Below are 54,289 nucleotides of genomic sequence, written 5' to 3'. Positions count from 1 at the left end.
AGCTCATCACCCACGACGTTTCAGTGACCCGCAGCTTCAAGGCATCCCCCGAACGCGCCTGGCGCGCCTGGACTGAAGATGCCGAGGTAATGAAGTGGTGGGGCCCGCGCCCCTGGACCAGCCCGGAGGCCCGCATGGACGTGCGCGAGGGCGGCTACTCGGTGGTGCTGATGCGCTCGCCCGAAGGGCACGACCTGTGGATGCGCTGGCAATACTCCAAGGTGATCCCCAACAAGCGGCTCGAATACGTCCAGAACCTCTCCGACAAGGACGGCAACCCGATCGATCCGACCAGCGTCGGCATGCCGGCGGAATTCCCGCGCGATGTTGCGACCGTGGTGACGCTGACGCCCAAGGGCGACGTTACCGAGGTCACCATCACCGAGCACACCACCACGTCCAGGCAGATGATGGATTACTCGCAGCTCGGCCTCGAGCAGGTTATGGATCAGATGGGCCAGACCTTCTGAGGGGGCAAGGTCTTCTGGGGGGAAGGGCATGGAACTCACAGCCGAAGCCATCCTCGCCCGGCTGCAGGCCATGCGGTCGGACGAGGAGCGGCGGAAATACCACCGCTACTTCGCCTTCGAGGACGATGCGGCCGACACCTTCATCGGCGTGCGCATGGGCGAGGTTTTCGCCCTCGCCAAACAATGCGTGCTGACCCCGCCTGCCGAGATCGAAAGGCTTATGGAGTCCGATGTCCACGAGGCCCGCGCCGCCGCGATGAGCATCATGGCCAAGCAATATCAGGCCAAGAAGACCACGCCCGAGCGCAAACAGGAGCTGTTCGATCTCTACCTGCGTCGCCACGATCGCATCAACAACTGGGACCTCGTCGATCTCGCCGCCTATTACGTGATCGGCCCGCATCTCCTCGATCGTCCGCGCGATGTGCTCTACCAGCTGGCGAAGTCGGAAAGCCCCTGGGAGCGGCGCACCGCCACCCTTGCCACCTTCTCGTTCATCCGCCGCGGCCAGCTCGACGACGCCTTCGCCATTGCCGAGCTGCTGCTCGATGACCCAGAGGATCTGGTGCACAAGGCCGTGGGCTGGATGCTGCGCACCACCGACGGCAACCGCCCGGCACTCAACGCTTTCCTCGACAGGCACGCGGCGCGCATGCCGCGCATCATGCTGCGCAACGCGCTCGAGCATTACGCGCCGGACGAACGGGCCCGCTACCTCGCCATGGGCAAAGCCAAGTGACCCGCGAACCGCTGCACATCACACTCGAGGGCGAACGCGCCATCCGCATGGTCCGCCGCTTCAAGGCGCCGCGCGATCTGGTGTTCGCCGCGCTCACCACCCCCGCCCTGCTGCGGCGCTGGTATGCCGAACTGGTCAGCGCCGAGCTCGACCTCCGCGTCGGTGGGGACTGGCGCATCGTCACCCGTCGCCCCGATGGACGCGAGATCGGCCAGCGCGGCACGTTCCGCGACATCGAGGCGCCGAGCCGCCTGGTGCAGACCGAACATTGGGAGGATTGGGACCCGGGTGAGGTACTGGTCACCACCGCACTGACCGAGGATGCCGGGGTGACCACCCTCGACGTACTCTCGGAATTCCCCAGTGGCGACGTACGCGAGCTGCTGGCGAAGGCCGGGATGAACGACGAGTCGGTGGCCCATTACGACCGGCTTGAGGATCTACTGGCTGAGTTGGGCTGAGGGGAAGCACGTTTGGAATAACTGTATCCTCTCCAAACCCACCGGCTGTCATCCCTGCGAAAGCAGGGATGACACCGAGTTTTTGGTGCTTGCAGTGGGCACCCACGCCACGGGTAGCGCAACGACCCAACCGTCAGTCACCACTACCGCCATCCCCGTCGGAATCCCCAAACGAGAACGCGCCACTGCCGCTGCTGTCGCTGCCACCTCGACGGGCGCGCGTCACCATGCTGCCGAACAGCCAGCCGAGGCCGATCAGCGCGATGACCGCGAGGACAGGCCAGAACGTCGCAAGAAATCCGTAGACCGGCTCACGGAACGACTGCTGAAAGTCGCGGAGCCAATCCATCGCTCAGTGGCCCGGGTAGCTGCCGTCGCGCTGCTCGTGGTGGGGCTCGCCATCTTCCCAGTCGATATCGGTATTCAGCTGGGGCTCGGCATGGCCGAGCAGGCGGTCGATCCACTGGCGCAGTGCCCGTCCGGCCTGTTCCATCTGAAGCGGGTCGATCAGGGGGCGCGGGTCATGGTGCGGTTGCGTTGCCATGCCCCGAATCTGCGCCCGATTCCTAAACTTTTTCTGACAGTCGGCAGGCGCCCCGCAAGGCGGCTGCTGTCTACTTGTAGAAGCCCTCGCGCAGGTTGAAGCCGTGCTCGAGATAGACCTTCATCGCGCACAGCATGCCGGTCCAGCCCTCGGTATTGCCGACACAGGCATCGAGCCCCTGCTGCGTCTCAGTCCAGCCCGCCTCGGTAATGGTCACGAGGGTGCGGCCGTCCTCGAGTGGGTCGAAGCTCATGGTTACGGTCGTCTCGCCGCTCGGGTCGGCTCCCGTCCCTTCCGCGGCGCCCCACCGGAGGACGATCCGTTTGTCGTCGACGACTTCGACCACGTGCACGGGAAAGGCTCCGGGGAAATCGGCAAAGTCCCAGGTGACGGTCGCGCCGGTGGTGAGCCGGCCCTTGGCGCCACCGGTGGTGAAGTAGCCGGAGAGCTTTGCCGGGTCGGCCACGGCTTCGAACACTTCGTGCACCGGCCTGGCGATCCGCCCCGACACTTTCAGCTTCACATCCATGACGTTTCTCCCTTGTGCTTCCGGCCATTATGTTATAAAAATATAACATGTCAAGCGACGACGAAAACGACAGAATCTTCAAGGCTCTGGGGAACCGGGTGCGCCGCAATATGCTCGACCGCTTGAAGGATAACCCTGCGACAACCGGGGCGCTCTGCGACGCCTTCCCCGAGCTCGACCGCTGCACGGTGATGCAGCACCTCAAGGTGCTGGAAGAGGCCGACCTGGTGATATCGAGACGCGACGGTCGCGAGCGCTGGAACCACCTCAACGCCATTCCGATCCAGCAGCTGCACGAGCGCTGGATCGGCGGCTACGCCGCCTACGCAGCGCAGGGCTTGCTGAAGCTGAAGCAGGGGTTGGAGGGCTGAACTGCCCTGCCCGGTTTGGCAGGAACTGCACGTCATTTGGCAAACGCCGTCGCCCGCCTGCCGTTAGCCTCCAGCACCAGAATGGAGGACCGACATGCGTAAGCGAGCCATCTTCATCGGTATCAGCGCCGTCCTGCTGGCGGCGCTGATCGTCACCCCGATCGTGCTGGCCCCGGGCGCGCCCGCCGCGGCCCCACCGCCAGCCGAACCGATAGCGGCGGATGAGCAGGCCGCAACCATTGCCGCCATGCGCCCCGCCCGCGCCACCGACCGGCCGGTGATCGCCATCATCGCCTGGAACCAGGCGACCGAGCTCTCCGACTTCTTTTCGGCCTATGGCGTGCTGAAGCGAGCCGATGTTGCCGAGGTCACCGTCGTAGCCGAGCGGGCCGAACCGGTGCAGCTCTACCCCGGGCCGAAGATCACCCCGGAAGCGACCATCGCCGATTTCGATGCCCAACACCCCGAGGGCGCCGACTACGTCGTCGTTCCCGCCATGGACCCCGGCACCGACCAGGTGATCGCCGATTGGCTGGTCGCCCAGCATAGCAAGGGCGCCAAAATCATCTCGATCTGCAACGGCTCGCGCATGATCGGCTTTGCCGGCCTGCTCGATGGCCGCCGCGCCACCGGGCACTGGAGCGCCGTCGCCGAGCTGCGCCAGAAGCACCCGACCATGACCTTCGTCCCCGATCGCCGCTATGTCGTCGACGACGGCGTTGCCACCTCCACCGGCATCACCGCCAACATCCCGATCATGCTGGCTTTGGTCGAGGCCATTGGCGGGCGGGCCGTCGCCGAGCGCACCGCTGCCGAACTTGGCGTCGCCAGCTGGGACGCTCGGCACCGCTCGGCTGGGTTCGAACTCACTCTCGAGCACAAGAAGACCTTCATTCGCAACGCCCTGACCTTCTGGCGGCGCGAAACCGTCGGTATTCCGCTCGAGCAGGGCGTCGACGAGGTAGCGCTGGGGTTACTTGTCGACGCCTATGCCCGCACCAACCTCGCGAGCGTCGTGACGCTCGGGGCCGGCGGCGCGCCGGTCAGGAGCCGCCATGGCCTGATGATCCTCCCCGACCAGCCCAGCGAAAGCGCCCGCGTCGATCATATGCTGCCGCCGCCCCCCACCGAGGCGCCGGCCCAGACGCTGGAGAACGAGCTGCCGGTGGTCGCGGCCCGCTACGACCTGCCGACAGCGAAGATCGTCGCGCTGGTGATGGAGTATCCGTGGGCGGGTGGGCGTTAGGGGGGCCTGCGCAACTCTCCCCACTCACCGGGTGTCATCCCAGCGAAAGCTGGGATCCATCTGTCCGCTGGTGCAGGTGGCGAGTTGGGTCCCAGCTTTCGCTGGGATGACACCGGTGGGGGAGGTGAGCCCGTGGTCGGCAGCGGACCGTCTGCCCTCTTACCCGCGTTTCCAACCATCCCTGTCCCGCACTAGGATGAACCCATGCCGGCACCCGCACCTTTGCCCCCGAACCACAGCGCCACCCGCCGTATCGCAATCGTCGGTTATGAGGGCTTCCAGCTGCTCGACGTGACCGGCCCCGCAGAAGTGTTCACCAAGGCCAATGACTTCATGCCTGATCTCGCCGCGAGCCCGCTGCGCTACGAGATCGTGGTGGCGAGCCCGGCCGGCGGCACCATCACCTCGAGCTCCGGCCTCTCGCTCGCCGGCACCGTGCCGCTCGAGGCGCTCGGGCCCGATATCGATACCCTGTTGATCTCAGGCGGCCCCGAGGGCCCGGTGCGCCGCGCTGCCGAAGACACCGCCCTGCTCCCCTGGCTCGCCGCCCATGCGCCCGGCATCCGGCGGGTCGCCAGCATCTGCACCGGCGCCTTCCTGCTGGGCGCCTGCGGCCTGCTCGACGGGCGGCGCGCCACCACGCACTGGTCCTCCACCCGCCTGCTTGAAACCCTGCTGCCGCGCACCGAAGTGGTGCCCGATGCGATCTTTGTCGGCGATGGCCACATCTTCACCTCGGCCGGCGTCACCGCCGGCATCGACCTGGCGCTTGCCTTCGTCGAATACGATTGCGGGCCACAGGTGGCGCTGAGGACCGCCCGCGAGCTGGTGCTCTACCTGCGCCGCGTCGGTGGCCAGTCGCAGTTTTCCAGCAGCCTTGCGGCACAGGCGAACACCGGCGACGGGTTGCAGTCGCTGGTCACCTGGATCGCCGGCAACCCCGAGGCCGACCTCAGCGTCGCCGTGCTGGCCGATCGCGCCATCATGAGCGAGCGCACCTTCGCCCGCAGCTTCCGCGCCGAGACCGGCATGACCCCGGCCCGCTATGTCGAGCTGGTTCGTCTCGATCGCGCCAAGCAGCTTCTGGAATCGACGCGCTGGCCGCTGGCCCGCATCGCCGAGCGGGCCGGGCTCGGCAGCGCTTCAACGCTGTCGCGGGCCTTCCGCAAGCATCTGGGCACCACGCCCGAAAGCTATCGCGAGCGCTTCCGCATCGAGGGCAGCCGGCGCTGACACCCACTGTGCCTGCATCGGCTTTCGCGCTAAGAGCACTGACCTCTCACGTTCACTGAAGTCCGATGGCCCCCACCACCTATGCCGGCCCAATTGCCGGCCTGCCCGACCAGACCGCCCTCCATACCGGCCGCGCCGTGTTCACCGAGGCCTATGCGGTGATTCCGCGTGGCGTCATGCGGGACATCGTGACCAGCTACCTGCCGCACTGGAAGGACACCCGGGCCTGGGTCATCGCCCGTCCGATGACCGGTTTCTCGGAGACCTTCTCGCAGTACATCGTCGAGGTGTTTCCCGGCGGCGGCAGCGACAAGCCGGAGCCCGATGCCGGCGCCGAGGGCGTGCTGTTCGTCGTCGACGGACAGGCGACGCTCACCCTTGATGGCAAGACCCACCTGCTGAAGGCCGGCGGCTACGCCTTCCTGCCGCCCGGCACGCGCTGGGCGCTGCACAACAAATCCACTGCACCCGTGCGCTTCCACTGGGTACGCAAGCGCTACGAGGCGGTCGAGGGCATCGACATACCGGCTGCGTTCGTTGCCAACGAGCAGGACGAGCCCATCATCTGGATGCCCGGCACCGATAGCCGCTGGGGCACCACCCGCTTCGTCGACCCCACAGATGTTCGTCACGACATGCACGTCAACATCGTGACGCTCGAGCCCGGCGCAGTCATTCCGTTCGAGGAAACCCATGTCATGGAGCACGGCCTCTACGTGCTCGAGGGCAAGGCGGTGTACCGGCTCAACCGCGACTGGGTGGAAGTCGAGGCCGGCGATTTCATGTGGCTGCGCGCCTTCTGCCCGCAGGCCTGCTACGCCGGCCCCAACCGCTTCCGCTACCTGCTCTACAAGGACGTCAACCGGCACGCCAAGCTCGACCTATAGGTCGCGCGGCCCCGTTACGTTGATCGCGGCAAGCACTTCGTCGAGTTCGTCGAGCGTTGCATCGACTCGATAATCGGGCGCCAGCCGGCTTGTCGCTGATAGAAGGTAATCTCGGCCTGCACCGACCTCACCCTTCAGCTCTCCAAGTCGCTTCAGCGCTAGGTCGTGCTCGTCCGAGCCAACCGGATGCACGGCCAACTGCGCCACGAGGTAGGTGGCACGCAGGTGCCAGCCTTCGATGTAACGCTGAAATGGCTGGGTGATCTCGGAGATCGCATTTCGAAACAGCGCATCGGTGAGGCCGGCTGGGGCAAGTTGAATCTGATTGTGCATTTTCATACCTAAGTCACGAGCCCGACAACGCTTTCGTCGCAGCTTGGTTCACGACAGCACGCAGAAATTTGCTTGCGGCCATCGGTAGCGGCGGCCATCGTCATCGGCATCCTCGCGACAGGGAGAACGCGATTCAGATGACACGATTGAGAATGCTGGCCGTACTGGCCATGCTGGCCTCACCGGCGCTGGCCGAAGATCTGACGCCGCAGAGCTACCAGAACCTGCTCACTCCGCTGGTGCAGGGCGGCAGCGATGTGCTCGGCGCGCCGCTCGCCTACCCCGCGGGGACGCCGAACGTCACTTCGGCGATCGTCACCGTGCCGCCGGGCGGCGAGACCGGCTGGCACGAGCACGAAGTGCCGCTCTTCGCCTATATCCTAGAAGGCGAGCTGACCGTGGATTATGGCAGCAAAGGCAAGAAGACTTACCGCACCGGCGAAGCCGTGCTCGAAGCGGTTGGCTGGCCGCATAACGGCGTCAATACCGGCACCGTGCCGATGAAGCTGGTGGCGGTCTATATGGGCGGCGGCACTGCCGCCAACACCATCAAGGTCGACGCCGCGGCCAGCAAATAATCCGGCAACAGTCGTCGCCTACCGTTTGCCCCGCGAAGCAATTCGCCTCAGGGAGAACGCCATGGCCGACCGGTTGCCACCAGTGCCTCCAGCCCGACGCCCCGGCGTCGGCAGTGGCCCCGCAATGGCAGCACTCGTGACCCTGTCGGCCTGCAGTGCACAGGGCGCAGGTCCACGAGTCGACCTCGCACAGCTGACGACCCCGGTGGCGGCGGTCGTCAGCCCCCTGCTGCAGGCTCCAGCAGCGCCCTGATGCGCGGCGGCACCACATCCGGCCCGTAGGTCTGCTGCAGGCGCTGCGCCAACGCGCGCAACACGTTGCCCTGATGGCGCAGATCCTCGTACTGCCGGACCGAGGTCATGAAGATATACTCGAGCGTCCGGGTCGCCCCCTCCGGCCCGAGGCTGCTGATGAAGGCCTGGCCCGGGGGGGACAGCGGCTCATCGGCCGGAACGCAGAACGGCGCCACCGTGATCAGAGTTTGCGGCGAAGCCTCGTGCAACTGCTGCAGCGTGGCGCGGAGGCCTTTGCGATCCTCTGCCGCAAGCTTGCCGCCGCAGAGCACCACGAGGGTATAGATCCAGAACTCGGTGCCGTATTCGGCCATTTCGGCAGCACGTTCGAGCAGGTCGATCCCCTCCGCGAGCCGGCCGCGCATCAGCCGCGCCTGCCCCAGAATGGCGAACGAAGCGGCGAACGCTGTGCTGGCCTCGAACGCCTCCTCGGCCAGCCGCTCCGCCATGGCCGTATGTCCGCGGGCGACGAACAGCAGCAGCTTTGCCACCGATAGCTTCAGCATCGGGTTATCGGCGACTGCGGGCAATGCGCTCAGCGCCGCGGCCTCGATCTCGTCTTCGATCGCGTTCCGCTCGGCGCCCGGCGAACTCTGGCCGTCCGATCCCATGATCGCCTGCACGTAAAGGCTGAGCCCCCACATCAACCGCACCACCGGATCGTCCGGGTTGGCGGCGAGGCTCGCCCGCACCTGCTCGATGCCCTCGAGCCAGCTGCGCGTGTCCGCGGTCAACAGCCGCCCGGCTTCGTGCATCGCCACATAGAGCGGCGGCGTTGCTGCGGCCGGTGCGTCCATCATCCCGAGCGCCTGCCGATGCCAGATCAGCGAGCGGAACTGCTGCACCACGCCGGCCACCAGCGCCGTGACCTCATCGGGCGCTGCAACGGCCAGCCGCGACATGCCGATGACGCCGCCGCCCGGCATCTGCCGCAGCACCAGGGCGCATTGCAGCGCCTCGTCCGTCGGAAACACGCTGACTTCGAGGCTGAAGCGCGTCCGGGTCGGGCTTTTCGGAGAGAACTGTTCATCGAGGCGTACTGCCTCGTCCGGCGATGTTGCGGCATCGAGCTGTTGCACCAGCTCGCTCAGCATCCTCGCGGCCACCGGGGCGAATGCTCCGGCGCGCCCCATGCCATGCACCGGCCCGACCACCACCAGCGCATCGGCCGGCTCGGCAGGCTCGGCCACCCAGACATAGCCTTCGCCGTAGCGCGTGGCGATGAAGCGCGGCGACCGGGCCGGATCGCCCAGCTTGGCGCGCAGCCGGTTGATCAGGAAATCCACATTGCGGTCGGACGCGTCCGAGCCGACACCCGAGATGGCATCGAGCAGCGCATTCCGCGTCAGGAGTCGCTGCGGGTGCGCCATGAACGTCGAGAGCACCGTGCGTTCCGCGCGGGTGAAGGTGACCTCCCTGCCCCCCAGGTCTCGGGCCGAAAGCAAGTCCTCGTGGAAGACAAAACTGTTGAACTGATACTCTGCCATTATCGCCTTCAGTATTTCTCCGAACGGCAACATGGCGCACTCATCCGGGAAACGCCAGCCACCCCTGCGGCTTCTCCGGCATGTCACATCGTCGGGAGTGCATTAGGGAAAAGCCTGTCCCCGCGAAGGCGGCAATTACAGACTCTCCGCCTCGAAAGCATGACAAAATCAATAGCCTGCAGCGTTTCGGCGTTCATTGAAACGCCGAGACGCTTTAGACTCGGATCAATGAACGGGAGTCGAAATGACAGCCAGCCGGACCATCCACATCGAGCCGCTGACGCGTGAGGCCTATGCCCCCTTCGGGCAGGTGATCGAAACCGAGGGCGCGCACCATTATCCCATTAATGGCGGCATGACGGAGCGCTACCACGACCTCGCGAGGGTCGAACTGGGCGGCGTGCATGCCCGCCCGCTGGTCTCCATCGCGCGCGGCCAGCCCTACGAGCTGCCGCTGACGCTGAAGATGGTGGAGCGTCACCCGCTCGGCAGCCAGGCGTTCTATCCGCTGTCGCAGCGCCCGTTCCTCTCCATCGTCGCGCCCGATGAAGGTGGCGTTCCCGGGCTGCCGCGCGCCTTCCTTGCCGCCCCCGGTCAAGGCATCAATATGGCGATGAACACCTGGCATGCGGTGCTCACGCCACTGCGTGAAACCTCCGATTTCCTGATCATCGACCGGGGCGGCGACGGCAACAATCTGGAGGAATACTTCTTTGACGAGCCGTATTTGGTAGTGGCAACCGGCTCAATTCTTTACTGACTTGACGCCAGGGCGTCGCAACCGCGTTGCAATTGCTGCATAATCTGGCGGCGCGGGCAGAAGGTGGAGGCATGACATGCGTATCGTAATAGCGATGGTGGCACTGTTGCTGGCATTGGCGAGCCCGGCGCTCGCCGCCAAAGTGACGCTGAAGGGCGACGTGACCTATCGCGAACGCATCGCGCTTCCCCCTGATGGCACGCTGTCGGTCTCGCTGATCGACCTTGCCGCGCCCGACCAGCCACGCGTTTCCGCCAAGGCGCCGATCTCCAGCCCCGGCCAGGTGCCGCTGACCTTCACCCTCAACTTCGATGACGCCGTCATCGTCGCCGGCCACAGTTATGCGCTGATCGCCGAGATCGCCGGCCCGGATGCCGTGTGGTTCCGCAATGCCGAGCCCTACGCGCTCGACCCACTGGCTCCGGCCGCCCCGATCCTGATCATCGTCAACATCGTGCCGCAGGAAGCACCGGTCCCGACGCCCGAGCCGGTGGTCGCGCCGGCGCCCTCGCCGATCCTCGATATCACCTGGCAGGCTGAGACCATCGGCGGCGCTCCAGTCGCTCGCGGCATCGTTTCCTCGCTCTCCATCGCGTCGGACATGCGCGCCGGCGGCCGCGGCGGCTGCAACTCGTGGTTCGCCCAGGCCGAGGTCAACGCCGAGCGGCTGATCTTCAGCGCCGTCGCCGCAACCCGCATGGCCTGCGTCTCGGACGAAGCCACCAAGCAGGAAGACAGCTTCTTCGCTGCCCTCGCCGCCACCCGCTTCTGGCGCCTCGACAAGGACCACCTGATCCTCCTCGACGCCGGCGGCGTCGAACTCGCCAACCTCGGCAAGTCGCGGTTCTAGGCGGGCGCAGCAGTCGCCGTCCCCTCTCTCCTGAGGGGAGAAGGGTAGTGTAGCTAGGACCGTCGGGTCCGTAGCGAAACTAGGGTGAGGGGTTCAGCTTCACAGCGAACGCTCGCTGCACCGCTTCCCCCCTCAACCGGCGCTTCGCGCCACCTCCCGGCGAGGGCTATGCCCTCGTCCGGTTCCCCTGAGGGGAGAAGGGACAGAGCGACCTGCGATGAGCACGGCCAACAATCCGCAAACCCGGTTGACGTTGCCCGCGCCGCCCGACAGGCTCTGCGCACCCCAACCGGAGCCCCCTATGCATACGCCCGACCTGATTGCCCGCCTGCTCGATGTCATCGAGCTCGACCTGCTGCCCTTGACCAAGCGCGGTGTCGGTGGCGGCAACAAGCTGTTCGGGGCGGCGATCCTCAGGAAGTCCGACCTGTCGCTGGTCGTAGGCGAGACCAATAACGAGACCGAGAACCCGCTCTGGCACGGCGAAATGCACGCCATCAAGCGGTTCTACGAACTCCCGGCTGGCGAGCGCCCGGCGCCCAAGGATTGCCTGTTCCTCGCCACGCACGAGCCCTGCTCGCTCTGCCTCTCCGGCATCACCTGGTCGGGCTTCGACAATTTCTACTACCTGTTCAGCTACGAGGACACGCGCGACAGTTTTGGCATCCCGCACGACATCCGCATCCTCCGGGAAGTCTATGCCGTGCCCGACCCGGATCGCGATTTCGTCCCCGAGGATCGGCCGCTCTACAACCGCAGGAACGCGTTCTTTCAGAGCCACGATATCCAGCAGATGATCGCCGGCATCGACCGCTCGTCGCGCGAGCTGCTGGTGGCGCGGGTCGACGAGCTCAACGCCGCCTACAACGACCTGTCGGCCGCCTACCAGAAAGACAAGGGCAAGAAGGGCATCCCGCTGAGCTGAGACAGCTCTGGGCCAAAGCTCATCTGCTTATGCACAAAGCCCGCCTCCCCACCGGATGTCATCCCGGCGAAAGCCGGGACCCAACTCTCAACGGGCGCGGGCTGCGAGATGGGTCCCTGCTTTCGCAGGGATGACACCGAGCGGGGTGACAGATCGTGCAGCCCAGCAGCCAGTGATCCGGCTCAGAGCCTTGGCGCCAGCTGCTCGATGTAGAACGAGACGACGTCGCCGGTCCGCTCCAGCGGGTTGAAGCCCTCGCTGGCGCCCGACAGCATGGTCGAGAGCGTGCTTTCGGAACCGGCGCCCGGCTCGGCACTCACCACGTCGGAAATCACCCCGCACTGGATGGTCCGCATCCGCCTTCCTTCGGCATTGGTACGCGAGGCGGCGAACAGGTGGCTCGAATCGAGGTTGACGATGTCGCAACCCTCACCCCGAAAACCCTCGAGCATGGCATCGTTCTCGCGATAGATCGCGTCGCCGGTCGCCGCCCGCACTGCGGTGATGGCACCCGGCCACTTTTCGAGGATCAGCGTCTTGAGCCCGGCATCGGCGGCAACCACCGGATCGCCCGTGTAGTGCCGCGTCGTGCCGTCGGCGGCGAAGGCGTCCTCGACCAGGTAGAAATCGCCCATCCTGAGGCCCTTGGTGCCGAGCCCGCCGGCAAGACCATAGGCGAGGATCGCCTCGATCCCGTAATAGGCCAGCTCTTCGACCGTCGAAGCCGAGACCGGGCCACCATAGACATGCGCCAGCGACAGATAGCGCTGACCCGCGTGCTGAAGGATGCGCACGCTGTCCGGGCTGACATGGATGAAATGCTGGTCGCTGACCCGCTGCGGGCTATAGCGCTCGAGCCGCGAGGGCGGCGGGCAATAGCCGATGAGCGCCACCCGGATGCCGCCGAACACGTCGCCGCCGAAGCGCTGGCCGACCAGGCTCTGCGGCGTCAGGTGCGGCGCCTTCGTTTCGACCATGACGCTCTCCTCCCGATCCCAGGCGGCCGGAAGGTGTCATCTCGGGCTTGAATGGTAAAGGGCTCTAGACCAGCACCACGCTGGCGGCAGCGAAGGCCAGCACGGCGAGCGCCGTGGCGAAGAGGACGAGCAGCAGAATCTGGGTGCCGCTGTTCATGCCGGCCGGCCGGTGGCCGTGCTGGTGGTCGCGGTTCACGTTTCGCCTCAGCCGAGATCGGCGAGCTGGGTGGCCGGCGCGGTTTCCACCGGCAGGGCAGAGGCCGCGATCGTGAGGGTGGCCATCGACATCACGAACAGAGCAACGAGAGTGAGCTTGAGCATTTTGGCCCCCCAAGGGCGATGCCGGCACGGGCCAGCGGTTCATCTTGAGGGCAATAATGCGGCACGGCGTTTGAACGTTCCCGGAATCCGGCGTTTATCTGCCGTTCAGGAACGTCCGGTTCCGCCATATTTCCAGGGTTTCCTCTGTCCAAGACGTAATGCAGCTCTCCAACTTGTAACTGAGGGATTGCCCGACGCTTTCCTACATCGGGCTGGTACCGCGGGCATTTCGCCGCTTCGGCGAAATGCGCCAGTTCCTAGTAGTCGCGCTTTCGAACCGGAAGGGTCCGCAACCTTTCCTGAAAACGCTCCAACCGGAGACGAACCGATGCCAAGTCCGCTAACTCGCCGCGACGCCCTGCGCCTCGTCGCCGTCACCGCCGCCGGCGGCGCGCTGATGACTCAAAAGGCCTTTGCCCAGGAAGCCAGCGCCGAAACCACCACCGGCCTGATGCCCGGCGCCGATGTCTGCGTGCTCACCCCCGAGGTGACCGAAGGCCCCTATTACTTCGATCCGTCGCTGGAGCGCGCCGATATCACCGAGGGCACGCAGACCGGGGTCGCGACCACCGTGCGGCTGCAGATCGTCGATGGCAGCTGCAAGCCGATCGAAGGCGCTCGCGTCGATATCTGGCACTGCAATGCCGAAGGGCTCTATTCGGGCTATGCCAACCAGACCGGCGGGCTCGACACCACGGGCCAGACGTTCCTGCGCGGCACCCAATTCGCCGGCGCCACCGGCATCGTCGAGTTCCAGACCATCTATCCGGGCTGGTATGCCGGCCGCACCACCCACATCCACTTCAAGGTGTTCCTCGACGAGAAAACCGTGCTGACCGGGCAACTGTTCTTTCCCGACGCGCTGAGCCAGTTCATCTACCAGAACGTGCAGCCCTATACGTCGCACGGCCACGACCGTGACGTGCTCAACGCCAACGACAATATCGCGAGCCAGGCCACCCGCGCCTCGTTCGCCTATGTGAAGGAACTCGAGGAGCGCTACCTCGTCGCCATGATCGTCGGCGTCGACCCCGCGGCCGAGTCCGCCACCGGCTTCAGCGGCGCTGCCGGTGGTGGCGAGCCCCCGAGTGGCCCACCGCCGGACGGCGCCATGAGCGCCCCCTCGACCGAGACCAGCGTCAGCCTGGTGCCGGGGATCAAGGACATCCGATAAGCAAAGGGCGGCCCAAAGGACCGCCCTGTCTTTGTTCTTCACACCGGCCTCTCGCCCATCTCCCCCCATGCGGGGGAGATGCGAGGTGGCGCGATCTAGCCTTATCCCGCCGCGCGCTCGGACTCCGTGCGGCGCTGCCGGCCGGCGTCCTTCTGCTTCTTGTTCCAGCGCTGCTTGGGCGCGGGCGTACCCTGCCCGGTCGGCTTTTCCCACCAGCCGGGAGTGGTCGGCGCTGCGCCGCCGTTCTGCGAGATGTTGCTGCCTTTGGCCGCACCGCCGCGCACCTGCTGCGCGTTGCCGCGCTGCTGCTGGCCGTTATTGGCAGGAGCCGCCTGGCCCTCGCCATGGCCGCGCTTGCGGCCGTCAACGATTGCCGCCTTCTTGGCGCCTGAGAAATGCCGGCCGGCATTGGCGTGCTTGCGCTGGCCATCCGGACGCGGGGCCTGTGGCCGCGGCGGCTGGCGCTGGGCGCGAACCTGCGCCGCGTCGATCACTTCGCCGCCATTACCCTTGAGCTCGCCGGTCACCGGCAGGGTCTTGCGGATCAGCCGCTCGACATCGCGCAGCTTGCCGCGCTCGGTCCCGTCGCACAGCGTGATCGCAAAGCCCGAGGCGCCGTTGCGCGCCGTGCGGCCGATGCGGTGCACGTAGTTCTCCGGATCGTCCGGCAGCTCGAAGTTGATCACATGCGTGATGTTCTGCACGTCGATGCCGCGCGCCGCGATATCGGTGGCGACGAGGATGCGGACCGAGCCGTTGGCAAAGCCCTTGAGCGCTGCCTGGCGGGCATTGTTCGATTTGTTGCCGTGGATCGCCGCGGCCTCATGGCCGTCGATCGCGAGGTTCTTGGCCACGCGGTCGGCGCCATGCTTGGTGCGCGAGAAGATGATGACGCGGCTGAGGCTCTCGTCCTCGAGCAGCTTGTTGAGCACGCCGCGCTTTTCCTTGGAGCCGGCGAGGATCACCCGCTGGTCGATGGTGCCGACGGTCTGCGCCGCCGGGTTGGCTTCGACGCGCACCGGATCGTTCAGGAGGCCTTTGGCGAGCTCGGCAATCTCGGGCGCCATGGTGGCCGAGAACATCGCGGTCTGGCGACGCGGGCCGATGGCCCGGGCGATCTCCTTGACCGCGTTGATGAAGCCCATGTCGAGCATGCGGTCGGCCTCGTCGAGCACCAGCCATCGCGTCTCGGTGAGCTTGAGCTTGCGGTCGTCGACCAGGTCCTTGAGGCGGCCCGGGGTGGCGATCACCACGTCGACGCCGCGGGCGATCTTCTGGATCTGCCCGCCGCGCGAGGCGCCGCCGAGCACCAGCACGGTCGAGAGCTTCGCGCCCGCCAGCTTGTGCAACACTTCGTCGATCTGCACCGCCAGTTCGCGGGTCGGCGCGAGGATCAGTGCTCTAGTTGTCATCGGGTTGGCACGACCGCCGAGCTCGGCGAGGCCGGCCAGGATCGGCAGGCCGAACGCCGCGGTCTTGCCCGAACCGGTCTGGGCGATGCCCATGATGTCACGGCGCTCGAGCTGCGGCGGAATGGCTTTCGCCTGGATCGGGGTCGGAGTGGTAAACCCGGCTGCCGTGAGCGCGCTGACGAGCTGCGCTGAAAGGCCGAGTTCGGAAAATGAAGTGGTCAATGGTCAAACTTTCATTGGCGCGCTCCGGGCCAATCGGTGCGCGTGGGTCGCCGAAAACCCATCTCGGGCTCGGCGTGGTCAATAGATGCAATGGCGACGGGATTGCCGCACGGTTGCGCTGTCTCCCGGTGTTCCCGCTACTCTTGCGGGGGGACATTCCGGGGCACTTCGCCGCTCACCGTTTTTGGCCAGTAAGAAGAGAAGTCCATCGCCGTCATCGCGCGTGTTTCCCGAAAAACAGGACAGGTGCGCGGGGCGAATGCTGGCCATATGGGCGATATGTGCCGGATTAGCAAGGGATTTCGTGGAACTGCGCCGCAGGGGAGCTATGCGGAGAGGCTGACTGAGAGAGACGGGCCCCTCCCATCCTCCCCCATGAAGGGGAGGTGAAGGGTCGAGGCTGTGGCTCGATGGTGCCAACAACTGGATGCTGCACCTCCCCCATCATGGGGGAGGATGGGAGGGGCCCGTCTCTCTCAGTCGGCCCACTCAAATCCCCCCATACCAATCGTAGCCGTGATCTTCCCAGTACCCGCCCTGCCCCAGGCCGAACTTGGCGAAGCTGTCGACCAGCTCGATGGTGTGGACATATTTGGGCTGCTTGTAGCCGAGCGCCCGCTCGATCCGGATGCGGACCGGCGCTCCGTTGGCGACCGGCAGCGCGCCGCCGTTGAGGCCGAACGCCGCGATGGTCTGCGGGTGGAAGGCGTCGATCAGGTCGGAGCTGGTGTAGTAGGCCTCGGGCGCCGAGAGCCCGCCGCCCATCTGGTCGTAGCAATGGTAGACGACGAACTTCGCCGTCGGTTTCACCTTGGCCTCGTCGAGCAGCCGGCTCAACGGCACGCCGGTCCATTTGGCGATGCAGCTCCAGCCCTCGACGCAGTCGTGCCGGGTGATCTGGGTGCGCGCCGGCATGTTCTGCAACTCGGCGAGCGAATATTCCTTCGGCGTTTCCACCAGCCCGATGATCCTGAGCTTGTAGGCAGCAAAGCCACTGGCCTCGAGATCGCGGTAGAGCTCGATATTGCGCGGATCGGTCGAGCCGTTCGGGCGCTGCCCCTGGCGGATCTCGCTCTCGGAGAATTCTTTGCTGAGCGCCTGCTCGCCGACCAGCGCCCGCTGCGCGCTATAGGTCAGCTGGTTGGCCCGCTCGAGGAAATTCCGCACCGGGTCGTTGCGCGCCCCGAGAAAATCGAACTGATCGCAGCCGGCCAGCACAAGCGAACCGGCGGAAGCCACGCCAAGCCCGAGCAGCCTGCGGCGGGTTAAGATCAGCCGGCTCATTTCGACTTCTCCCTCTTGGGCGCATCCGGCTCAGTGCCGGGGCTGGTGCGGTAGTACCCCGTGATCATCGAGCGCAGCTCGTTGATCGGCCCCGCCAGCACCACCATGGCGATATGGACCACGAAGAACAGCACCAGCAACACCATGGTGATGAAGTGGATGGTGCGCGCCGTCTGCCGCCCGCCGAACACTTCGACCAGCCACGGCCAGCCGGCGTTCATCGTCGGCGACATCGACAGCCCGGTGAGAATGATCAGCGGGAACAGGATGAAGAACACTCCGAAATAGGCGAGTTTCTGCAGCGGCGAATAGGTTCGGCGGTGATGGAAGCGGAACCGGATATGTTCCCAGATATCCCTTGGCAGCTCGCTCAAGTCGCGCGGCTTGAGGATCACGTCGCGCCACAGGTGGCCGTTGAAGAGGCTCGAGATCAGCCAGATGGCCAGCGCGCCGACCAGTATCCAGGCAAAGAAGAAATGCACCACCCGGCCCGTCGCGAGGTCGCGGAACGAGGGGATGGTGGCCCAGCCGGGGAAGCCGACGAAGTTCGGGTTGCCGCGCAGTTCGCTCATCCCCAGGATACCAGTGGTATCGAACTTCTGCCCGAACACCGTGGTGAAGCCGCGCGGCCCCGCATCGGTGTTCTCGGCGCCGATCCTCAGGATCTCATTGTTGAACTCGAAGCCCGACTGGGCGCCGACATAGAGCGCCGGATGGGCGTTCCAGATCTGCAGGCCGCTGAGCAGGAGGAAGAACATGGCGATCGCCCACACCCAGTGGGTGACGCGGGTCAGGATCGCCTGTCGATAGATCAGCGGCCCCTGCGGCTTCGCCTCTCGTTCGACCTCAACTCTGTCGATTGCCTGATCGGTCATTGTTCCCCCGATGGTTCCGGCGTCGCTCCCCGCCTGCCCCGTAGGAACGGCAGATCGGGGAGCGATTGCAGCCTATCACGGATAGTTTATTGCGCCGGAGCCATGGCGCCGTCGGCCATCGGCGCTGCGGACATGGCGTCGCCGCCCATCGCGGCCATCGGCGCCGTGTGGCAGGCCTTGCTCGCCTCGTCCTTCTTCATCGCGTCAGCCTCCATGCCGGCCTTGTCGAGGCAGGCTTTCAGCATGTCCTCCGGACTCATCATCGCATCGCCCGCCATCGGCTCGGCGGCCATAGCATCGCCAGCCATCGGCGTCGCCATCGCATCCTCGGCGGCGACATGGCCCGCAAAGCCGAGCGCGGCCAAAAGGGCGAGAGTGGGGGCAAGGGTGGAAAGAACGGCTTTCATCTAAGTCTCCCGTTGGCCGCTGATGCGGCGGTTACGGGAAGGAGTTCGCGGCCGACAGACACGCGGTTACCACCGTCACGCGTTCGTGACAGCGCGACAGAGTTCGCGGCGAGGTGTAACCTTTCCTGCACCTCTGCCGAATTCAGGATTCAATGAGCGTCACCTCGGACATGGAAGCGCGGCTTCGCGCGCTGATGCTGAAGGCGCTCGACGGCGATGCGGGCGCCTATCGCATGCTGCTCGAGGAACTGCGTCGCACCCTGCGGCCATACTTCGCCCGCCGCCTAACCCCCGGGCTCGCTGCCAACAGCGACGACCTCGTGCAGGACACCCTGATGGCCATCCACACGCGACGGTTGACCTATGACCGCAACCAGCCGCTGACCGCCTGGGTGCACGCCATCGCGCGCTACAAGCTGATCGACCATTTCCGTCGCAGCAAGGTCCGCGCCACGGTGCCGCTGGAGGACGACGCCGCTCTGTTCGCCCGCGACGATACCGGCGATGCCAGCGCCCGCATGGATGTCGATACGGTGCTGTCGAGCCTTCCCGCCCGCCGGGCCGACCTGATCCGCCAGGTGCGGCTCGAGGGCGCCTCGATCGCCGAAGCCGCGGCGCGCAGCGGCATGTCGGAATCGGCGGTGAAAGTCTCGATCCACCGCGGGCTCAAATCGCTCGCCGACCGCTTCGGGAGGCGCTCCGATGAGTGACGACTTGCTCGACCGGCTGACCACCGAGCTGCAACCGACCCCGCGGCGGGCGCTGCAGGCCCGCCTGTTCGGCTGGGCCGGCCTCGGCATCGTGCTGTCGGCAATCATCATGCTCGCCTGGCTCGGCCCCAGGCCGGACATGATGGAAGCGCCCGGCACCATGATGTTCTGGGCCAAGTTCGCCTACACGGCGGGCTTCGCCATTATCGGCGGCATCGCGGCGCTCAACCTGGCGCGTCCGGGCGGCACACTGCACCGGCAGGTGATCGGCCTCGCCATCCTGGTGCTGCTGGTCGGCGCCGGCGGCCTGTTGCAACTGGTGCTCATGGGACCCGACCAGATGGGCCGCCTGGTGATGGGCAGCACAGCCTTGCGCTGCCCATTCTACATCGTCGCCCTCTCGGCCCCGATCTATGCCGCAACCGTCTTCGCCATGCGCAGCGCCGCGCCCACCAACCCGACCCTCGCCGGCTTCGCCGCCGGGCTGTTCGCGGGCGGCGCCGGCGTCTGGGTCTACGCGTTTCACTGCACCGAAAGCGGCATGCCCTTCATCGCCATCTGGTACACCGCAGGTGTGCTCGCCACGGCGCTGCTTGGGGCAGTGATCGGCCGGTTCGCGCTGCGGTGGTAGACGCTACCGTTCACCGGCCTCTCCTTAATCCTCCCCCGCGTGGCGGGGGAGGGGGACCAGCGAAGCTGGTGGAGGGGGCGGCCAAACCCACAGTCTACTCTTGCCTCCCCCTCCACCACCCTTCGGGCGGTCCCCCTCCCCCGCCACGCGGGGGAGGATAACGGAGAGGCCGGCGCGCGCCCCTAAGCCTCGTCGCGCGCTGCCCAGTTGATGCCGCGACGAAGTATCGTCGCCATGTGCGGGTTCTCGAACTCCTTGGCCTGGTGGCCGAGGGTCGAGTGGAACACCTTGCCGGCGCCATAGAGCCGCTTCCACACCACCGGCATCACCACGCCCTTGGTCCATGGAGCGTGCTGGCCCGAAAACGTCGTGGTCGCCAGCACTTCGACCGAGGGGTCCATGTGCATGTAATACTGCTCGGAGGTGTAGGGGAATGAGGCGGGGATCCCCTGCATGATCGGGTCTTCGGGCTTGGTCACATCCACCGTGTAGTCGATGATGTTGCCCGGGTGGGCCACCCACTGCCCACCGACCACGAACTGGTAGTCGACCGCGTCGCGGAACGCATCGCTCATCCCGCCATGGTGGCCGGCGAGGCCAACGCCGCCTTCGATGGCTTTGACCAGATTCGCCAGCGGATCCTTGTCGATCTTGCTCATGGTGTAGATTGGAATGATCAGGCTGAGTTCGTGGATCGCCGGATCGGCGAACACCTGGAGGTCGGTTTCGACCCGCACCGAATAGCCGTCTTCATGCAGCCAGCGCCGGTAGATTGCCGCGCATTCCTCGGGGTCGTGCCCGTTCCACCCACCCCAGACGATCAAGGCACTCCGCATAGTCGACTCCTAAAAGCGTGGTCAGGAAAAGCTGCTGACTCTTCCGGTCCGATCACGCGACAACCGCCGATCGAAAGCGCGCGGAGAGTAACCGAACCGGCCGTCCATGGAAGCCCAAAAGCGTCGCTCCACGCCCTTCCGCTGCCGTCCGTTCTATAGTTAACTTGCACTTCCACTGGGGTTGCGGATGACGGCCAGCGGCATGCCTGATGCTTGTTACACCGGCGTTGCAATGCAGTGCGAGAAGAGTCCGGACCAACCGGATTCCACGCAAAGGAACAGGGATATGAAGAAGCTGTTGTTCGGCGCCGCGGCGCTGGCGCTATCGGCCGGATTGACCGGCGCGGCGCAGGCCGAGTTCTCGCTCAAAATCCTCCACATCAATGATTTCCACTCGCGCTTCGAATCCATCACCGGCACCGACTCGACCTGTAACGCCGAAGGCGAAACCAAGGGCGAGTGCTTCGGCGGCATTGCGCGCCTGAAGACCGCCATCGACGCCGAGCGCGCCAAGGCCACGGCGGCAGGCGAGAACAGCGTGCTGTTCTCGGCGGGTGACGAGTTCCAGGGGTCTCTGTTCTACACCCAGTACAAGTCCGAGATCGTCGCCGACTTCATGAACGACATGGGCTTCGACGTGGTCGCCACCGGCAACCACGAGTTCGACGATGGCCCGGCCGAGTTCGCCAAGTTCATCGCCTCGGCCAAGTTCCCGATCATCGGCGGCAACTTCGACACCACCAAGGATGCAGACCTCAAGGGCCTGCCCAAGGGCGTGATCGTCCTCAACATCGGCGGCGAGAAGGTCGGCGTCATCGGCGCCACCACCGAGGATACCCCCGATATCGCCTCGCCCGGCCCGAACGTGGCGTTCGAGAGCGTCACCGAATATGTGAAGGGCGCCGTCGGCGCGCTGGAAGCGGCGGGGATCAACAAGATCATCGTCGTCAGCCATATCGGCTACAGTGTCGACCAGGACCTGGCCAAGGCCGTCTCCGGCATCGACCTGATCGTCGGCGGCCACACCCACACCTTCCTCGGCACCGGCAAGGGCGAAGCCGGCCCCTACCCCACTCTGGTCAAGAACCCCGATGGCGTCGACGTGCCGATCGTCCAGGCCGGCCAGTACGGCAAGGTGCTCGGCGACATCAAGGTTACCTGGGACGATGCCGGCAAGGTGATCTCCGCGGTGGGCGCGCCGATCCTGCTCGACGCTTCGGTAACCCCCGACCAGGGCTTCCTCGATCGCGTCGCCGAACTCGGCAAGCCGCTCGAAGCGCTGAAGGCCGAAGTGATCGGCAATGCCACCGAGGCGATCCAGGGCGACCGCAACGTCTGCCGCGTCATGGAATGCTCGATGGGCAACCTCGTCGCCGACGCACAGCTCGACCGCGTCGCCGACCAAGGCGTCACCATCTCGATCGCCAACTCCGGTGGCCTGCGTGCGTCGATCGATGCCGGCGAGATCACCATGGGCGAAGTGCTGACGGTGCTGCCGTTCTCCAACACCCTCGCCACCTTCCAGCTCACCGGCGCCGACCTCGTCGCCTCGCTGGAAAACGGCGTGAGCCAGATCGAAGAGATCGCCGGGCGCTTCCCGCAGGTTGCCGGCCTCAAATACACTTTCGACAAGTCCAAGCCCGTGGGCTCGCGCATCTCCGATGTGCTGGTCAAGGACGGCGACAACTGGGTGCCGATCGACCCGGCCAAGACCTACGGCCTCGTCACCAACAACTACGTCCGCGGCGGCGGCGACGGCTATGAGCTGTTCGGCACCAAGGCGGTGAATGCCTACGACTTCGGCCCGCCGCTCGAGAAGGTGGTCGCCGACTACATCGCCAAGCTCGGCGGCGACTACACCCCGTACACCGACGGCCGCATCACCGACGCCTCGCCCGCTCCGGCTCCGGAACCCGCGCCGGCCGAGGCCCCGGCTGCGACCGAGGCTCCTGCGGCGGCACCTCCTGCCGAAGCACCGGCGGCGGCGCCTGCCGAGACTCCCGCCATGGAGGCTCCGGCGATGGAGGCTCCCGCCATGGCCCCTGCTACGGAAGCACCGAAGCAGTAAGCACAAGACCGCGCAGTCGGCGCTCCCTCTCCCGCTCGCGGGGGAGGGGGCCAGCCGAAAGGCTGGTGGGAGGGCGGTGCCACAAACACCGGCGGACACCCTCCCCTTGACGGGGAGGGATGGGGTGGGGTGTGCCACACGCTGGATGATGGCTGGGGCGAAGCCGCGCGCACAGTACCCTCCGCCCCCCCCTCCGAGTTGCGCTAGGTCGCTCACGCTCCCAGGCTTCGCTTGGCTCCCCAAGGGGGAGGTGGGCATCGAGTCTGGGGCTCGATCCGGTGGCCTCGCAGGCGCGGAGCAATGCTCAGCGCTGAAACAGCACCACCTTGTCGTCGCCATAGATGGTGCGCGCGAATTCCTTGAAGCCCAGGCGGCCGGCGACGCGCATCGAGGCGAGGTTGTCGACATTGATCAGGCAGGTCATCCGCCGCCCGGGAAACGTCTTCTCCGCCCAGCCGATCGCCGCCTGCATCGCTTCGGTGGCATAGCCCCAGCCCTGCGCCGAAGGCATCAGTGCCCAGCCGGCTTCGAGCGTCCCCTCGAGCGGCGGCTCGATGATGCGGCGCGCTTCGTGAAAGCCCGCCTCGCCGACCAGCTGGCCGGATTCCTTCTCGAAGGTCGCGAAGAACCCGAAGCCCAGATGCTGCCAGCCCCCTGCCCGGGTCAGGAAGCGCTGCCAGCTCTGCTCGCGGGTGAACACCCGGCCGCCGATGAAATGCACCACGTCGGGGTCGGCCCACATGGCGGCGAAGGCGTCGAAATCCTGGGGCGTGTAGGCGCGGAGGATCAGCCGCTCGGTTTCGATGGTTGGAATGTCCATGGCGTCAGCGCGGGTTGGCCAGTTGCCGCCAGATCAGCAGCACGATGACTGAGCCGACAATGGCGCCGAGGAAGTTTGCCGGCTCGCCAGTGTGCAGCCAGCCGATCTGCTGGCCAAGCCAGGTCGCGACGAACGCGCCGACGATGCCGAGCACGGCCGTCAGGATGAAACCACGCGGCTTTGGATCGCCCGGCGTGATCAGCTTGGCCAGAAAGCCAACGACCAGACCGATGAGAATGACGCCGACAACTTCCATGTAACCCTCCCTGCCCGCCGCATAAATGGACCCGCGGCCAATGGGTTGCAATGGGGTGGAGCCGCGCCATTCGCTGAACACCCGATGCGGGCGGAACGACAGTCCGGTGGTTGTAGCCCCCACCGCTGTCCCCTCCCCGCAAGGGGGAGGGAGACCAAAACACCGGCTTCAGTGCAGGCGTCTCCCTCCCCCTTGCGGGGAGGGATCAAGGGTGGGGGTCAGCGCGCACAGATGCTTCGGACACCCCTGCCCCCCTCAATGCGTCGGCAGTTCCTTGCGCTGCTGCTCGGACACCGTCGCGAGATCCAGCACCTTCTGCAGCTCGGCGGCGTGGCGGAAGCTCGGCTCCTGCATCTTGCCGGTCTTCACGGCCTCGGCGAAGCGCTGGTAGTTGGTCGGCACCGGCGGCACTTCCATTTCTTCCCAGGTGCCGCTCTCGACATTGTCGCCCAGGCAGACGCGCAGGCGCGAGCCGTCGTGGCGGTGCTGCACTTCGACGCCGCCCTTTTCGCCATAGACGCGCAGGCGCAGCTCGTTCATGTGGCCGGTGGCCCAGCGGCTGGCATGGATCACGCCGAGCGCGCCATTGTCGAAATCCACCGCCATGGTGAAGCTGTCATTGGCATCGAGTTCGTACTCGCCAATCTTGTTGCCCTCGGCCTTGTCGAAGGTTTTGAGCCGCGCGAACACATGCTCGATCTCGAGGCCCGAGCCATACGAGGCGAAATCGAGGATGTGGACGCCGATATCGCCGAGCACGCCGTTCGAACCGTGCTTCTTCGACAGCCGCCACAGCCACTGGCTCTCGGTGCGCCAGTCGCCCCAGGCCTTCGACACCAGCCAGCTCTGCAGGTAGCTCGATTCCACATGCTTGACCGCGCCGATGGCGCCCGACAGCACGATCTCGCGCGCCTTCTGCAACTGCGCCACATTCCGGTAGGTCAGGTTGACCATGTTGATCAGGCCGGACTTTTCGGCCACGTCGACCATCTCGAACGCCTTGGTGGCGTCGGTCGCCAGCGGCTTCTCGCAGAACACGTGCTTGCCGGCCTTCAGCGCCGCGATCGAGGTGGCGTGGTGGATCGAATCCGGCGTGACGTTGGCCACCGCGTCGAACTCGCCCCAGGCGATCGCCGCGTCGAGCGAGGCAAAGCCGTTCGGGATGTTGTGGGTGGTGTTGAACTTCTCGAGCCGGTTCGGATCGACATCGACGCCGGCAACGACGCTGACTCCGTCAATGGCGGCAAAGTGCTTGGCGTGCTGGGCGGCCATGCCGCCGGTGCCGAGGATGAGCATGCGCATAGTGTATTCCTTCGAGATGGGGCGGTTTCGCCCGTATGCGTTACGGTCGGGTCAAACCCGATGTTCTTTCCGGTCGAGATCGGCGACGAGCGCCAGATCGAGGATCTTCTGCAGCTCGGCGGCGTGGCGGAAATCCGGGTCGGCCTGTACCCCCGTCCGCACCGCTTCGACGAAGCGCTGGTAATTGGTCTTCACCGGTTCAGCCTTCACCTCGCGCCAGGTCGAAGTAGCGACGTCTTCACCGGCACAGACCCTGAGCAGCGAGCCCCAGTGGCCGTGGCTCAGCTCAAGGCCGCCCTTGTTGCCGTAGACGCGCAGCCGCTGGTCGTTCGAGTGCCCCGAGGCCCAGCGCGACGAGTGGATGGTGCCGATGGCGCCATTGGCGAACTCGGCCGAGATGATGAAGCTGTCATTGGCATCGAGCACATATTCGCCGATCCGGTCGCCCGGCACCTTCTGGAAGGTCTGGAGCCGGCTGTTCATCGCCACGATCGGCTGGCCGATGGCAAAGGTGGTGAAATCGAGAATGTGGATGCCGATATCGCCGACCGTGCCGTTCGAGCCGTGGCCCTTCGACAACCGCCACAGCCAGGTGCCGGCGAGATTGGCCGCATCGTTGAAATCGCGCAGCGCCAGCCAGTGCTGCAGGTAGCTCGCCTCGATATGCTTGACCTCGCCGATGGCGCCCGAGGCGATGATTTCGCGCGCCTTATGGAGTTCGGCGACGTTGCGATAGGTGAGGTTCACCATATTGATGAGGCCGGACTTTTCGGCCGCCTCGACCATTTCCATCGCCAGCCCATAGTTCGGCGCCAGCGGTTTTTCGCAGAATACGTGCTTGCCGGCGGCCAGCACTTTCAGCGTCGTCGGGTGGTGGATCGAATCCGGCGTGATGTTGTCGACCGCGTCGAAATCGCCCCAGGCCAGCGCATCGTCGAGCGACGAGAACCGGTTGGCGATGCCGTAGGTGTCGCAGAACGTCGCCAGGTTCTCCGGGATGGTATCGACGGCGCCGACCATCTGAACACCTTCGATGGTCTGGAAAGCCTTGGCGTGGCTGTTGGCCATCCGGCCGGTACCGAGAATAAGAAGGCGCATCGCTCTGTCGGGGTTGGAGGTCGAGACGGGATCAGGGCCGCCCGGAGGCGGCCCTGCAGAGATCAGCGGCGCGTCACTTGGGGTGATGCGTCAGCTTGGCGCCGCGCTCGACGATGTGCTCGATGGCCTTGTCCACCGGGGTGTTCGGCGCCTTCAACAGGTGCGCGTGGTTATCCGGGTTGTAGGCCCAATTCACCGCGTTGCGCAGCACCTTGCCGACATTGGCGTCGTGATAGGTCGGATAGGTTTCGTGGCCCGGACGGAAGTAGAAGATGTTGCCGGCGCCGCGACGATAGGTGAGGCCCGAGCGGAACACTTCGCCGCCCTGGAACCACGAGACGAACACCGTCTCGAGCGGCTCCGGCACCGAGAAGGGCTCGCCGTACATCTCTTCGTTCTCGAGCTCGAAATAGGGGCCGAGGCCCTTGGCGATCGGGTGACCCGGGTTCACCACCCAGATGCGCTCGCGCTCGCCGGCTTCGCGCCAGTGCAGGTTCGCCGGCGTGCCCATCAGGCGCTTGAACACCTTCGAATGGTGGCCGGAATGGAGCACGATCAGCCCCATGCCTTCCCAGACGCGCTGCACAACGCGCTCAACGATCTCGTCCTTCACTTCGCCATGGGCGGCATGGCCCCACCAGACGAGGACGTCGGTATTGGCGAGCTTTTCGACCGTCATGCCGTGCTCGGCATCCTGCAGGGTCACGGTGGTCGCAACGAGGTTCTTGTCCTCGCCGATCAGCGCGGCGATCTGGCCGTGCATGCCCTTGGGGTAGTTCTCGGCCACGGCCTTGTTCTTCTGCTCGTGGACATTCTCACCCCAGACGGTGACGCGGATCGGCATGGCGGGTCTCCTTGGTAATCGTGGAAAGGGCCGGATGGTGGCTCCGGCCCAAGCTATCCAAACTGGCTTTGATTTTGTCGCGCTTTCGAACCGAAAAGGTCTGCAACCTTTTCTGAAAACGCTCGGGCTCCAAAGCGGTTTGATCGTCGGCGGGATTCACTGCATTGCGGCCCTGCAATTGGCAAGCAAGTGCGGCGAAAATCGAGGCAGGCGCAGCGAAAATCCGTGCGCCTGCGTTAATTTTGTCAGTTCTTGACCGGCTTGCCGGCCTTGTCGAAACGGTAGACCTTTCCCGGGATCGGCGCGATCGAGATCGCGGCATCCGGCTGGTGCATGTGGGTGCCTTCCTGCCGCACGATGATCGGATCGCCGCCGGCGCCGATATCGACATAGACATAGCTGTCCGAGCCGAGGCTTTCGGAGTGCACCACCTTGCCCTTCCAGGCGCCGTCGCGGTCGGCGATCTCGATATGCTCGGAGCGCACGCCAATGGTGTTGGCGCCGAACTTCGAAGCGATCTCGCCATTGAGGAAGTTCATCTTGGGCGAACCGATAAAGCCGGCGACGAACAGCGATTGCGGGTTCTCGTAAAGCTCGAGCGGCGTGCCCACCTGCTCGACGAGCCCATCGCGCAGCACGCAGATGCGGTCGGCAAGCGTCATCGCTTCCACCTGGTCGTGCGTCACGTAGACCATGGTCGAGCTGTTCATCGCATGATGCAGCTTGGCGATTTCCAGCCGGGTCGCGACGCGCAGCGCCGCGTCGAGGTTGGAGAGCGGTTCGTCGAACAGGAACACTTTGGGGTCGCGCACGATGGCGCGGCCGATGGCGACGCGCTGGCGCTGCCCGCCCGACAGCTGCTTGGGCAGACGACCCAGATAGGGGGTGATCTGGAGCAGTTCGGCCGCCTTCTCCACCCGCTCCTTGATCGTTTCCTTGCTCGACTTGGCCAGTTCCAGGCCGAACGCCATGTTCTCGTACACCGTCATATGCGGGTAGAGCGCGTAGGATTGGAACACCATGGCGATGCCGCGCTTGGACGGCGCCAGTGCGTTCACCAGCGTGCCGTCGAAGGTCATCTCGCCCGAGGTGATGTCCTCGAGGCCGGCCATCAGGCGCAGCAAGGTGGACTTGCCGCAGCCGGACGGACCGACGAAGACCATGAACTCGCCCGAGAAGATCTCGAGATCGACGCCCTTGATCACATCGACGAGGCCAAAGGACTTCTTGATGTTCTTGAGTTCGATATGCGCCATGGATTTAGCCCTTTACGCCGCCGGCGGTCAGGCCGGAAATGATCTTGCGCTGGAAGATGAGGACGAGAACGACCAGCGGGACGGTGACGATCACCGATGCCGCCATGATGTTGCCCCACGGGATTTCGTACTGGCTGCCGCCCGACAGCAGCGCGATGGCTACCGGCACGGTACGGGTCGCGTTCGACGAGGTGAAGGTCAAGGCGAACAGGAACTCGTTCCAGGCCGCGATGAAGGCGAGCAGGCCCGTCGTCACCAGCGCTGGCCAGAGCAGCGGCAGGAAGACGCGCCAGATGATGATCCACGGGGTCGCCCCGTCGACGATGGCCGCCTCTTCGATCTCGATCGGCAGGTCGCGCATGAAGGTGGTCAGCACCCACACGGTGAACGGCAGCGTGAAGATGGTGTAGCTGAAGATCAGCGCCCACGGCGTGTTGTAGATGCCGAGGAACCGGATCACCTCGAACAGGCCGGCGAGCACCGCGATCTGCGGGAACATCGACACCGCGAGGATGGTCATCAGCAGCAGCCCCCTGCCCCGGAACCGCACGCGGCTCAGGGCGAACGAGGCGGTGATGGCGAGGAACAGGGCCGCCAGCACCGTCACCGCGGCGACGAACACCGAGTTGAGCAGGTTCCGCGGGAAGCTGCCGGTGGTCAGCACCGACATGTAGTTGTCGAGCGAGAACGAGGTCGGCCAGTAGGTGACCCGGAACAGGTCGGTGCCCGATTTGAAGCTGGTGAGGATCGCGTAGTAGAACGGGAAGATCGACACCACGACGATGAAGATCACCAGCGCGTAGAACGCCACCCGCTTGGTGATGTGCCAGAGGTCCAGAGTCATCAGCGATCTCCCCCGTCGAACCGGACCTTGCCCAGCCAGATATAGAGCCCCGTCATCACGGCGATCATCAGGAACAGGAACGTCGATTGCGCCGAGCCGTAGGCGAACTTGTCGAAGTCGAACAGGTTCTCGCGTGAGATCACCGACATGGTCTTGGTGGCCGCGCTGTTGGGCGTCAGAACATAGATCAAATCGAAGATGCGCATCGCATCGAGCAGGCGGAAAATCACCGCCACCATCAGCGCCGGCCGCACCAGCGGCAGCGTCACCTTGAAGAACACCTTCACCGGATGCACGCCGTCGATCTCCGCCGCCTCGTAGATGTCCTTGGGGATCATCTGCAGGCCGGCGAGGATCAGCAGCGCCATGAACGGCGTGGTCTTCCAGATATCGACGATCAGCACGGCGGTCATCGCCGTATCGGCGGAAGCGGTCCAGGCGATCTTGTGGCTGATCAGCCCCAGCTTCATGAACAGGTCGTTGATGATGCCGAACTGGTCGTTCAGCATCCACGACCACATCTTGGCCGAGACGATCGTGGGGATGGCCCACGGGATCAGGATGGCGGCGCGGACGATGCCGCGGCCCTTGAATTCGGCATTGAGCACCAGCGCCACGACCATGCCGAGCACGGTCTCGAGCGTCACCGAAATGACGGCGAAGCGCAGCGTGTTGCCCACGGCATTCCACCAGGCCGGATCGACCAGGAGGCCCGAGAACACGGTGCGGCCGCTCTTCAGCGTGGTCCAGCTCAGGTAATTCTTGAAGCCGACGAACTCAGCCTCATAGAGGTTGGTCAGCGAGGCATTGGTCAAGGAGAAGTAGATCGTCCGAAGCAATGGCCACCCGGCCACCACGGCGAGCGCCGCGAGCATCGGGAGCAGGAACCACATTGCCGCGCCGACGCGCGACTTGAGCAGTTCGGACTCGATCTTGGGTTGGGTTCGGACGGCTTGCCCTGCCGTGGCTTCAACAGTCATCTGGCGCTTCCCCTGCTGCAGAAACTAGGCGGCGCGGACAACCCGGGGGTCGCCCGCGCCAAACGTCAGCTAAGGCTTACCAGGCGTCGCCCTTGAGCTCGGTCAGCTTGGCTTCGAGCAGCTCGAGGTTCTCGGCAGCGGTGCCGTTACCCGACAGCGTGTCGTGCACGGCCGACCAGAACAGCGAGGAGACCTCGTTGTACTTCACCTTGGTCGGAGCCGAAGGACGCGGCACGGCGTTCTGGAACACTTCCTTCCAGTTCGGGATGATCGGCTGGGCAGCCGCCACATCGGCGTCGTCATAGAGCGAAACGATCGTCGGCAGGTTGGACTGCTTGATCGCGCGTTCCTTCTGCACTTCGGTGGACGACAGGAACAAGGCGAGCTTGATCGCCTCTTCCGGAGCCTTGGAGTACTTCGACACGGCAACGTTCCAGCCACCGAGCGTCGCGGCCGAGCGAGCGCCCTCGCCGTCGCCCATCGGCAGCGGCACCACGTCGAACTTGCCCTTCACGGCGGAGTCGTCGCCATTGCCGAGCTGGTAGGCATACGGCCAGTTGCGCATGAACACGGCATTGCCGAGCTGCCACACGCCGCGGCTCTCTTCTTCCTGGTAGGCGAGCACGCCCGCCGGCGAGATCGTGCCGACCCAGCCCTTGACCATATCGATGGCCGCAGCGGCCTTCTCGTTGTTGATCGAGATGGTGCCATCGGGCTCGACGATCTGGCCGCCGCCGTTCGACATCACCCACTCGAGCGCATTACAGGTCAGGCCTTCATAGGCGTTGCCCTGGAACACGAAGCCCTGCATGTCGGGGTTACCGGCAGCGCGCTCCTTGTCCTGGATCTCCTGCGCGGTAGCAGTCAGCTCGGCCCAGGTCTTGGGCGGAGTCTTGCCGTACTTCTCGAGCAGGTCCTTGCGGTAGTAGAGCGCCGGAGCGTCGGTGAAGGCCGGCAGCGCGACGAGCTTGCCGTTCACGGTCTGCGACTCGATGATCGAGGGGAAGTGGTTCGCCACCACGTCCTTGGCCGCGTCGGTCAGGTCGAGGAACTGGTCCGCCAGCTGCGGGGCCCAGATCACGTCGGTCTGGTACACGTCGATGTCGGAGTTGCCGGCGGCGAGCCACAGCTTGTACTGGCCGAACTGGTCGGTGGTCGAGGACGGCATCGGGACCACGGTCACCTTGTTGCCGGTCTCGGCCTCGAAGCGGTCGAGCTGCGAGCGCAGGAACTCGAGACCGTTACCGGTATCGCCCGAAACGATCGAGAGATCGGCGGCCTGCGCGGCCATGACGCCGAGCGTGGCGCTGGCGAGCAGGGCGGCGATCAGGGACTTCATTCTCATTATTCTTCCTCCCAAAGGACAGACATGACCGGGAGGCAGCCAAACGCGATCGACGCCTCGCGGCGCAGATCGGCAGTCAGTTCCTCCCACCAAAACGCTAGGACCGAGGGCGATCCGCCCCGCAAAAGTCATCCAAAGCGCTTTGGATCGAAACTAGCCAGAGCCATGAAATACTGTCAAGCGGGATTCGCCGCCCATTCCTTAACGCCACAATTGGCGTTCCAGATCATCTTTAACTATCAATGCTTTACGAGCGACGATCTGTTAACGCCGGCAAACCACCGCAGTTCGGCCTGAGGTACGAACGTCAGAAATGTTAGTGCCGCCTCGCCCCTTCCGTGCCCCTTGCGTTTGCTTTCCAAATCGCTTTGAATGCGGCACTTGGTGAGGAGGGCGTCCGGCTGTAGGCTCCACTTCGGGGCTTGGTTCGCGAGTGGAACACCACCGCGCGCCGTTGACGGGCGCAGACGAATTTGGTGATGAAACTCAAAGACTTGGCCGCGGAGCTGGGGCTGTCGCAGACGACGGTCAGTCGTGCTCTCAACGGCTTTCCGGAGGTCAACGAGGCGACCCGCCAGCGCGTCAGCGAGGCGGCGCGCCGGCTCGGCTATCGGGCCAATGTCAGCGCCCGCCGCCTCGCCACCGGCCGCTCCGGCGCCATCGGCGTGACCCTGCCGCTGCAGCGCTCGCTGCATTTCGGTCCGCACACCTCGGAGTTTCTCTCCGGCATCAGCGAACGCATGGCGCAGCACGACATCGATATCGTGGTGACGCCGATCGACGCCGACGACGAAGTGCCGGTGTTCCGCCGTCTGGTCGCCAGCAAGCGCGTCGACGCCCTGGTGCTCTCGGCCCCGACGCCGAACGACGAACGCATCGCGGCGCTCACCGAACTCGGCATGCCCTTCCTGTTGCATGGTCGCGCCGACAACGTGAAGATTCCGCATGCCTGGCTCGATATCGATAACGAAGGCGCCTTCCGCCGCGCCACCAGCCACCTGCTCGACCTCGGTCACGTCAGGATCGCGATGATCAATGGCCCCGAGGACCAAACCTTCGCCATCCATCGCCTCCGCGGTTTTCGCAGCGCCATGGAGGCGCGCGGCATTACGCCCGATCCGCAACTGATCGGCGGCGGTCGCTTCACCGACGAGAATGGCTTCCGCCTGGCGCAGGCCTTTCTCGAACGTCGTCCACGCCCCACGGCCTTCCTCGCCGGCTCGATGATGACGGCGCTCGGTGTCTTCCGCGCCATCCGGCTGGCCGGGCTGGAGCTGGGCAAGGACGTCTCGATGATCGCTCACGACGACGTCTTCCCCTATCTCAACGCCGACAACATGGTCCCCTCCATGTCGACCACCCGCTCCTCGATCCGCGCCGCCGGCGCCCGCATCGCCGAGCTGCTGCTGCAGATGCAGGACGGCAAACCCCCAGGCTCGATCCACGAACTCTGGCCGGTTGAGCTGGTGCTGCGGGAATCGACAGGGCCGGCGCCGAAGTAGAGACACCGGCCTCCAGATCCTCCCCCGCGTGGCGGGGGAGGAGGACCGAGAGTCCCGTGCCAATCCCCCTCACCCCGACGGCATCAGCCCCATCACCGAACTCTCCACCTGCCACGCAATCACCGTGGCGCTGTCGGCGCCGCCCAGCCGGTGCACTTCCGCCAGCATGGAGGAAATCGCACCCGACACGCCCGCCGGCGACAACAGCTCGCGGCTGACCCGCGCCGGATCCTCGAACGGTCGGTCGCCGACCTCGAGCAACCCGTCGGTCACCAGGGCGACGGTGTTGATCCCCTGCCGCAGCTGCCGGATGCCGGAGGAAAAGCAGGGCACCTCGAGCCCGAGGCTGCTGCGCTCGCCGATCCACTCGAAATAGTTGCGCACCGTGAGGGTGAACTGCCCCAGCCGCTGCAGCTCGGGGTGCAGCAGATAAAGCTGGTTGTCGCCGATCGACAGCCACATCAGGTAGCCGCCCGCCTGGTAGCAGACGAGGCACGCCGTCTCGCCGCGCACCCGCGCCATGCGCTCACCGCTACCGAACAGCAGGCGCGTCACCGCGGCCTGCACCTCGAGATGTGAGGGCTCCAGCCGCTCGATCAGCGCCAGCAGCTCCGCCTTACCGGCCGCGAACAGCTCAAGCACGGCATCGGCGCTCTCCGAGCCGGCATGCGCATCGAGGATGACGGCGAAGACCCAGTCTTCACCGGCCCACACCAAAGCCGCATCCTCGTTCTTCTTCGCGCCAAATGCGGCGTTACCGCCGCAAAGCCCAATGGCGACCCGACCGGCCGTGTGGATACGCGGCCCGTCGAGGTACGGCTCGACGCTGCCGCTCCAGACGAACTCCTGCATCGACGACTCCTGCCCCTCGGCCCGCCACAGGTAATACTCTACCGCCCGCAGTTCGGATCCAGCTTCGGCACCAGCCACTCCAGCGCCGGGACGATCTGCTGCTGCCAGGTGTCCCAGTAGTGCCGGCCATGCGTCACCCGCAGCGTGGTGTCGATGCCGAGTTGCGTCAACCCGTTGTGGTACTCGGCCGAGGCGAGGATCAGGTCGGGGAAATCGGCATCGCCGATGGCGAAGTAGAAGGCCGGCTTGTCGGCGGCGCGCCTGAGCTTTGGCATCAGCGTGAAGGGGTTGGCGGCGTTGAAGCGGGCGCGGTCGAACGGCGCGCCGAAAACGTTCTGGTAGAGCCCGGGAATCCAGCCGCTGCGCTGGTCGTTCTTTTCGAGCGGCTTGTGCAGCGCCCCGGCAAAACTCATCGCCGCGCCATAGGTGTCGGGGTGGTTGATCGCCTGCAGCACGGCGCCGACCCCGCCCATCGACACCCCGCCGATCGCCCGACCCTGGCGGCATTTCGCCGTCGGGTACTTCGCATCGATCGCCTTGACGAGGTCGGTGGCGAAGGCCGTGTCGATCAGCCCAAAACCTCCAGCATCGGGGTTGTCGACATACCAGCTGTCCCCTGCCCCCGGCGCCACCACCATCATCGGCGGAATGCGGCCATCGGCCAGTGCCCGATCGAGGATCGGGCCGAGATTGCCCCAGGTGAACCAGTCGCCATCCGCACCGGTCAGCCCGTGCAGCAGATAGACCACCGGCCAGCGCTCCCCCTCGGCCGGCGCCGGAAACGGCGTGTAGACCGCATAAGGGATCGGCCGGCCCAAGGTCGGGCTTTCGGCCTTTAGCCCGAACTCGACGATCCCCGCCGCCAGCGCCATCGAACTGGCAAACACCATCGCAGCCGCTCCCAGCGCAGCCAGAAGTTTCAATCTCAATCTGTCCCCCTCGGATCGCCGGTTTGCGGCGAATTTCAATGTGCAAAGTAGAATTAGGAAAACGTTTTCCTTGTTGGTCAGCTTATTGGGGTTGAGGGAGTTGGGCAACTGGGCCGAAAGGTGGGGAGTAGTGCACCGATGGGGCAGTCGGCCTCAACGTGAAGCCCTACCTCCGCCTCTCCCCCAGCAAACCATCGAGCAACCACTGCCCCGCCGGCCCTGGCGGGTTACTCCGTGACCACAGCGCATCGACCGGCAGGAGCCGCGGCCAGCCGCGCGGTGCCAGCTCCTTGAGCGTGTCGCCGGCATATTGGCGCACCAGCCAGTCGGGCAGTTCGGCCCAGCCAAAACCCTGCTGCGTCAGCTCCAGCAGCATCAGGTAGCTCGGCGCCGACCAGGCGAGACCGAGCGGCCGGGTGCCGCCGCCGACATAGCTGTTGAGGTAGATCTGCCGGGTCGCCGCAAGCTGCTCGACGCTCGGGCTGCCGATGGAAGCGAGCGGGTGGCCGCGCGCCACGAACACCCCCATGCGGGTTGGCTCGGCCAGCCGCGCCGAGGCAATGCCGCTGGGATAGAACGTCTCGGCCGCGGTGACCGCCAGATGCGCCCGGCCCGATTGCAGCAGGTCGATGACGTCGGGGCCTTCGGCGATCAGGCATTCGAGCTCGATATCGCGATAGCGTCGCTCGAATTCCTGCATCAGCTCGAGATGGTCGCCCTGCCCATAGGTGTCGGAAAGGACGACGGTCAGCCGCGGCTCCACCTTGTCGGAAAGCCTGAGGCTCAGCGCTTCGAGCCTGTCGCCGGCAGCGAGAATCTCCTGCACATGCGCCAGTACCCGCCGCCCCGCCGCCGTCAGCACCGGCAAGCGGCTCGAACGATCGAACAGCGTCAGGTCGAGATCGGCCTCGAGATTGGCGATCGCCGTGCTGATGGTCGACTGGCTCTTGTGCAACTGCCGGGCAGCGGCCGAGAACGAGCCGAGCGCTGCAGCCGCGGCGAAGGCTTCCATGGCTTCGGGGGAATATTGCATCTATCGATATTCTCGATGGTACCCATCTTGGTATACCGGAAAAATCGATGATAGGTCCAGCTCACCAAGTTCACTTCTTGAAGTGTGAGAACACTATGCAACTCCAGAACCGGTCCTTCATCGAACGCATCGGCCACGCCGTCGGCTTCGAGGTCATCGCGCTGCTCGTCTGCACGCCGATTGCCGCCTGGCTGCTCGACCGGCCGCTCAGCCATGTCGGGCTGCTGGCAATCCTGCTTTCGACCACCGCCATGGGCTGGAACGTCGTCTACAATTTCGGCTTCGACCGGCTCTGGCCGGTGGCTCGGGTGCCGCGCACCCTAGGCGTCCGGGCGTTACACGCGCTCGGCTTCGAAGGCGGCCTGGTGCTGGCCGGGGTGCCGCTTGCGGCATGGCTGCTGAACATCTCGCTGGTTGAGGCCTTCCTGCTCGATATCGGCTTCTTCCTGTTCTTCCTGCCCTACGCGTTTGTTTACAACTGGGCCTATGACAGCCTGCGTGAACTGTGGCTGGGGCGGAAGGTGGCGAGGGTTTAGGCGAGGCCAGCGTTTTAGCCCGCAGTCGGCGGCCCCTCTCCCGCTTGCGGGGAGGGTTCGCCCACTGCCAGCGCAGCGACCCAGCTGAACCAGCAAAAAGCAAGTCACAGCAACAGCTTCAATGCCCGGGCGGGGGCCGCAGGAAGGCGGGGCCAATATTGCTACAACAATCGTTTGCCACGGTCCGGGCTGACGCGTTGGGAGCTGCGGACCATCACAACCTGCCTGTTCCAAAGACGCGGCGTGTTACCTGGAGGGTTCTGGGAATGTCGCCGGTAGCTGCCATTCGCCTGATCTTTTTTCTGGATGGGCTGATCATCGCCAAGTGGTTGCCGCACCTCCCGGACATCCAGGCGGATCTGGGCCTCGACGTCGGCCAACTCGGGTTGGCGCTTGCCGCGCTGCCGCTCGGCATCATGTCATCGCTTCCGCTGGTCGGCACCTTCATCATCTCGCGCTTCTCGGAGCGGGCCACCATCCGCATCACCTTCTTCTGGCTGGCCCTGACCTCGATCCTTCCCGGCCTCGCCTGGGATTTGCCGAGTTTTGCGGTGGCACTGTTTTTCTACGGGTCCGGCATCGCTGGCGTCGAAGTCGCCATGAACGCCACCGCCGATGCCGTCGAGGCCCGTGTCGGGCGGCGGATCATGTCGAGCTGCCACGGCCTGTGGAGCGTCGGCAACCTCACCGGTGCAGCACTGGGCAGCCTCGCGCTGTCGCTGCATCTGGACGCCGCAGTCACCCTCACCGTCGCGGCTCCGATTCTGCTGGCGGTGGCCTACGCCTCGACCGGCCGGCTCGACAACAGCCCGATTTCTTCGGCGCCGGGACCGGCCCTGGCCCTGCCGGATTTCCCGCTGCTGGTCCTGTGCCTGCTGCCGTTCTGCGCCTGCGTACTGGAAGGCGCTATGGCCGACTGGGCAGCGGTGTACCTGCGGCTCGAGCATGGCGCCCAGGCTGCGCTTACCGGCGCCGGCTTCGGCGTCTTCGCGGCCGTCATGGCCGGAACACGGCTGGCCGGCGACCGGCTGGTCGATCGTGTCGGGCCGGTCTTCATCGCGCGCTGCTGCGGCGTCTCGGGCCTCCTGGGCCTGCTGGTAATCTGGCTTGCGCCCGGCGTGTGGCCGGCGCTGGTCGGATTTGCGCTGATGGGCTTTGCCGCGTCGCTGATCTTCCCGATTTCCGTTACCGCCGCGGCCCGTCAACCCGGCCGTTCCGCTGCCATGAACATCGCGTCCCTGTCGCTGATCTGCTTTTCCGGCTACGTCATTGGCCCGCCGGTCGTCGGTTTCATTGCTGGCCTCATCGGCCTGCGCGGCGCGCTCGCCTGCCTCATCCCCTTCGCCCTCGGCGTCCTGCTGCTCGCACCACGGCTCCAGCCAAGGGCAGCCGTCACCGCGGCCTGACACTGAAGCGCCTTCAGCGGCCTCCTCAAACCGCCTTCAGCAACCTCAGATGGTTGTCGAAATTCAGCTCGAACGTGGTGAGCGGCGCCGGCGAGCCGGCGAGCCCGCCCAGCGCCCCTTCTCCGCTCGAAGCCAGCAACCCGACACTGTCGGGCGCAATACCGCAGCCGTTCTCGAGCCCGAGGCTGGCGACCACCGTCGCGGTATCAGGGTCGATGGCGAGAATGGTGTTGCCTTCGGGCGAGGAGACGCCGATCAGCCCGCCATCGGCCGAGGCGGCGACCGAGCCGATATAGTTGCGGAGCTCCCCGAGCGTCGCGTCGGGCAGCTCGATCAACCGGATTTCGCCGTCACGTGTGGCATAACCGACCAGTTGCGGGCGATCGCCCGAAGGCCCGCGGAACTGGCAACCGAACCAGACACGACCCTTGTGATCGAACGCCATGTGGCGGATCGACAGCTGGTGCAGCCCGCCATCGAGCCGCAGCTGTCCGATCAGCTTGCCCGAGCGCCGGTCGACGAAGGCAATCGAGGGATCCATGCTGTCGAGGTTGAGCTCGGTCCGTCCGTAATCGGGGTGCGTCTCGATCCCGCCATTGGCGACGACGAAGGTCTCGCCATCCGGCATCAGCAGCATTTCGTGCGGACCGGTGCCGAAGGTGTCGAACTCGCCGATCCGCCTGTAGCCGCCGGCGACGTCATAGATGCCGATCACCCCGCGCGCATTATCGAAGTCGTTCTCGGTAGCGTAGAGGAGCTTGCCATCCGGCGAGAAAGCGCCGTGGCCGAAGAAATGCCGGCCCTCGATGCTGGCCAGCGTCTGCGGCTTCGTCCCACCCTTAGGGTCGAAGATCACCGCGAACGTACCGGGCTGGCGGGCGAACACCACCCCCTGCCCGGTGGTCGGCGAAAAGGTGATGTCATGCCCGCGATCCGGCAGCTCGACGGTCGAGATCACGGATCCGGCCTCGTTCACCAGCGCCGCGCCGAACCCGCCTTCGCGCTTCTGGATCGACGAGGCGAAGATCAGTTCGGCCCGCTCCAGCGCTTCGGCACGCCGCGGCAGCAGCGCCGCGGCAAAGCCAACGCCTGCTGCCTTGAGGAATGCCCGCCGCTGCCACATCGTCAGTCTCCGTCGAGTGACGAGAAGCCGACCGACAGGCCGAGCGCCGCCGCGAGGTTTTCGCCCAGGATGGTGTCGAGCGACTGGGTGACGATCACCAGGTAATCGAGCGCCTTTTTCTGCTTGGGGTCATCAAGCGCCTGCTCGACCGGCTCGGTCACCACCTTGCCGGCGCGCTCGGCATTGCCGAACTCGAACGCCGCGCTGTTGCCGACCCAGAGATTGTCGGCCGTCGTCGCCTCGGCGATGCGCGATTTTTCGAGCAGCACCTCCAGCCCCTCGAAATTGCCGGTGATCGAGGGCACCGTCATGCCCGAGCGCCAGAACAAAGCCGATTTCGGCTTCGGCGCCGCGCCGTCGCGGCCGAGGAAAGGCAGCAGCCGCTGGTCGCGGATCGCCTCGGTGCCGTGCGCCAGCAACCCGGTCAGCGCCTCGGCCACCTCGCGGAAACTGCGATAGTCCGGGTCGCTTTCGGACGGCTCGAGCAGCCGCTTCGAAATTCCCGCCGGGTCGTTCCACTCGGCCGACAGCGTCGCCGCGGTCTCGGCCTGCAGCGTGGTGATGGCGTGGGCGTAGCGGCAGCGGAAATCGCCTTCACTGGCCAACTGTTCGGCGCCGGTGCCGAACAGCAGGAACTCCAGCGCTCCCAGTCCCTGCATGGCGACGCTTTTGCCGCCGAGCTTTGCCGGGTCGGTCGCATCGGGGTCGGCATCGGCGAGCACGCCCTGCACCTGCTTCAGGGCAATCCCCTTGCGGTCGGGCCAGAACAGGATCCTGTCGTAGCGGTTCTCCACCATCAGCGGCCCGAGCCGATAGAGCTCGACCCGCGACCAGGCGGTGACGGCGGCCTTGAACTGGGTGCGGGCCCCCTCAAGCGTTGTCGCGGACGGGTCGTCGCAGAGCGCAGCGACGTTGAGCTGCAGCGCCGCCGTCGCCTCGGCATACTGCGCAAAACCGGGCCGGATCGCCTCGGTGATCGCCAGTGACACCACCTGTTCCGCCGTAAGCTTCTGCTCCTCAGCTGCGACAGGCATCGCGAGCAGCGCCAGGACAACGGCAAGCAACAGGCGCATCACAGCGACTCCAGGAAGGCGATCAGATCATCGCGCTCGGATTTCGGCATGTTTGCGAACGCATCGCGCGATTTCTGTGCCTCCCCGCCATGCCAGAGGATCGCCTCGGCGAGGTTGCGGGCCCGTCCGTCGTGGAGGAATTCGGTATGGCCCGAGACCGTCTCGGTGAGGCCTATCCCCCATAGCGGCGGGGTCTTCCACTCATAGCCGTCGGCATCGCCCTCGGGGCGGTTATCTGCAAGGCCCTCGCCCATGTCGTGCAGCAGCAGATCGGTATAGGGCCAGATCAGCTGGAACTTGTGTGCCTCGATCGGCGCCTGGCGCGAGGTTACATATTTCGGCGTGTGGCAGGCGGTGCAATTGGCGTCGTAGAACGCCTGCTTGCCGCGGAGCACTGCGGCGTCGCCGACATTGCGCCGCTGCGGCACGCCCAGGTTCTGCGAGTAGAAGGTGACGAGGTCGAGCACCGGATCGGGCGCCTCGGACGGGCCGAGCCGCTGCTGCTCGCCGGTGGGCGCGGCGAGACACTCGGCCTCCGCCACGGTGCAATCGCCATGCGGCTTCATCACCAGCGGCGTCGAAATACCAATATCGCCGGCAAAGGCATCAGCCGATTGCGCCCGGATGCTGGCCGCGCCGGCCTTCCAGCCGAAGCGGCCAAGCGCGCGCTGCCCGCTCACCGCATCCAGCACCATATTTGGCCGGCCCGAAATGCCGTCGCCATCGCGATCGTCGGGGTCGACCTTGCTGAGAATGTCCTCCTGGGGCACCTGCTCGAGCAGCCCGAGCCCGATCATCTGCGGCGCGACGCGCGGGCTCAGCAGCACATCGTCGGCCATCGGGCCATAGGCGAGGTCGGCGACCGAATAGCTCGGGCGGCGCAGCGTCACCACCGTGCCATCGCCCAGCGTCACCGGGTCGTCGGTGTAGCTGATCACCATCTTGCCCTCGGGCTTGATCCCCTGGATGGCGAAATCCTGCAGCTGGCCGCCATAGGTCGGCTCCTCGATCACCTTGGCGCCGTCAGCCAGCGCCGTGTGGTCGGCCGCGTCGCGCGGCGGGATCGACAGTCGCAGGAACATCGAGACGGCATCGTCGCCATTGCCCGATGGCGTATGGCCGCGGCCATCCTTCAGATGGCAGTTCTGGCAACCGCGCGCATTGAACAGCGGCCCCAGCCCGTCCGACGCCTCGGTCGAGGCCGGCGCCGAGACCCAGAGCTTGCGGAACAGCGCGTTGCCGAGCTTGAACTCGGCTTCCTGCTCGAAGCTGATATTGGCCGACGAGAACGAGAAGATGTCCTGGTTGACGCGCTTCTTCACCGTGCCGGCCCCGCCCGGCAGCTGCTCGAAATTCTCGGGCTTCGAAAAATCCGTGGTGGGCGCGGTGACCGCCTGAACCCGCTTCAGGTCCTTGGGGGTCAAATCGGAACGGGTCCCGCCATCGCTGGCGACGGCGAGACCCGCGATAAGGGTTATGACCAGGAAAACGGTCAAGCGCTTGTGCATGTCTCGCACTCTTGGCTTCCCGGCCATGGACCGGGATGAAACGCAGCATCGCGGATTCTGGCAACCCGCAACGCCGATAAAGCTCTGGAAAACCGTGTCTACTGGAACACGGCGTCCGGGTTGGTCAGGCTGTCGGACTGCTCGATGGTCACAGTGTCGCCCAGCTCTAGCAGCGCCACGGCGCGCTCGATACCACGGGTCTGGGCGATCAGGCCATCGATCGCCGCCTGCACAACCGCGTTACCTTCGGCATTCCCCTCGGCGATCATCTGGTCGTATTTTTCGACCGTGTCGCCGCGGGTCTTCATCAGCTCCATCTTGGCGACCGTGTCGGCCAGAAGCGCCTTGAGTTCGGTATCGACTGCCGCATCCTTCGAGGCAATCAGTTCCGAGATGGACGGCCCCTCGACCACCGAGCCGTCAACCCGGGTGTACTTGCCGAGATAGACGTTCTGGATGCCGATCGCGTCGTTGAGATGCGAGATGTAGGTGTTGTCCGAGAAGCAGTCGTGCTCCTCTTCCGGATCGTGCAGCAACAGGCCGAGCTTCATGCGCTCACCCGCCAGCTCGCCGAACGACAGCGACCCCATGCCGGTGAGGATGGTGGCGAGCCCCTGCCCGGCCAGCGCCGTGCGCGCCGCGCCGCCTTCCTGCCAGTTGGCGACCATTTCCTCGAGGTCGGTGACGAGGAGGTCGGTCGCCGCATCGAGATACTGGCCCCGCCGCTTGGCATTGGCCTCGGTCGAATAGTCGGTAAACGGCCGCTCACCGGCGCCCGCCTCGGTGCCGTGGAGGTCCTGGCCCCACAGCAGGAACTCGATGGCGTGGTAGCCGGTCGCCACGTTCGCTTCGATACCGCCGGCTTCCTGCAGCGTGTCCTGCAAAAACGCCGGGGTAATCTCGGCCGCATCGACCTCTGTGCCGTCGATGGTGATCTTGGAGTTGGCGATGATGTTGGCGGTGTAGAGCCCGTTCTCGTCGCTCTCGGTGCCATAGGAGGCGTCGACATAGTCGATCAGGCCTTCATCCAGCGGCCAGGCATTCACCTTGCCTTCCCATTCGTCGACGATCGGGTTGCCGAAACGGAACGCCTCGGTCTGCTGGTACGACGGACGCGAGGCCTTCCAGGCCTCGCGCGCTGCGGCCAGCGTCTCCTCGCTCGGATTGGCGATCAGCGCGTCGGTCGCGACGTCGAGCGCCTTGGCCGTCACGAGTGCATCCTCATAACCGGCCAGCGCGATATCGGCGTAGGTCTTGAGGATGGCATCGGCATTGGGTTCGGCTGCGTTGGCGAGGCCGGCGCCCATCGCCGCCATGCCGATCGAGAGGGCAAGCGTGCTGATCTTCATTACGGGAAATCTCCTGGGGCGGGCCCCTGCGGGCCCGTTGCTCAGCGCGGCCTATCAAAGTGGATAGTCAGCTTCAAGAAATATCGACCCAGCTTGGAACGGCTCTAAACTGCCTCTCTTGGCCCCATCTCGACTCGTCCAAGCAAAACGGGCACTGTCACAATTGTCACAATTGACTTCGGAGGGGGTCCGAACGCTGTCTCGCCTGCGCCGCCTGACTTTGTCGGGGCAACGCCTCGCCTTCCACCGGACACCTTGGGGGTGTCACGTGGCTGTCATACGGCCAAAATAGGTGAAACGCGGCTTTAGGGGCTCCTCCCGAGTCAGGACAAGAAGCCAAAATTCCAGGGAGACTTGAGAATGATCGTCAAGAATGCGCTCGTCGCTTCGGTATCGGTCGCGGCCCTCGCCGCTTCGACCTTCACCGTTTCGGCGCAGACCGACCTCGCCGCGCTGTACGAAGCCGCGAAAACCGAAGGCCAGTTGACCACCATCGCCCTGCCGCACGACTGGTGCGGTTATGGCGCCGTGATCGAAGGCTTCAAGGCCAAGTATCCGGGCATCACCATCAACGAGCTGAACCCGGATGCCGGCTCGGCCGATGAAATCGAAGCCATCAAGGCGAACAAGGGCAATACCGGCCCGCAGGCGCCCGACGTGATCGACGTCGGTCTCAGCTTTGGCCCCTCGGCCAAGGCCGAAGGCCTGATCCAGCCGTACAAGGTCTCGACCTGGGACTCGATCCCGGATTCGGCCAAGGACGCCGAAGGCTACTGGTACGGCGACTATTACGGCGTGCTGTCGTTCCTCGTGAACACCGACCTCGTTTCGAAGGTCCCGACCTCGTGGGCCGACCTCAAGGCCGCCGACTATGCCAACGCCGTGGCGCTGGCCGGTGATCCGCGCGCTGCCAACCAGGCCATCCAGGGCGTCTATGGCGCCGGCCTCTCGACCGGTGCTGCCGATGCCAAGGCCGCGGCCGACGCTGGTCTCGCCTACTTCGCCGAGCTCAACAAATCCGGCAACTTCGTGCCGGTGATCGGCAAGGCCGCCTCCACCGCCCAGGGCACCACCCCGATCGTCGTGGCGTGGGACTATAATGCTCTGGCCTGGCGCGATGGCTTTGCCGGCAACCCCAAGGCCGAAGTGGTCGTGCCGTCCGACAGCGTCGTCGCCGGTGTCTACATCCAGGCGATCTCGGCTTTCGCGCCGCACCCGAACGCGGCCAAGCTGTGGATGGAATACCTCTACTCCGACGAAGGTCAGCTCGGCTGGCTGGCTGGCTATTGCCACCCGATCCGCTTCAACGACCTCGCCGCCAAGGGCTCGATCCCGCAGGCTCTGCTCGACAAGCTGCCGCCGGCCGAGGCCTATGCCAAGGCCGTGTTCCCGACCCTCGACGAGCAGGCTGCCGCCAAGGAAGTGATCACCGGCCAGTGGGACGCCGTCGTCGGCGCCAACGTCCAGTAATATGACCAATGTCAGCTCTGCGGCTGACACCTCGGCCGGCCCGGTTTCCACCGGGCCGGCCGTGCGCGTCGGTGGTAACCCGTTCCGGTTCTTCTTGAGGCTCCGCCTGGGCGATATCATCGCCATCGCGCCGTTCATCATCTTCGCTTTGCTGTTCCTGTTGATCCCGACGCTCGGCCTCGTGGTCGGCGCCTTTCAGGATGGCGACGGAAACTTCACCCTGCAGAACGTCATGGATCTGGCGACGCCGCAGATCGCCGCCTCGTTCTGGATTTCGATCCGGGTTTCGGTGACATCCGCCGTGCTCGGCGCCGCCATCGGGCTCGCCATTGCGCTCGCCATCATCCGCGGCAAGCTCCCCTCCGGCATCCGCTCGACGGTGATGACCTTTTCCGGCGTCGCCTCGCAGTTCGCCGGTATCCCGCTCTCCTTCGCCTTTCTCGCCACGCTCGGCCGGCTCGGGCTGGTCACCGTGCTGCTGAAGTTCGCCGGGTTCGATCTCTACAAATCCGGCTTTAACCTCCTCAGTTTCTGGGGCCTCACCATCACCTATCTCTACTTCCAGATCCCGCTGATGATCCTGATCATCGCGCCGGCGATCGATGGGTTGAAGAAGGAATGGGGCGAGGCCGCCGCGACGCTCGGCGCCACCAATGGCCAGTTCTGGCGCTATATCGGGCTGCCGGTGCTGTGGCCGAACCTGCTCGGCACGCTGTCGCTGCTGTTCGCCAACGCGTTCGGCGCCATTGCGACGGCTTATGCGCTCACCGGCTCGTCGCTCAACATCGTGCCGATCCTGCTCTATGCGCAGATCCGCGGCGACGTGCTGCACAATCCCGGCCTCGGCGCCGCGCTGGCGCTCGGCATGATCGTCATCACGGCGCTCGCCAACATCGTCTACCTGGTGATCCGCACCCGCGCCGAGAGGTGGCTCAAGTGAAGCCTGCCAAGCTCTGGAGCTGGGTCATCTTTGCCCTCGGCGCCGCCTATTTCGTCGTGCCGCTGCTCGCCACCTTCGAGTTCTCACTGCGCATCCGCCGCGAGGGCTACACCTTCGATGCCTATACTTCGGTGTTCTCCGACGGGCGCTTCCAGGCCTCGTTCAGCTACTCGCTGCTCATCGGCATCTGCGCCATCATTGCCGGGCTGCTGATCGTCGTGCCCGCCGCCTATTACGTGCGGCTGCGCGCGCCGCATCTGCGTCCGATTATCGAGTTCATCACCCTGTTGCCGCTGGTGATCCCGGCCATCATCTTGGTGTTCGGCTATATCCGCATGTACAACACCTCGTCGCCGCTGCCGCTGCTCGGCACCAACCTCGGCACCGATATCCTGTTGACGCTCGCCTATGTGGCGCTGGCGCTGCCCTACATGTACCGGGCGGTCGATACGGGGCTGCGCACCATCGACGTGCAGACCCTCACCGAGGCCGCCAATATCCTCGGCGCCAACCAGGCGACGATCATCGCCCAGGTCATCTTTCCCAACATCATCGTCGCGGTGCTGTCGGGCGCCTTCCTGACCCTCGCCATCGTCATCGGCGAGTTCACCATCGCGAGCCTCCTCAACCGGCAGGTGTTCGGCGTCTACATGCAGAATGTCGGCGCCAACCGGGCGTTCGAGCCCGCCGCGCTCGCCGTCATCTCCTTCGTCATCACCTGGGGCGCCATGGGCATGATCCAGCTGCTCGCGCGTTTCGCCCCCAAAACCGCCCGTAGGGACTAGACCATGGCCGAAGAATTCCTGCGCCAAGAATTCCTGCGCATAGACAAGCTGGTCAAAGCCTTCGGCGGCAACCAGGTCGTCAAAGGCGTCGACCTCAGCTTCAATAAGGGCGAGTTCGTCAGCCTCTTGGGCCCCTCGGGCTGCGGCAAGACCACCATCTTGAGGATGATCGCCGGCTTCGAGCGCCCTGATTCCGGGCGCATCCTGGTCGAGGGTAAGGACATTTCCGGCCTCGCGCCGAACCAGCGCAAGATCGGCATGGTGTTCCAGGCCTATGCGCTGTTCCCTAACATGAATGTCGCCGACAATATCGGCTTCGGGCTGAAGATCGCCGGCATGCCAAAGCCGCAGCGCGAAGCGCGGGTCGAAGAGATGCTGCAGCTGATCGGCCTCTCGGGTTATGGCAAGCGCTACCCGTTCGAGCTTTCGGGCGGCCAGCAGCAGCGCGTGGCGCTGGCTCGCGCGCTCGCCCCCAGCCCCCGCATGCTGCTGCTCGACGAGCCGCTCTCGGCGCTCGACGCCAAGATCCGCGTCTCGCTGCGCGAGCAGATCCGCCAGATCCAGCGCGAACTGGGGATCACCACGGTGTTCGTGACGCACGACCAGGAAGAGGCGCTGTCGATCTCCGACCGGATCGTCGTGCTCAACGCCGGCAATGTCGAGCAGTTCGGCCAACCGTTCGAGATCTACAACCGGCCGCAGACCAGGTTCGTCGCGACCTTTGTCGGCACGCTCAACACCCTCAACGCCACCGTCGCCGACGCCGGCGCCAAGACCGTGACACTGGGCGGCACCACCGTCACCATCCCGGCGCTGCCCTCCACGGCGCGCAACGGCGAAGCGGTGGCGCTGACCATGCGGCCCGAAGCGGTGTCGCTCGCCAACGGCGCAACGCGCGACATCGTGCTCGATGGCAAGGTGGCCGAAGTCAGTTTCCTCGGCTCGGTGATCCGCCTGAAGGTCGATCTCGGCGACAACGCGGTGAACCTCGACACCTTCAACGACCAACGCACCCCGCCACCCGCGCACGGCGCGCCAGTGCGCATCGGCATCGCCTCGAGCGACGTGCTGGTGCTGGAGCGGTAGGGGCACGCCGGGCGCGCTGGCAGCGAACCACATCAGCGCCCCAGACTCGATGTCATCCCAGCGAAAGCTGGGACCCAACTCACAGCCCGCGCGAGCGGAGAAATGGATCCCAGCTTTCGCAGGGATGACACCGGTGGATGGGAGAGAACGTGCCACCAATGCAGCGGGGTGGGAGGAGATTCTTCTCCCCCCTCCCCCCATCCCGCAACACTTTGACCCGCAAGCCGATTCACCCGCGCGCCGTCCTGCACTAAGGTGCCCCGCAAATAGCGGAGCACCCATGACCACCCCTCTCGTCACCACCGACTGGCTTGCCGAACACATCGACGACCCCAATGTCGTCCTCGTCGATGCCAGCTGGTACATGCCGGCCGCCAACCGCAGCGGACACGCCGAGTACCTCAAGAGCCACCTGCCGGGCGCGGTGTTCTTCGGCATCGACGATATCGCCGACAAGACCACCACCCTGCCCCATATGCTGCCCACCCCGGCGGCCTTTGCCGAAGCAGTGGGGAAGCTCGGCATCGCCGACACCGACACCATCGTCGTCTACGACGAAGCCGGCGTCTTCGCCGCGCCGCGCGTCTGGTGGAGCTTCCGCGCCATGGGCGCCAGGGACGTGCGCGTGCTCGATGGCGGCGGCCCGAAATGGCGCGCCGAGGGCCGACCGACCGCCTCGGGCGAGGAGCAGCCGGCACCCCGAACTTTCGTGCCGCACTACCAGCCGGCGCTCGTGCAGGATTTCGATGCCGTGCTGGGGCTGACCAGCTCGAAAGCCAAAACCATCGTCGACGCCCGCCCTGGCGACCGCTTCCGCGGCGAAGCCCCGGAGCCCCGCCCCGGCCTCGCCTCGGGCCACATCCCGGGCAGCCTGAGCGTACCGGCGAGCGAGGTGACGGCGAACGGGCAGCTGAAATCGGCGGCGGAGTTGCAGGCACTGTTCGCGAAGGCCGGGGTGGATGTGACGAGGCCGATCGTCACCAGCTGCGGTTCTGGGGTCACCGCGTCGACTGTGGCGCTGGCGCTGGCCATTGCCGGGGCTAGGGATGTGGCGGTCTATGACGGCTCGTGGACGGAATGGGGTGGTAGGGCCGATGCGCCGGTGGAGAAGGGCTGAGGCGGGCTGACTGCAGGCAGACGGCCCCCTCCCATCCTCCCCCATAAAGAGGGGGAGGTGCCGCACCCAGTGTCTGGCACGATCGAAGACAGAGCCTCGACTCTTCACCTCCCCCTTTATGGGGGAGGCCGGGAGGGGGCCGTCTCTATCAGTCGGCGCGCCCCTACCCCCGCGAAACCCGCCAGCTCCTGACCTCGAACGGCCTGAGCCCCGCCCCCTCGCCGCGCTCCATGGGCTCCTCGAGAATATTGAGACTCTCGCTGAGTTCCCAGCCCTCCGGCACCTCTACGGCGAAATCGCCGCGCCGGCCTGATGGTTCATACACCCGCAGCACTAGGCCATTGCCGTCCTCGGCTGGCTTCAGCCCCGACAGCGCCGCCGGAATCCCCTCGGTCCCGATCGGCTCGTAATGCACCGCGGCCACACCGCTGGCGACGGCCGCCAGCATCGGCTGGTTCAGGTCCTCGGCTTCCTCGCGCACCCGGCCCTCGTGCCACTCGCCGGCATGCGGATAAAGCGCATAGGTGAAGCGCTGCCCGCCTTCATCGGCCAGCGGATCCGGATAGACCGGCGAACGCACGAGGCTGAGGCCGAGCACATTGGCTTTGGCGCTGTGCCCGTACTTGGCGTCGTTCAACAGAGCCACACCAAAGCCCGGCTCGCTCATGTCGAGGAAGCGATGGCCCGGCACTTCGAACTGCGCCTGGTCCCAGCTGGTATTGTTGTGCGTGGTGCGCTGCACCACGCCGTTGGCGTGCTCGAACGTGGCGTGCGTCGCCCGCACGGCCACCGGGGTCTGCGTCCTGAGCAGGCAATGCCGGTCATGCCAGTCGATCTCGGTCGCGATATCGAGCCGCACGCCATTCGCTTCGAGGATATAGGTCTGCGTCACCGTCGAGGCACGGAAGCGGCGGACGATGCGGATCGCGGCGCGCGCGGGGGTATCCTCGACCACCTTGATGCTCTCGGGCCGGTTCAGTTCGATGCCCTTTTTGGCGTAATCCTCTTCGATGTCCCAGGCGTCCCAGTCGCGCGGCTTGTCGGCCGGATAGACCCAGAGCTGGTTGCCGCGACCGGCGAGCGCCTCGCGCCCGGTCGCCTTGTGGATGAGGCTGGTGACCGTGCCGTCGAGCCCGATAGTGGCGCGCAGGTGCACATTCTCGAGATGGCTCTCGCTCACCGACAGGCCGGCCAACGGCTCGAGCGTTGCACGGGTGAACACCTTGATGCCGAGCGGCGCCATCACGTCGGCGCTCGAGAAATGCGTGCCGTCCGACAGCGTCACCCGTACCGGCCGGCGGCTGAGCGAGGGGTTCACCACGATCACCGCGTCATGCACATCGCCGTTGGGGATGCGGTTGACGATCACCGACATCGCCATCTGCTGGCGCGCCAGCGCCCGGCCGACCGCGTCGTTCAGCTCGCGCTCGGCATCCTCATAGACTTCGGCGATCGACGAGCCGGGCAGGATGTCGTGGAACTCGTTCTTCAGCACCACGCGCCAGATATGCTCGAGGCTCTCCGGCTGCTCGCCGCCGAGCAGCGCCGCCAGCGAGGCCAGCGTCTCGGCGGTGATCAGCGCCCGCTCGGCCTGCCGGTGCGCCTTCTTGGTGGCGCTCTGCGTGGTGAGCGTGGCGCGGTGCAGCTCGAGATAGATATCGCCCTGCCACACCGGCAGCTCGGTCTTCCTGCCGGTCTCGTGCGCCGCGGCGAAAAAGTCCTCGACCCGGCTCCAGCGCGCTTTGGGCAGCACCGGGAAATCCCTCAGCTGCATTTCGCGCTCGACATATTCCGGCGTCACCCCGCCGCCGCCATCACCATAACCCACGGCGAGCAGCGAGGTCTGGTGCTGCGGCTTCTGCATGAAGTTGCGCCAGGTCTTCAGGATGCTGAGCGGGTTCACCGCGCCGTTATAGCCGTGCCAGGGGTTGTTGAAGGTGTGGGTCAGCACCCGCGAACCGTCGATCCCCTCCCACCAGAACAGGTCTGCCGGGATGGTGTTGGTGTCGTTCCAGTTCACCTTGATGGTGAAGAACGAGTCGATACCGCCTTGTTTCAACAGCTGCGGCAGCCCGCCGGAAAAGCCGAAGCAATCGGGCAGCCAGCACACCCGGTGCTTGACCCCGAACTTCTGCTGGAAATAGCGCTGCCCGTAGAGGATCTGCCGCGTTAGGCTCTCGCCGGTCGGCATGTTGGTGTCGGGCTCGACCCACATGCCGCCCACCGTCTCCCAGCCGCCGGCCGCGACCTTGGCCTTGATCTTCTGAAACAGCGCCGGATCGTCTTCCTCGATCTGCGCGTAGTAATGCGCCGTCGACTGGTTGAAGCGGAAACCCGACTGCGCCAGGTACTCGTTGCTCCCCTCCATCAGCGTCACCGCGGTCGAGAAGGTACGGCGCATCTTGCGGCGGGTCTCGGCATAGGGCCAGAGCCAGGCGAGATCGATATGGGCATGCCCGGTGAGCGCAATCTCACCCTGCTGCGGGAAGCGCTGCTGCAGCTCGCGCAGCCGCTCGATCAGCTTCAGATCCGCCTTGATGACGCTCTGGCGCTGCTCTTCGCTGAGCGGCGCCGGGTTATCCTTGAGCGGCGGCAATTGCCAGATCTTCCGCTGGCCGCGCTGCGGCGCAAAGCGCGCGACATAATCCTCGGTGCCCGACGGCCATTCGAGCGCGTAAAAGGCCTCTTCCGCTGCGGCGACCAGGTGCGGCACCACCTCGTGCCCTTCGAGCTCGCTGGCCGCTTCATGCACCTGCTGCAGGCGCAGGCGGAACGCGTCGATGGCGCCATCGAGCCAATAGAGTCTGGCATCGTTCAGATGCGGCTTGCGCACCGGTTCGCCGAACGGCAGCCGCGCCACCGCTTCCGCCTCGATGCGGAAATCATGCGCCCGCACCGGGAATTCCTTGTGGTACGGGTCATTGCCGAAGCCGACATTGTCGTCCCCATAGATCAGCGTCGCCAGCGCCTCACCGCCCAGGTCGAGGAACAGCCGCGTCTCGGCGATCGGCCAGCTCGCGGGCACCGAAACGCCGGCGGCAAAGCTCTGCACCCCGTCACGGCTCGGCCACGGCGCCCCGACTTCGATCGGCTTGCCGTTCAGCGTCCAGCCGCCCACCGGTACCGTCTCGCGCTCCCGCCACCAGGTGAGCTCATCCAGCCGCACCCTGATCCGGTCCAGCCGCTGCTCGATGGAGAGAGCCATGCGAAATATCCTCGTTGCAACGTTACAATGCGCGGCGGACAAAACCATAACTGGCCGCGGCTCGCTAGGGCGGGATGCGGGAAAATGTTGCAACGTCCAACAGTGTTTGGGGATGGAGGATGGCCTGAACCACCGTGCCCACCAGGATCCCCTCTCTTGCGATTTCTAAGGCTTAGCGAAGGGCTAAGCCCAAGAAATCGCTTTCTCCCCCGCAAGGGGGGAGATGATCGGCGGCTTCCACTTGCTTTGGTGCAGCAGTCGGGACTCTCCCCCTTGGCGGGGGAGAAAGCGAAAACTTGGGCTTAGCGCAGCTAAGTCCTTAGTTTTCGCCAGAGAGGGGGGCGTGGGGAGCCATCCGACCGCCTACGCCTTGTTCTTGTTGTACAGATCGAAGAACACCGCGGCCAGCAGCACCACGCCCTTGATCATCTGCTGCAGGTCGATGTTGATGCCCATGATCGACATGCCGTTGTTCAGGACGCCCATGATGAAGGCGCCGATCACCGCGCCGGCGACCTGGCCGACGCCGCCCAGCGCCGAGGCGCCGCCGATGAACACCGCGGCGATCACGTCGAGCTCGAGCCCCTGCCCCGCCTTCGGCGTCGCCGAGTTGAGGCGGGCGGCATAGATCATGCCGGCGAGCGCCGCGAGCGCCCCCATGATGGCGAAGATGTAGAAGGTCAGCCGCTCGGTCTTGATGCCCGACAGCGCCGCCGCCTTGGGGTTGCCGCCGATGGCATAGATGCGGCGGCCGAAGGTCAGCCGCTTGGTGAGGAAGACGAAGCCGGCGATCAGGATGCCCATCACCACCAGGACGTTCGGCAGGCCTTTGTAGGACGCCAGCATATAGGTGAAGAACAGCACCAGCGCCGCGATCACGATATTCTTGGCCGCAAACAGCGCGAACGGCTCAGTCTCATAGCCGCGCGCCGTGCGGCGGGCCCGGGTGCGGATCGACAGGAGGATCATGCCGACCACGGCGACGATGCCGATGGCGAGCGTCGCCCCGTGCAGCACCAGCGGCTGCACGCCCTGGCTGGCCGGAACCAGCGTGATCGCCCCGATGAAGTCCGGGATGAACCCCGCCGAGAGCAGCTGGAACTCGGCCGGGAACGGGCCGACCGACTGGCCGGCGAGAATGGAGAGCGACAGCCCCTTGAAGATCAGCATGCCGGCCAGCGTCACGATGAAACTCGGGATGCGGTAATAGGCGATCAGGTAGCCTTGCGCCGCGCCGATCGCCGCCCCGACCACGAGGCAGATGAGGCCGGCAACGATCGGGTTGGCGAGGAACGCCAGCTCCGGCGGGAACTTCCATCCGATCATCAGCATGGCCGCCAGCGCGCCGATAAAGCCCGACACCGAGCCGACGCTGAGGTCGATATGGCCGGCGACGATCACCAGCAGCATGCCCAGCGCCATCACGATGATGTAGCTGTTCTGCAAGACGATGTTGGTGAGGTTCAGTGGCTTGAACAGCACGCCGCCGGTCGTCCACTGGAAGAACAGCATGATCAGGATCAGCACCAGCAGCAGGCCGTATTCGCGCAGGTTCGCCTGCAGGGCGCCCCAGATCGAAAGCGGCGCAGCGGCTTCTGCCGGGGTTGCAGCCTGCGGTGCGGTTTCGGTCGTCATGATGCAACTTTCCCTTCGGCGCGCACGATGGCGCGCATGATCTTTTCCTGGCTCGCCTCGGCGGTCGGCATTTCGCCGACCAGCCGGCCTTCGTTCATCACGTAGACGCGGTCGGTGATGCCGAGCAGCTCCGGCATCTCCGAGGAGATGACCAGGATGGCTTTGCCCTGCGCGGCGAGCTGGTTGATGATGCTGTAGATTTCGTACTTGGCGCCGACGTCGATACCGCGGGTCGGCTCATCGAGGATCAGCACTTCGGGGTTGGCGAACAGCCACTTGGACAGCACCACTTTCTGCTGGTTGCCGCCCGACAGGTTCCCCACCGTCTGGTAGACGCTCGAGGACCGGATATTGGTCTTCTTGCGATAGTCGTTCGCCACGTCGAGCTCGGCGAGGTCGTCGATGACACCCCAGCGCGACACGCCCCAGAGGTTGGCGAGCGTGGTGTTGTGCTTGATGTGGTCGATCAGGTTGAGCCCGAAGGTTTTCCGGTCCTCGGTGGCATAGGCGATGCCGTGCGACACGGCCTTTTCCACCGTCGAGGTATCGACCTTCTTGCCATGCAGCAGCACGTCGCCGCTCACCTTTACGCCATAGGATTTGCCGAACAGGCTCATGGCGAATTCGGTGCGGCCCGAGCCCATCAGCCCGGCGATACCGACGACCTCGCCCTTCCTGACGTTGAGGTCGATGCCCTTGATCACCTGCCGGTCGCGGTGCTGCGGGTGGTAGACCGACCAGTTCTTCACCTCGAACACCACCTCGCCGATATCAGGCGTGCGTGCCGGGTAGCGATCTTCGAGCGAGCGGCCGACCATCGAGGTGATGATCCGGTCCTCGGTGATATCGGCCTTGTCGAGCGTCTCGATGGTATGGCCGTCGCGGATCACCGTGATCCGGTCGGAAACCTTCGAGACCTCGTTGAGCTTGTGCGAAATCAGGATGCAGGAAATGCCCTGCGCCTTGAAGCCGAGCAGCAGGTTGAGCAGCGCCTCGCTGTCCTTTTCGGAAAGGCTGGCGGTCGGCTCATCGAGGATCAGCAGCTTCACTTCCTTCGACAGCGCCTTGGCGATCTCGACCAGCTGCTGCTTGCCGGTGCCGATATTGGTGACCAGCGTATCGGGGTCTTCGTTGAGCCCGACCTTACGCAGCACGGCGCGGGCGCCCTCGCGCGTCTCGTCCCAATCGACGATGCCGGCATTGGCGCGCTCGTTGCCGAGATAGATGTTCTCGGCAATCGACAGCAGCGGCACCAGGGCCAGCTCCTGGTGGATGATGACGATGCCCTTGTGCTCGCTGTCGCGGATCGAGCGGAAATGGCATTCCTCGCCATTGTAGATGATCTGGCCCTCATAGGAGCCATGTGGATAG

The 54,289-nt window shown here is 65.5% G+C and carries 54 protein-coding genes (2 of these 54 running past the window's edge); 23 read left to right on the top strand and 31 right to left on the bottom strand.

What is annotated here, in order from left to right; translation table 11 throughout:
• The 3 genes in view from AC1ROK_RS17340 to AC1ROK_RS17330 are tightly spaced (at most 28 nt apart) and all read left to right on the top strand, a layout consistent with a single transcriptional unit that may run on beyond the window.
• Window positions 1-470 carry the 3' portion of a serine hydrolase gene (locus tag AC1ROK_RS17340; RefSeq protein ID WP_492849140.1) on the top strand. The gene continues 1,291 nt to the left of window position 1, outside the view, so 470 of the gene's 1,761 nt are visible here — the last part of the coding sequence; the start codon falls outside the window, past its left edge; its stop codon occupies window positions 468-470.
• Window positions 471-498: 28 nt separating this feature from the next.
• Entirely contained in the window at window positions 499-1,209 is a 711-nt protein-coding gene (locus tag AC1ROK_RS17335) for a DNA alkylation repair protein (RefSeq protein WP_492849138.1), read from the top strand.
• Window positions 1,206-1,670: an SRPBCC domain-containing protein gene (locus tag AC1ROK_RS17330; RefSeq protein WP_492849136.1), complete on the top strand. Its 465-nt coding sequence runs from the start codon at window positions 1,206-1,208 to the stop codon at window positions 1,668-1,670. Before AC1ROK_RS17335 ends, AC1ROK_RS17330 begins: the two co-directional genes overlap by 4 nt.
• A 133-nt stretch (window positions 1,671-1,803) precedes the next feature.
• Here AC1ROK_RS17330 and AC1ROK_RS17325 read toward each other — a convergent pair whose 3' ends face one another.
• The 3 genes from AC1ROK_RS17325 to AC1ROK_RS17315 all read right to left on the bottom strand — a co-directional run bounded on the left by AC1ROK_RS17325 (window position 1,804) and on the right by AC1ROK_RS17315 (window position 2,743).
• Window positions 1,804-2,019, bottom strand: a complete 216-nt coding sequence (locus AC1ROK_RS17325; protein ID WP_492849134.1) for a hypothetical protein — start codon at window positions 2,017-2,019, stop codon at window positions 1,804-1,806.
• Window positions 2,020-2,022: 3 nt separating this feature from the next.
• On the bottom strand, window positions 2,023-2,214 hold the full coding sequence (locus AC1ROK_RS17320) for a hypothetical protein (protein WP_492849132.1): 192 nt from the start codon (window positions 2,212-2,214) through the stop codon (window positions 2,023-2,025).
• Window positions 2,215-2,284: 70 nt separating this feature from the next.
• Window positions 2,285-2,743: an SRPBCC family protein gene (locus AC1ROK_RS17315; RefSeq protein WP_492849130.1), complete on the bottom strand. Its 459-nt coding sequence runs from the start codon at window positions 2,741-2,743 to the stop codon at window positions 2,285-2,287.
• Between the two features lie 47 nt (window positions 2,744-2,790).
• Here AC1ROK_RS17315 and AC1ROK_RS17310 point away from each other — a divergent pair, with 47 nt between their 5' ends.
• The 4 genes from AC1ROK_RS17310 (at window position 2,791) to AC1ROK_RS17295 (ending at window position 6,480) form a co-directional block, all read left to right on the top strand.
• Window positions 2,791-3,114 carry an ArsR/SmtB family transcription factor gene (locus AC1ROK_RS17310; protein ID WP_492849128.1) on the top strand — a complete coding sequence of 108 codons (324 nt, stop codon included), beginning with the start codon at window positions 2,791-2,793 and terminating at the stop codon, window positions 3,112-3,114.
• Between the two features lie 94 nt (window positions 3,115-3,208).
• Entirely contained in the window at window positions 3,209-4,360 is a 1,152-nt protein-coding gene (locus AC1ROK_RS17305) for a DJ-1/PfpI family protein (protein WP_492849126.1), read from the top strand.
• A 204-nt stretch (window positions 4,361-4,564) separates the two neighbouring features.
• On the top strand, window positions 4,565-5,593 hold the full coding sequence (locus AC1ROK_RS17300; protein ID WP_492849124.1) for a GlxA family transcriptional regulator: 1,029 nt from the start codon (window positions 4,565-4,567) through the stop codon (window positions 5,591-5,593).
• Between the two features lie 65 nt (window positions 5,594-5,658).
• Window positions 5,659-6,480, top strand: coding sequence for a bifunctional allantoicase/(S)-ureidoglycine aminohydrolase (locus tag AC1ROK_RS17295; RefSeq protein ID WP_492849122.1), 822 nt, complete (start codon window positions 5,659-5,661; stop codon window positions 6,478-6,480).
• Here AC1ROK_RS17295 and AC1ROK_RS17290 read toward each other — a convergent pair.
• On the bottom strand, window positions 6,475-6,813 hold the full coding sequence (locus AC1ROK_RS17290) for a hypothetical protein (RefSeq protein WP_492849120.1): 339 nt from the start codon (window positions 6,811-6,813) through the stop codon (window positions 6,475-6,477). The genes AC1ROK_RS17295 and AC1ROK_RS17290 overlap by 6 nt on opposite strands.
• Window positions 6,814-6,950: 137 nt before the next feature.
• On the opposite strand from AC1ROK_RS17290, the gene AC1ROK_RS17285 reads away from it, so the two are divergent.
• Complete coding sequence (locus tag AC1ROK_RS17285; RefSeq protein WP_492849118.1) at window positions 6,951-7,391, top strand: cupin domain-containing protein; 441 nt, start codon at window positions 6,951-6,953, stop codon at window positions 7,389-7,391.
• 218 nt (window positions 7,392-7,609) lie between these two features.
• Here the strand turns inward: AC1ROK_RS17285 and AC1ROK_RS17280 are convergent, their stop codons facing one another.
• Entirely contained in the window at window positions 7,610-9,172 is a 1,563-nt protein-coding gene (locus AC1ROK_RS17280) for a winged helix-turn-helix domain-containing protein (RefSeq protein ID WP_492849116.1), read from the bottom strand.
• A 244-nt stretch (window positions 9,173-9,416) separates the two neighbouring features.
• Here AC1ROK_RS17280 and AC1ROK_RS17275 point away from each other — a divergent pair, with 244 nt between their 5' ends.
• The 3 genes from AC1ROK_RS17275 (at window position 9,417) to AC1ROK_RS17265 (ending at window position 11,707) form a co-directional block, all read left to right on the top strand.
• On the top strand, window positions 9,417-9,932 hold the full coding sequence (locus tag AC1ROK_RS17275; protein ID WP_492849114.1) for an ureidoglycolate lyase: 516 nt from the start codon (window positions 9,417-9,419) through the stop codon (window positions 9,930-9,932).
• A 76-nt stretch (window positions 9,933-10,008) separates the two neighbouring features.
• Window positions 10,009-10,782: an META domain-containing protein gene (locus tag AC1ROK_RS17270; RefSeq protein ID WP_492849112.1), complete on the top strand. Its 774-nt coding sequence runs from the start codon at window positions 10,009-10,011 to the stop codon at window positions 10,780-10,782.
• A 301-nt stretch (window positions 10,783-11,083) separates the two neighbouring features.
• Complete coding sequence (locus AC1ROK_RS17265) at window positions 11,084-11,707, top strand: nucleoside deaminase (protein WP_492849110.1); 624 nt, start codon at window positions 11,084-11,086, stop codon at window positions 11,705-11,707.
• 182 nt (window positions 11,708-11,889) lie between these two features.
• On the opposite strand, the gene AC1ROK_RS17260 is transcribed toward AC1ROK_RS17265, so the two are convergent.
• Window positions 11,890-12,684, bottom strand: a complete 795-nt coding sequence (locus tag AC1ROK_RS17260) for a phosphorylase family protein (RefSeq protein WP_492849108.1) — start codon at window positions 12,682-12,684, stop codon at window positions 11,890-11,892.
• Between the two features lie 64 nt (window positions 12,685-12,748).
• On the bottom strand, window positions 12,749-12,880 hold the full coding sequence (locus AC1ROK_RS17255; protein ID WP_492849106.1) for a hypothetical protein: 132 nt from the start codon (window positions 12,878-12,880) through the stop codon (window positions 12,749-12,751).
• 453 nt (window positions 12,881-13,333) lie between these two features.
• On the opposite strand from AC1ROK_RS17255, the gene AC1ROK_RS17250 reads away from it, so the two are divergent.
• On the top strand, window positions 13,334-14,179 hold the full coding sequence (locus tag AC1ROK_RS17250; protein WP_492849104.1) for an intradiol ring-cleavage dioxygenase: 846 nt from the start codon (window positions 13,334-13,336) through the stop codon (window positions 14,177-14,179).
• 101 nt (window positions 14,180-14,280) lie between these two features.
• On the opposite strand, the gene AC1ROK_RS17245 is transcribed toward AC1ROK_RS17250, so the two are convergent.
• From AC1ROK_RS17245 to AC1ROK_RS17230, 4 genes are all read right to left on the bottom strand, one after another.
• Window positions 14,281-15,813, bottom strand: coding sequence for a DEAD/DEAH box helicase (locus tag AC1ROK_RS17245; RefSeq protein ID WP_492849102.1), 1,533 nt, complete (start codon window positions 15,811-15,813; stop codon window positions 14,281-14,283).
• A 489-nt stretch (window positions 15,814-16,302) separates the two neighbouring features.
• Window positions 16,303-17,097, bottom strand: a complete 795-nt coding sequence (locus tag AC1ROK_RS17240) for a molybdopterin-dependent oxidoreductase (protein ID WP_492849100.1) — start codon at window positions 17,095-17,097, stop codon at window positions 16,303-16,305.
• Window positions 17,094-17,972 (bottom strand): cytochrome b/b6 domain-containing protein, encoded by an 879-nt coding sequence (locus AC1ROK_RS17235; RefSeq protein ID WP_492849098.1) that lies wholly within the window; start codon window positions 17,970-17,972, stop codon window positions 17,094-17,096. The genes AC1ROK_RS17240 and AC1ROK_RS17235 overlap by 4 nt, the downstream gene beginning before the upstream one ends.
• An 86-nt stretch (window positions 17,973-18,058) precedes the next feature.
• Window positions 18,059-18,379, bottom strand: a complete 321-nt coding sequence (locus tag AC1ROK_RS17230; RefSeq protein ID WP_492849096.1) for a hypothetical protein — start codon at window positions 18,377-18,379, stop codon at window positions 18,059-18,061.
• A gap of 152 nt (window positions 18,380-18,531) precedes the next feature.
• Between AC1ROK_RS17230 and AC1ROK_RS17225 the strand changes: the two genes are divergently transcribed.
• Window positions 18,532-19,089 (top strand): sigma-70 family RNA polymerase sigma factor, encoded by a 558-nt coding sequence (locus AC1ROK_RS17225; protein WP_492849094.1) that lies wholly within the window; start codon window positions 18,532-18,534, stop codon window positions 19,087-19,089.
• A complete protein-coding gene (locus AC1ROK_RS17220; RefSeq protein ID WP_492849092.1) occupies window positions 19,082-19,720 on the top strand; it encodes an NrsF family protein in 639 nt (212 codons plus the stop codon). Before AC1ROK_RS17225 ends, AC1ROK_RS17220 begins: the two co-directional genes overlap by 8 nt.
• Window positions 19,721-19,902: 182 nt before the next feature.
• Here AC1ROK_RS17220 and AC1ROK_RS17215 read toward each other — a convergent pair whose 3' ends face one another.
• The gene (locus AC1ROK_RS17215) at window positions 19,903-20,556 is read right to left on the bottom strand and encodes a ThuA domain-containing protein (RefSeq protein ID WP_492849090.1); all 654 of its coding nucleotides are present in this window, start codon (window positions 20,554-20,556) and stop codon (window positions 19,903-19,905) included.
• Between the two features lie 286 nt (window positions 20,557-20,842).
• Between AC1ROK_RS17215 and AC1ROK_RS17210 the strand changes: the two genes are divergently transcribed.
• Window positions 20,843-22,624, top strand: a complete 1,782-nt coding sequence (locus AC1ROK_RS17210) for a bifunctional metallophosphatase/5'-nucleotidase (protein WP_492849088.1) — start codon at window positions 20,843-20,845, stop codon at window positions 22,622-22,624.
• A gap of 304 nt (window positions 22,625-22,928) precedes the next feature.
• Here AC1ROK_RS17210 and AC1ROK_RS17205 read toward each other — a convergent pair whose 3' ends face one another.
• From AC1ROK_RS17205 to AC1ROK_RS17165, 9 genes are all read right to left on the bottom strand, one after another.
• Window positions 22,929-23,444 carry a GNAT family N-acetyltransferase gene (locus AC1ROK_RS17205; protein WP_492849086.1) on the bottom strand — a complete coding sequence of 172 codons (516 nt, stop codon included), beginning with the start codon at window positions 23,442-23,444 and terminating at the stop codon, window positions 22,929-22,931.
• A gap of 4 nt (window positions 23,445-23,448) precedes the next feature.
• A complete protein-coding gene (locus AC1ROK_RS17200; protein ID WP_492849084.1) occupies window positions 23,449-23,700 on the bottom strand; it encodes a GlsB/YeaQ/YmgE family stress response membrane protein in 252 nt (83 codons plus the stop codon).
• A 255-nt stretch (window positions 23,701-23,955) separates the two neighbouring features.
• Window positions 23,956-25,002 (bottom strand): Gfo/Idh/MocA family protein, encoded by a 1,047-nt coding sequence (locus tag AC1ROK_RS17195; protein WP_492849082.1) that lies wholly within the window; start codon window positions 25,000-25,002, stop codon window positions 23,956-23,958.
• Between the two features lie 51 nt (window positions 25,003-25,053).
• Window positions 25,054-26,100, bottom strand: a complete 1,047-nt coding sequence (locus AC1ROK_RS17190; RefSeq protein ID WP_492849079.1) for a Gfo/Idh/MocA family protein — start codon at window positions 26,098-26,100, stop codon at window positions 25,054-25,056.
• Window positions 26,101-26,173: 73 nt separating this feature from the next.
• Entirely contained in the window at window positions 26,174-26,944 is a 771-nt protein-coding gene (locus AC1ROK_RS17185; protein WP_492849077.1) for a ThuA domain-containing protein, read from the bottom strand.
• Window positions 26,945-27,189: 245 nt separating this feature from the next.
• Window positions 27,190-28,200 carry an ABC transporter ATP-binding protein gene (locus tag AC1ROK_RS17180; protein ID WP_492849075.1) on the bottom strand — a complete coding sequence of 337 codons (1,011 nt, stop codon included), beginning with the start codon at window positions 28,198-28,200 and terminating at the stop codon, window positions 27,190-27,192.
• A 4-nt stretch (window positions 28,201-28,204) separates the two neighbouring features.
• Window positions 28,205-29,044: a carbohydrate ABC transporter permease gene (locus AC1ROK_RS17175; protein WP_055880992.1), complete on the bottom strand. Its 840-nt coding sequence runs from the start codon at window positions 29,042-29,044 to the stop codon at window positions 28,205-28,207.
• Window positions 29,044-29,937 (bottom strand): carbohydrate ABC transporter permease, encoded by an 894-nt coding sequence (locus tag AC1ROK_RS17170; RefSeq protein ID WP_244488521.1) that lies wholly within the window; start codon window positions 29,935-29,937, stop codon window positions 29,044-29,046. Before AC1ROK_RS17170 ends, AC1ROK_RS17175 begins: the two co-directional genes overlap by 1 nt.
• A 163-nt stretch (window positions 29,938-30,100) precedes the next feature.
• Window positions 30,101-31,363, bottom strand: coding sequence for an ABC transporter substrate-binding protein (locus AC1ROK_RS17165; protein WP_492849255.1), 1,263 nt, complete (start codon window positions 31,361-31,363; stop codon window positions 30,101-30,103).
• Between the two features lie 485 nt (window positions 31,364-31,848).
• Here AC1ROK_RS17165 and AC1ROK_RS17160 point away from each other — a divergent pair, with 485 nt between their 5' ends.
• The gene (locus AC1ROK_RS17160; protein ID WP_492849072.1) at window positions 31,849-32,871 is read left to right on the top strand and encodes a substrate-binding domain-containing protein; all 1,023 of its coding nucleotides are present in this window, start codon (window positions 31,849-31,851) and stop codon (window positions 32,869-32,871) included.
• A 69-nt stretch (window positions 32,872-32,940) separates the two neighbouring features.
• Here AC1ROK_RS17160 and AC1ROK_RS17155 read toward each other — a convergent pair whose 3' ends face one another.
• The 3 genes from AC1ROK_RS17155 to AC1ROK_RS17145 all read right to left on the bottom strand — a co-directional run bounded on the left by AC1ROK_RS17155 (window position 32,941) and on the right by AC1ROK_RS17145 (window position 35,685).
• A complete protein-coding gene (locus tag AC1ROK_RS17155; protein ID WP_492849070.1) occupies window positions 32,941-33,723 on the bottom strand; it encodes a PP2C family serine/threonine-protein phosphatase in 783 nt (260 codons plus the stop codon).
• A gap of 38 nt (window positions 33,724-33,761) precedes the next feature.
• The gene (locus AC1ROK_RS17150; RefSeq protein ID WP_492849067.1) at window positions 33,762-34,646 is read right to left on the bottom strand and encodes an alpha/beta hydrolase; all 885 of its coding nucleotides are present in this window, start codon (window positions 34,644-34,646) and stop codon (window positions 33,762-33,764) included.
• A 172-nt stretch (window positions 34,647-34,818) separates the two neighbouring features.
• Window positions 34,819-35,685 (bottom strand): LysR family transcriptional regulator, encoded by an 867-nt coding sequence (locus AC1ROK_RS17145; protein ID WP_492849065.1) that lies wholly within the window; start codon window positions 35,683-35,685, stop codon window positions 34,819-34,821.
• 95 nt (window positions 35,686-35,780) lie between these two features.
• Here AC1ROK_RS17145 and AC1ROK_RS17140 point away from each other — a divergent pair, with 95 nt between their 5' ends.
• Both AC1ROK_RS17140 and AC1ROK_RS17135 read left to right on the top strand, forming a co-directional pair.
• Entirely contained in the window at window positions 35,781-36,221 is a 441-nt protein-coding gene (locus AC1ROK_RS17140) for a multidrug/biocide efflux PACE transporter (protein WP_492849061.1), read from the top strand.
• Between the two features lie 266 nt (window positions 36,222-36,487).
• Window positions 36,488-37,627 carry an MFS transporter gene (locus AC1ROK_RS17135; protein ID WP_492849059.1) on the top strand — a complete coding sequence of 380 codons (1,140 nt, stop codon included), beginning with the start codon at window positions 36,488-36,490 and terminating at the stop codon, window positions 37,625-37,627.
• Window positions 37,628-37,652: 25 nt separating this feature from the next.
• Here the strand turns inward: AC1ROK_RS17135 and AC1ROK_RS17130 are convergent, their stop codons facing one another.
• The 4 genes from AC1ROK_RS17130 to AC1ROK_RS17115 all read right to left on the bottom strand — a co-directional run bounded on the left by AC1ROK_RS17130 (window position 37,653) and on the right by AC1ROK_RS17115 (window position 42,680).
• Window positions 37,653-38,750 (bottom strand): DUF1513 domain-containing protein, encoded by a 1,098-nt coding sequence (locus AC1ROK_RS17130; RefSeq protein ID WP_492849057.1) that lies wholly within the window; start codon window positions 38,748-38,750, stop codon window positions 37,653-37,655.
• 2 nt (window positions 38,751-38,752) lie between these two features.
• Window positions 38,753-39,823, bottom strand: coding sequence for an imelysin family protein (locus tag AC1ROK_RS17125; protein WP_492849055.1), 1,071 nt, complete (start codon window positions 39,821-39,823; stop codon window positions 38,753-38,755).
• On the bottom strand, window positions 39,823-41,331 hold the full coding sequence (locus AC1ROK_RS17120) for a di-heme oxidoreductase family protein (protein ID WP_492849054.1): 1,509 nt from the start codon (window positions 41,329-41,331) through the stop codon (window positions 39,823-39,825). Before AC1ROK_RS17120 ends, AC1ROK_RS17125 begins: the two co-directional genes overlap by 1 nt.
• Before the next feature lie 98 nt (window positions 41,332-41,429).
• Window positions 41,430-42,680 (bottom strand): imelysin family protein, encoded by a 1,251-nt coding sequence (locus AC1ROK_RS17115; protein ID WP_492849053.1) that lies wholly within the window; start codon window positions 42,678-42,680, stop codon window positions 41,430-41,432.
• Between the two features lie 360 nt (window positions 42,681-43,040).
• Here AC1ROK_RS17115 and AC1ROK_RS17110 point away from each other — a divergent pair, with 360 nt between their 5' ends.
• The 5 genes from AC1ROK_RS17110 (at window position 43,041) to sseA (ending at window position 48,078) form a co-directional block, all read left to right on the top strand.
• A complete protein-coding gene (locus tag AC1ROK_RS17110) occupies window positions 43,041-44,150 on the top strand; it encodes an ABC transporter substrate-binding protein (RefSeq protein ID WP_492849051.1) in 1,110 nt (369 codons plus the stop codon).
• A 1-nt stretch (window position 44,151) separates the two neighbouring features.
• Window positions 44,152-45,090 carry an ABC transporter permease gene (locus AC1ROK_RS17105; protein ID WP_492849049.1) on the top strand — a complete coding sequence of 313 codons (939 nt, stop codon included), beginning with the start codon at window positions 44,152-44,154 and terminating at the stop codon, window positions 45,088-45,090.
• Window positions 45,087-45,875 carry an ABC transporter permease gene (locus AC1ROK_RS17100; RefSeq protein ID WP_492849047.1) on the top strand — a complete coding sequence of 263 codons (789 nt, stop codon included), beginning with the start codon at window positions 45,087-45,089 and terminating at the stop codon, window positions 45,873-45,875. The genes AC1ROK_RS17105 and AC1ROK_RS17100 overlap by 4 nt, the downstream gene beginning before the upstream one ends.
• A gap of 3 nt (window positions 45,876-45,878) precedes the next feature.
• Entirely contained in the window at window positions 45,879-46,961 is a 1,083-nt protein-coding gene (locus AC1ROK_RS17095) for an ABC transporter ATP-binding protein (protein ID WP_492849045.1), read from the top strand.
• Window positions 46,962-47,241: 280 nt separating this feature from the next.
• The gene (gene sseA / locus AC1ROK_RS17090) at window positions 47,242-48,078 is read left to right on the top strand and encodes a 3-mercaptopyruvate sulfurtransferase (RefSeq protein ID WP_492849043.1); all 837 of its coding nucleotides are present in this window, start codon (window positions 47,242-47,244) and stop codon (window positions 48,076-48,078) included.
• A 163-nt stretch (window positions 48,079-48,241) separates the two neighbouring features.
• Here the strand turns inward: sseA and AC1ROK_RS17085 are convergent, their stop codons facing one another.
• From AC1ROK_RS17085 to mmsA, 3 genes are all read right to left on the bottom strand, one after another.
• The gene (locus AC1ROK_RS17085; protein ID WP_492849041.1) at window positions 48,242-51,283 is read right to left on the bottom strand and encodes an alpha-mannosidase; all 3,042 of its coding nucleotides are present in this window, start codon (window positions 51,281-51,283) and stop codon (window positions 48,242-48,244) included.
• 363 nt (window positions 51,284-51,646) lie between these two features.
• Window positions 51,647-52,918, bottom strand: a complete 1,272-nt coding sequence (mmsB, locus tag AC1ROK_RS17080; protein ID WP_492849039.1) for a multiple monosaccharide ABC transporter permease — start codon at window positions 52,916-52,918, stop codon at window positions 51,647-51,649.
• Window positions 52,915-54,289, bottom strand: partial view of a multiple monosaccharide ABC transporter ATP-binding protein gene (gene mmsA / locus AC1ROK_RS17075; protein ID WP_492849253.1) — the 3' portion only. It continues 161 nt past the right edge of the window; the window shows 1,375 of its 1,536 coding nt (coding positions 162-1,536); the start codon falls outside the window, past its right edge — the gene reads right to left on this strand; the stop codon is at window positions 52,915-52,917. Before mmsA ends, mmsB begins: the two co-directional genes overlap by 4 nt.

This window comes from Devosia sp. GW821-FHT12F11, assembly GCF_058806655.1.
This window is presented reverse-complemented; position numbering and strand designations above follow the sequence as displayed.

What these genes read in the sequence shown, in the direction of transcription:
- AC1ROK_RS17335 (WP_492849138.1), top strand. Translation starts at nt 499, where the DNA reads ATGGAACTCACAGCCGAAGCCATCCTCGCCCGGCTGCAGGCCATGCGG.
- AC1ROK_RS17325 (WP_492849134.1), bottom strand. Translation starts at nt 2,019, where the DNA reads ATGGATTGGCTCCGCGACTTTCAGCAGTCGTTCCGTGAGCCGGTCTAC.
- AC1ROK_RS17320 (WP_492849132.1), bottom strand. Translation starts at nt 2,214, where the DNA reads ATGGCAACGCAACCGCACCATGACCCGCGCCCCCTGATCGACCCGCTT.
- AC1ROK_RS17315 (WP_492849130.1), bottom strand. Translation starts at nt 2,743, where the DNA reads ATGGATGTGAAGCTGAAAGTGTCGGGGCGGATCGCCAGGCCGGTGCAC.
- AC1ROK_RS17310 (WP_492849128.1), top strand. Translation starts at nt 2,791, where the DNA reads ATGTCAAGCGACGACGAAAACGACAGAATCTTCAAGGCTCTGGGGAAC.
- AC1ROK_RS17305 (WP_492849126.1), top strand. Translation starts at nt 3,209, where the DNA reads ATGCGTAAGCGAGCCATCTTCATCGGTATCAGCGCCGTCCTGCTGGCG.
- AC1ROK_RS17300 (WP_492849124.1), top strand. Translation starts at nt 4,565, where the DNA reads ATGCCGGCACCCGCACCTTTGCCCCCGAACCACAGCGCCACCCGCCGT.
- AC1ROK_RS17295 (WP_492849122.1), top strand. Translation starts at nt 5,659, where the DNA reads ATGGCCCCCACCACCTATGCCGGCCCAATTGCCGGCCTGCCCGACCAG.
- AC1ROK_RS17290 (WP_492849120.1), bottom strand. Translation starts at nt 6,813, where the DNA reads ATGCACAATCAGATTCAACTTGCCCCAGCCGGCCTCACCGATGCGCTG.
- AC1ROK_RS17285 (WP_492849118.1), top strand. Translation starts at nt 6,951, where the DNA reads ATGACACGATTGAGAATGCTGGCCGTACTGGCCATGCTGGCCTCACCG.
- AC1ROK_RS17280 (WP_492849116.1), bottom strand. Translation starts at nt 9,172, where the DNA reads ATGGCAGAGTATCAGTTCAACAGTTTTGTCTTCCACGAGGACTTGCTT.
- AC1ROK_RS17275 (WP_492849114.1), top strand. Translation starts at nt 9,417, where the DNA reads ATGACAGCCAGCCGGACCATCCACATCGAGCCGCTGACGCGTGAGGCC.
- AC1ROK_RS17270 (WP_492849112.1), top strand. Translation starts at nt 10,009, where the DNA reads ATGCGTATCGTAATAGCGATGGTGGCACTGTTGCTGGCATTGGCGAGC.
- AC1ROK_RS17265 (WP_492849110.1), top strand. Translation starts at nt 11,084, where the DNA reads ATGCATACGCCCGACCTGATTGCCCGCCTGCTCGATGTCATCGAGCTC.
- AC1ROK_RS17260 (WP_492849108.1), bottom strand. Translation starts at nt 12,684, where the DNA reads ATGGTCGAAACGAAGGCGCCGCACCTGACGCCGCAGAGCCTGGTCGGC.
- AC1ROK_RS17250 (WP_492849104.1), top strand. Translation starts at nt 13,334, where the DNA reads ATGCCAAGTCCGCTAACTCGCCGCGACGCCCTGCGCCTCGTCGCCGTC.
- AC1ROK_RS17240 (WP_492849100.1), bottom strand. Translation starts at nt 17,097, where the DNA reads ATGAGCCGGCTGATCTTAACCCGCCGCAGGCTGCTCGGGCTTGGCGTG.
- AC1ROK_RS17235 (WP_492849098.1), bottom strand. Translation starts at nt 17,972, where the DNA reads ATGACCGATCAGGCAATCGACAGAGTTGAGGTCGAACGAGAGGCGAAG.
- AC1ROK_RS17230 (WP_492849096.1), bottom strand. Translation starts at nt 18,379, where the DNA reads ATGAAAGCCGTTCTTTCCACCCTTGCCCCCACTCTCGCCCTTTTGGCC.
- AC1ROK_RS17225 (WP_492849094.1), top strand. Translation starts at nt 18,532, where the DNA reads ATGAGCGTCACCTCGGACATGGAAGCGCGGCTTCGCGCGCTGATGCTG.
- AC1ROK_RS17220 (WP_492849092.1), top strand. Translation starts at nt 19,082, where the DNA reads ATGAGTGACGACTTGCTCGACCGGCTGACCACCGAGCTGCAACCGACC.
- AC1ROK_RS17215 (WP_492849090.1), bottom strand. Translation starts at nt 20,556, where the DNA reads ATGCGGAGTGCCTTGATCGTCTGGGGTGGGTGGAACGGGCACGACCCC.
- AC1ROK_RS17210 (WP_492849088.1), top strand. Translation starts at nt 20,843, where the DNA reads ATGAAGAAGCTGTTGTTCGGCGCCGCGGCGCTGGCGCTATCGGCCGGA.
- AC1ROK_RS17205 (WP_492849086.1), bottom strand. Translation starts at nt 23,444, where the DNA reads ATGGACATTCCAACCATCGAAACCGAGCGGCTGATCCTCCGCGCCTAC.
- AC1ROK_RS17200 (WP_492849084.1), bottom strand. Translation starts at nt 23,700, where the DNA reads ATGGAAGTTGTCGGCGTCATTCTCATCGGTCTGGTCGTTGGCTTTCTG.
- AC1ROK_RS17195 (WP_492849082.1), bottom strand. Translation starts at nt 25,002, where the DNA reads ATGCGCATGCTCATCCTCGGCACCGGCGGCATGGCCGCCCAGCACGCC.
- AC1ROK_RS17190 (WP_492849079.1), bottom strand. Translation starts at nt 26,100, where the DNA reads ATGCGCCTTCTTATTCTCGGTACCGGCCGGATGGCCAACAGCCACGCC.
- AC1ROK_RS17185 (WP_492849077.1), bottom strand. Translation starts at nt 26,944, where the DNA reads ATGCCGATCCGCGTCACCGTCTGGGGTGAGAATGTCCACGAGCAGAAG.
- AC1ROK_RS17180 (WP_492849075.1), bottom strand. Translation starts at nt 28,200, where the DNA reads ATGGCGCATATCGAACTCAAGAACATCAAGAAGTCCTTTGGCCTCGTC.
- AC1ROK_RS17175 (WP_055880992.1), bottom strand. Translation starts at nt 29,044, where the DNA reads ATGACTCTGGACCTCTGGCACATCACCAAGCGGGTGGCGTTCTACGCG.
- AC1ROK_RS17170 (WP_244488521.1), bottom strand. Translation starts at nt 29,937, where the DNA reads ATGTGGTTCCTGCTCCCGATGCTCGCGGCGCTCGCCGTGGTGGCCGGG.
- AC1ROK_RS17165 (WP_492849255.1), bottom strand. Translation starts at nt 31,363, where the DNA reads ATGAAGTCCCTGATCGCCGCCCTGCTCGCCAGCGCCACGCTCGGCGTC.
- AC1ROK_RS17160 (WP_492849072.1), top strand. Translation starts at nt 31,849, where the DNA reads ATGAAACTCAAAGACTTGGCCGCGGAGCTGGGGCTGTCGCAGACGACG.
- AC1ROK_RS17155 (WP_492849070.1), bottom strand. Translation starts at nt 33,723, where the DNA reads ATGCAGGAGTTCGTCTGGAGCGGCAGCGTCGAGCCGTACCTCGACGGG.
- AC1ROK_RS17145 (WP_492849065.1), bottom strand. Translation starts at nt 35,685, where the DNA reads ATGCAATATTCCCCCGAAGCCATGGAAGCCTTCGCCGCGGCTGCAGCG.
- AC1ROK_RS17140 (WP_492849061.1), top strand. Translation starts at nt 35,781, where the DNA reads ATGCAACTCCAGAACCGGTCCTTCATCGAACGCATCGGCCACGCCGTC.
- AC1ROK_RS17135 (WP_492849059.1), top strand. Translation starts at nt 36,488, where the DNA reads ATGTCGCCGGTAGCTGCCATTCGCCTGATCTTTTTTCTGGATGGGCTG.
- AC1ROK_RS17130 (WP_492849057.1), bottom strand. Translation starts at nt 38,750, where the DNA reads ATGTGGCAGCGGCGGGCATTCCTCAAGGCAGCAGGCGTTGGCTTTGCC.
- AC1ROK_RS17125 (WP_492849055.1), bottom strand. Translation starts at nt 39,823, where the DNA reads ATGCGCCTGTTGCTTGCCGTTGTCCTGGCGCTGCTCGCGATGCCTGTC.
- AC1ROK_RS17120 (WP_492849054.1), bottom strand. Translation starts at nt 41,331, where the DNA reads ATGCACAAGCGCTTGACCGTTTTCCTGGTCATAACCCTTATCGCGGGT.
- AC1ROK_RS17115 (WP_492849053.1), bottom strand. Translation starts at nt 42,680, where the DNA reads ATGAAGATCAGCACGCTTGCCCTCTCGATCGGCATGGCGGCGATGGGC.
- AC1ROK_RS17110 (WP_492849051.1), top strand. Translation starts at nt 43,041, where the DNA reads ATGATCGTCAAGAATGCGCTCGTCGCTTCGGTATCGGTCGCGGCCCTC.
- AC1ROK_RS17105 (WP_492849049.1), top strand. Translation starts at nt 44,152, where the DNA reads ATGACCAATGTCAGCTCTGCGGCTGACACCTCGGCCGGCCCGGTTTCC.
- AC1ROK_RS17095 (WP_492849045.1), top strand. Translation starts at nt 45,879, where the DNA reads ATGGCCGAAGAATTCCTGCGCCAAGAATTCCTGCGCATAGACAAGCTG.
- sseA (WP_492849043.1), top strand. Translation starts at nt 47,242, where the DNA reads ATGACCACCCCTCTCGTCACCACCGACTGGCTTGCCGAACACATCGAC.
- AC1ROK_RS17085 (WP_492849041.1), bottom strand. Translation starts at nt 51,283, where the DNA reads ATGGCTCTCTCCATCGAGCAGCGGCTGGACCGGATCAGGGTGCGGCTG.
- mmsB (WP_492849039.1), bottom strand. Translation starts at nt 52,918, where the DNA reads ATGACGACCGAAACCGCACCGCAGGCTGCAACCCCGGCAGAAGCCGCT.